Source organism: Thermocrinis jamiesonii (genome assembly GCF_000702425.1).
Lineage (GTDB): Bacteria > Aquificota > Aquificia > Aquificales > Aquificaceae > Thermocrinis > Thermocrinis jamiesonii.
The window spans coordinates 335933-391417 of record NZ_JNIE01000002.1 but is presented as its reverse complement, the minus strand read 5'-3'; the positions used below and the strand labels follow the sequence as shown (position 1 = coordinate 391417).

Genomic DNA, 55485 nt, shown 5'->3' with positions numbered 1-55485 from the left:
TGATTGATCAAAAACTTCCGTATGCATTCGGACTGGTCCATTAGCTTTAGAAGAAGGATAAACCTTCTTTCGTTCAGATAGTCCAAAAGAGTTTTAGGTTCTGGATGTCTTTTCAAAAGTTCTGTAAAGGACTCCTCTGCCCTTTTGGGATTTAACAGATACCTCTGTGCAGAGAGCCACCACTGAGTAGGTATCATAAAACCATTTTATCGTTTATATTAAGTATTGTGGAACTTTTCTTTTTTCCAGACATATACGCAGGTAGAGAGTTGATAGATTACTACATAGTGACCTTTGAGCTTTCGGACATATCCAGCGTAGAGCTGATGGAACTGGAAGAAAAGCACTACATCAGACGGATATTAGATTGGGACCACTTCAAAAAAAGCGCCAAACATGTAGTGCTCTATGAATTGGGAGACGAGATAGACAGATTTTCGGACATAGAAGAAGCACTGAAAGTTGCTTACAAGTTAGCTTACAACGAAGCCATCAGAAGAGGTGCCAAGGACATCCTACCTGCTACAGGCGTAGGCAATCCTCCCATAGACGTGATAAAAAAGGTCTTTCCCACCGAGTTTTATTTAGAAGAATTTCCAGAAAACTTGGAAAGTTACCTTGACCATCTTGTAAGAAACCTACATACAAAAGAAAGATCTGGAGGATATTGATGGAAGAGAAAAGTTTGATGCCTACCTTAGAAGAGCTAACACCCAGAAGAATTGTAGAGGAGCTGAGCAAATACGTTATTGGACAAGAAGAGGCAAAAAAAGCAGTTGCAATAGCCTTAAGAAACAGGTGGAGAAGGCAAAAGTTACCTCCCCATCTGAGGGATGAGATTGCACCAAAGAACCTTTTGATGATAGGTCCCACGGGTGTTGGAAAGACCGAGATAGCAAGAAGATTAGCCCAGCTTATCAAGGCTCCCTTTGTCAAGGTAGAGGCTACCAAATATACTGAAGTGGGTTATGTGGGTAGGGACGTGGAATCTATGGTAAGGGAGCTGGTGGAGGTTTCCTATCAGATGGTAAAGCAAGAACGAATGCAGGAGGTTAGAGAGAGGGCAAAGAAAAATGCAGAAGATAGGTTAATTGATTACCTAATATCCCAACAGCTCAGTTTTGGCTCAAGAATCTCCCAAAGCACAGCCAACAGATCTGTTATCAGAGAAAAACTCAGAAAAGGGGAATTTGACGACAGGGTTATAGAAATAGAAGTTCAGGAGAAGTTTTCTCCCGTATTGGGCATAATGGGTCCGCCGGGCTTTGAAGAGCTAGAAGATCAACTCAGAAATCTACTGGGTGGTATGGTTCCCCTAAGGAGAAGAAGAAAGGTAAAGGTTAAAGAAGCTCTGCAAATACTGGAACAAGAAGAAGCGGAGAAACTGATAGACCAAGAGGAAATAGCATCGGAAGCTGTTTATAGAGCAGAAAACTTTGGCATTATATTTATTGACGAGATAGACAAAATAGCGATAAAGACGCCTGGAGTTGGTCCAGGCGTTTCCCGAGAGGGTGTGCAAAGGGACCTTTTGCCCATAGTGGAGGGGACGGTTGTTAGAACAAAGTATGGACCAGTAAGGACTGACCACATACTGTTTATATCAGCTGGTGCATTTCATATGTCCAAACCCTCTGATCTTATTCCTGAACTGCAAGGGCGCTTTCCTATAAGGGTGGAGCTAAAACCACTGACTAAGGAAGACTTTGCGCGCATTTTGGTGGAACCCAAAAATGCATTGGTTAAACAATACGTAGAGCTTCTAAAAACGGAAGGGGTAGATTTAGAATTTACCCATGATGCGATAGAGGAGATCGCTTCAATAGCGGAAGAGATAAACAACAAGATGGAAAACATAGGAGCAAGGCGGTTATACACCATAATGGAGCGACTGTTGGAGGATATATCCTTCAATGCTCCTGAACTCTCAGGACAGCGTATCATAATAGACAGTAAGTTTGTTAGAGCCAAGCTGTCCGATTTTGTAAAAGATGTAGAACTTTCAAGGTATATTCTATGATGGAAGGATACATATACAGTTTTGTAAGAAGATTGGAGGATTTGGTTTCTCAGCAAGAGAGGTTAATTAACATCATCCTTTATGCTAAGGAGATAAAGCTACCTCCAGAGAGTTCCCTACGGATATCGCTCTTTTACTTAGATGTCTTTGGAGTGCTTCTTGAACTGCTAAGCAACATAGAATTTATAGAGGAAGAAGGTAAGAAGGATTACCTTTTGGAGCTTGCCCTTGAGGCTACCTCCTTAACCTTAGTATCTTTACCTTCTTTGAGCGCCCTTTCGCCTGTGTTTGCGGACAGAGAGCTGATAAAGGACGTCCAAGAGACAATCTATCTTCTGGAGGATACTTTTATCAGTTGGAACGAGGAAAAGGTTAAAACAGCATCTCAGTATATCAATAGGGTTTATCAACTACTGAAGTTTCACCTATATTCCGCTGCAAAATCTTACGAAAACATGAGTTAAGCTCTTATTCGCTTTACGAAGACCAAAATCTTTGCTATCGCCCTGTAAAGCTCTGGTGGGATCTCCTCAAAAACCTCCACTTTTATAAGAGCAGATACGAGCTCTTTATCCTCCACGATGGGTATTCCATTTTCTTTTGCGGTCTTTATGATCTTCTCAGCCAGCTCTCCAAACCCCTTTGCTACAACCACCGGTGCAGTATCTTTGTGGGAATCATATCTAATTGCTATCGCCTTTTTCCTTTCTGCCATGTTAAACCACCAAATAAAGATTTGTGCTATGAACGTGTTGCCCTACAATGTTTCTCAGCTCTTGAAAAGTAGGGATAATGTTAAGCTTTATTTCCTTTACTCTAAGGTTTTCTTCTTCTAACATACTTTCTAAGATGTGTTTGGCGGTTTCAAGCTTGTTGTAGAAAAGCTCAGAGTTTGTATAAAAGTGCAGACTCAAGCTCTTTGCTTGCTTTGACTTAGGGTATAAAAGCATGGCAGAAACAAAGCCCTCTGGATAGTTGAGGTTTATAAAAACTTTGTAATCTTCTTTGTTTGGTTTTAGAATAATGCTTGCCTTTTTACCTTCCCATCTGAATGGTATAACCAATACCCCATCTTTTGCCATAATTCTCTGTATTTGAATAATAGCGTTTAAACGATCTATCCACTGAAGCCCATCTCTTTCTACTTTTTCCCTCAGAGGCAAAAGCCTTTCCCTTTCCTCTAAAAGAGATATCAGCTCTCTATGGCTTTTTCTCAAGTTCTCAAGTTTTCCGTCATCCAATGCTTTTATAAAGTTCTCAAGGAGTTCCTTTACTTCTGGATCTTTCAATTGAAGAATTAGAGCTTTTAGCCTTTCAAAGGCCAGCTTTAGAGTTCTGCCAATTGGTGTGTGGAGTAAGTTTTGGATTTCTCTGTAGAGAAGGTTAATAAGAGCTTCCTTATCTCCTTGTTGCATTGCCTCTAAGATCTGTTTGTTCCCTAAGTTTTCCACCAACTTTACAAACTGTTCTAATTCCAAATTATTTAAGCTTTCCAGATAGAGGCTTCTCAAAAAGCTCTTTATTTCAGCTATGCCTTCTGTTTTGTTCAGGACTGACAAAAATAGAGTTTTTATAGATTCAAGACTTTGGTCAGTTTGGTTTTGTGTGCCAAGCTGGCTTTTTATCTCTTCCGCTAAGTTCAAAATATTCTGTATTATCTGAGCCTTTGCATCTTTCAAGATTTCCTTTAAGCTTACCGCCCCTCTAAGAAAATACAGAATTTTTCTCTCGTAAAAAATGCCCGAATTTTTTATCAGAGACAAGATATCCTCCTTTTCAAGGCTAAACAGAAAACCTTCTGAAGGTTCAAAAGCAAGGTCTAAGATTTGGTTTATGTCAGTTTTCCTTTGAAGTGAGATTATCTTCAGGCTCAATGGGTTTTTACTTTCAAGGACAAGCTCTAAGTGATCCCCTTCTTGCACCTCAACATCGGACATATTTTCTGCCAATATTTCTTGACTGTTGTTTAGCAAGATCCTTAGGTTCCTTCCGTAGGCTTCCAATACGTATCCTCTTAATCCACCCGAACCTTCTGAGAAAGCCTGAAGAAGGGCTTCGGGAACTGTGGATAGCAATCTAAGGTTTAACTCCTTACTTACATTTTCCGCCCTTAGACCTTGAGAAGTTTCCAAAGCGTGCTGTAGGAAAACGCCCTCTATGCGACGGATCTCCATAGGTTTATCTATCGTCCATTAAGGTCAAAGCTAAAGCCCCCCTTGCCATGCAGAATTCACCGCACTTGGAAAAGCTAAGCTTAAAGCATTGAGAAGGTAATGTTTCCACGGTTCCCCTCAGACGAGTTTCCAAATCATCCATAAACTCTCTGAGCTGTTGTATAAGCCCGCCTCCCAAAACTACCCTATCTGGGTTTAGTATATGAATGGCGTTCATCAAGCCTATGGTAAGGTAGTCCTTAAAGGTCTTTATAGCCTCCAATGCCCTTTGGTCTCCTTCCTTTGCCCTTAACACTATCTGATAGTCTTTTAAGCTTTCCCCAGAGAGCTTTTTGTATATCCTTTCCAATCCGTAAGAAGAACAGTAAGCTTCCAAACATCCACGCCTTCCACAACTGCAAAGCTCTCCATCTTTCTCCACTATGTGATGCCCAAGTTCTAAAGCGCTTCCACAACTGCCTAAAAAAACTTCCCCTTCGCAAACAAAACCAGCCCCCAAACCTGTGCCTATGGCTACAAAAAGAAGGTTTTTACTGTCCCTGTGATCGTAATACCACTCTCCAAAGGCACCAGCGCTTACATCATTTAGCACTATTCCGCTTATGCCTTCTTCTAAAAGGATCCTCTTTATATCAACCCCGTCCAATGCAGGTATGTTTGGAGACCTATAGACCACACCTTCTAAAGAAGTAAAACCAGCTACCGCTATACCTGCCTTTGTAGGATTCCCTTCCCTTATAATTTCCCTCAGTTTTTCAACAAAAGCCTCTTTGTTTTGAGATACATCCCTTACATAGACCTTTTCCCGCCTTCCATCCTCCCAAAGGACCTTTATGAAAGATCCGCCAATATCAATCCCTTTCTTCATAACTTAAAGAAGCTATTTCGTCTCCTTCAAAGTTTATTTCTATCACAAGCTTTTTTTCTAAACCTTTAACCTTTTTCCCGTAAACGAGTATTGCTTTGTCCTTTTCTATCTTTGAATCTCTCGGACTATAGCCCTCTTTTTTTATTTTCTTGCAAACCTCCGTTAGCTTCTTTACAGGATGTTTCTTACAGTCTTCACTTTGAAGGTATTCCACAATAAGTTTCAAACGCTCATCTGAACTGCGAGACTCAGATTTATAGATGATTACCGCAATTATTATGGGATAAAACAGTGCAAGTGCGACTATGGATCCCAAGATTAGGTCTTCAATCCTAAGCTTTTTTATGAGGCTGTTCGAAAAATTCCTCATTGGGATATCCTCTTTACCGTCCCATTTTCCTTAACCATACTTATCCGAACCTACCCACTTGAGTAGTTTTTTGAGTTTGAGCTGAGAAGTTTCAACTATCCGAAGCCAAGCAAGAAGTTTTGAGAAAGAGATAAAGCTTAAAAGAGCCTTCCATTCCACCTGCGGAAGACGGGACGGAAACCTGCCTGGAATACCCTCTACTTCTGTCAGGCGAAATGCTATATTAACGCTTGCATTGTAATCTCTATCGTATGTCCCACAAGAACACTTAAAAACTAATCCTTCTACCTGACCTTCCTTACCACACTTATGACAAACTCTTGACGTATGTGCGGGATTTACTTTTATGACTTTTAAGTTGTAAAGCCTTGCCTTCTCTTCAAGCCTGCTTGCAAACCTTGAATAAAACCATTGGCTAAATCTTCTTAAAGCTTTCTTGTCCTTCCACTGTGGAACTTCTTTGAAGCTTAGGTCTTCTATCACTATGGCTTGACAATCATAAACCTTTGCGTGTGCTATGACAAAATTGGTAAAAGTCTCAAGTATTTCTTTTCTTAACTGCTTTATCTTTCTCTGTCTTAGTTTCTGCTCGGCAAACAAGTGTCTTAGCCTTTTCCAAAGCCTTTCTTTTTCTCGCTTACAAGCTGTATTTTCTATGCGATTGTAGATGTTGTCTATCTTTCTCTCAAGGTTTGACACTTCAAAGTGTAGTCTCTCTACTTTTCTTAACATTTGCGTTTTAAAAAACAAAGGTTTGGAGACTTTCTCTCCTTCTACCAATACTGCAGTTCCAAGCCTTTTCTCTGAAGGTGAAAGGTCTAAGGCTAATACTCTCTCTACTTTTTCAGGCTCTTTTACTTCAAAACTTAAAGGAATAACAAGCCTGTAGATGTGGTATCCACTTTTTAGCAAGACCTTTTTTATCAACACCGCTTTAACTTCCTTAGCCTTCATTAAAGCTCTTCTAAGTCTTTCAGGAATAAGCTTCTTAACACTTATCCATTCCCAACCTTTTTGCGTAAGAACCTTTATGCTGAACTCTAAAAAGTTTCCTGAGAGCTTTAACCTTCTAAACTGTCCTTTTTCAAGGTTGTCATCTGCAGAAGTAATAACTATTTGACCGTCAAACTCTGGATAGGGAAAGTTAAAATAGCAATTAACTTCTTCTCCTTTCTTTCTAAGGTTTTCTATCTGTCTTTGGATGTTTAAAACTAAGTTTTTGCTGTAGCCTTTGACTTCTTCTCCCTTCAGCAACTTCTCAAACACTTCTTTTCTTTCTATCTGACTTCTGATGATTTGTCCTGTTAGCTCAAGGACGTTTCTAAAGACTCTTGAAGGGATGCCTTCAGGAGTAGGGAATGCTTTTTTCAAAATTCCCACAGCAGAGCCCTTTTGGGACAAAAGCTTAAAACCTTTTTCGTTCCATAGTTTTGGGATGTAGGAATTAACTTGGTTTTTAAAGACAGAAAAAAGCCTATCAAGGTGGGGATAAATTCTTTGTGGAAGAGTTAGCTCATAGCTAAGGATTTGCTCTTTCATTTTTTAACTCCTATCCACATAGATAAACATAACATGGTTTGAGTAGAAAATCAAAGAACTGCTGTTAGCCCTATCCCACAGGGCTTCCACAAGCACAAGCGGAAAAGGGAAAAGGTCCCTTGGTAGAACCTTCCCAAGAAAAGGGAAGGAATGCCAGGCACTTTGGCTGGCTTTTACCAGCTCCTGCTTAGAATTCCTTCCATCGACTGCCTCACAGGAACTTGGCTTACCCTGAAGGTTTTTAAGCTTTTTAATATACATTTAGCTTTTATTATAACCACCTGCTGTTGTTCCAACATTTGTTTTCTGTTGAATTATATTTTTTCTTAGAAGAAAGGGAGGTTAAGCCATGAAAAAACTTTTCTTTAGCATGGTATTTTTTGGTATTGCCTTTGGCGCAGATCAGATAATCTTAAAAAAACCACCGACTTCTTTGGGAAAATACTATCCTCCCCAGTCCAATAAGTTTGAGTATGTTGGTGTAATGCACGAAATGAGCGGTGCTTTTTATGGCATTAGGTTGAACATAAACGAAGGTAAATGGGACAAGGCTTTAGAATGGGCAAACAGACTAAAAGATGCATACAGTAGAGCTCAAAACATGGTTCCAGAGTGGAAGCAGTATTTCAAGCCTGCTTTGGCAGACCAGTTGGTAAAGGCAGTGCAGGCTAAGAACATAGATCAGGTTTTAAAAATCTCACAGGATCTTGGACAAACCTGTCAAAAATGCCATGCAGATAACCAAATAGCGGTTAAGCTCGTTTATCATTATCCACCCTTTGCTAACCTAAAAATGGAGGATCCGGTGGAATTTTCTCAGCTGAGCTCCAAAGATTATATGAGGAAGATGTCAGACTCTATGAAAGCTCTGAGGATCTTTTTAATTCAAGGGGATGTGCAAAAGGCAAGGGAAGCGGGTGAAGCTTTTGTGGAAAGAGTTAAGGGTAGTCGAGCGGTTTGCTCTAAGTGTCATACAAACAAAGCATCCGAACAGATTATCTTTAACAAGGCGCACGAAGAAGCTCTATCATCCATAGAAAGACTGCTTAAAGAACCACAACCAAACAGGGATGCCATATTTAAGGCTATGGCTGTAATAGGCCAATCTTGCAGCAGATGCCACAACACCCACCTTGTGCCTGCCATGGTGCAGGAAGCTTTTAGAAAATGATTTTCGTTTTCCTGCTGTTTTTTCTTTTTGGCTGTGAAAAGTTTGAGGAGATAGCAAGGGAAGAGGACCTTTTGCAAAGACCGGAGGCTAAAAGATGTTCTGATTGTCATAGGGAAATCTTTGAAGAATGGAAAAACAGCAGACACGCCAAGGCTTGGATAAGCGAACACTTTAGGTTAGAGTCTGAAAACTACACTAAGAACAAGTGTCTTTCCTGTCACGCTCCCCACCAGGTGGACCCAGACAAAGAGCCAGTTCTTAGAGTGGAGTTCAAAGAGGATGGTATTGGTTGTGTAGCCTGTCACTTTAAGGAGGAAACTAAGGCTATGCATGGACCGTTAAAAGTTTGGTCCCCTCCCCATCCTTCAAAGCAGGACATAAGCTATACAAAGTCCAACTTTTGTGCAGGTTGTCATCAAGAAACCTTCAAACAATGGCAAGCTACCGGCATACAAAAAAGCTGTCAAGATTGTCACATGCCAAGCCTTGGTAAAAAGGACCTTATTCAAAAATTCCCCTTTCACCTTTTCCACCTATCCAAACCCAGACACTCCCACGAGTTTCCAGCTTTGAAGGCAAAGCCAGAGGACCTAAGGCTTGAAGTTAAGAAAGACAAACTTTACATAACTAACGTGGGAGTGCCTCACAACCTTCCCACCGCAGACCAAGGAGACCCAAAGCTTTACATAACCGTTGTCGCCAACACATCCGAAGGACAAAAAACCATAAGAAAACTTCTTTCTGCACAGGCAAAAACAGCCCTTGAGTATGGAAAACCCTTAGAGTTAGATATACCAGAGGACTCAGAAAGCATAAGGGTAATCATTCACAGAAAACTTTCACACCAAGAGGAAAAGGAGCTCATATTAGACAAAACTTTGAGATAATCATTGGATTTTTATTCCACTTGTATCCTTTTTACCTTTTCCTTCTTGACTTCCTCCTTGCCCTCTATCTTCTTCTCAAGCTCCTGAGTTTTGTAGTCCAAAAGGGTTTTGAAAATCTTCAGAACAGACAGCTCAATGGTGTATAGATTCTTCATTATTTCCCTTCTTACTTCTTTTGGTGGCAATAGCAGTTCAAAGATTTTTCTTACCTCTTCCCTCATTTCCTTTACTTCTTGTTCCAAGCTTTCCACCTTCAACTCCTCTCTTTCCTTTTCCATTGCTTATAAATTTATTCCTCTATTATTCCACCTGCAATAAGCACGTCTTCCTCATAGAAGGCACAAACCTGACCTGGTGTTATTCCTCTAACCTTTTCTTCAAAAAAGACTTTGTATCTTCCATCTTCTAACTTTTTTATGTGCTTAACGCCAACGGGAGTGTTCCTATACCTCACCTGAGCTTTTGGCCTGTCCCACATAGATAAAGGAAGGTGAAAGTTTAAGTCCCTTAAAATAAGCCAATCCCGATACAGAGCTTCTTCCTCTCCGAGCCATACTACATTTTTTTCTGGGTCTAAACCAACAACATACACTGGCTTTCCAAGGGCAACCCCTAAGCCCTTTCTTTGACCTATAGTGTATTTGTAAAAACCGTCGTGTTTTCCTACAACCTTTCCTTTGTAGATAAACACTCCCTCTCTTTTCCCCACCCTATCCATCAAAAAAGTGCCTACATCTTTCCCCATCAAAAAGCAAACATCCTGAGAGTCCGGTTTTTGGGCTACCTCAAGCCCGTATTTGACTGCCAAAGCTCTAACCTCTTCCTTTGTCAAATCTCCCAACGGGAATTCCAAAAGCTCTATGTCTTCTTCCCTCAAAAGAGCCATAAAGTAAGATTGATCCCTTTTTAAGTCCTTAGCCCTTGCAATTAATTTCCTTCCTTTGTAATCTACAATCTTGGCATAATGTCCTGTTGCCAGTTTATCTATAAGCGCCACTTGTCTTAGGTATCTTGCAAGAAAGCCTGTTTTTACATCCCTATTGCACACAGCACAGGGATTGGGCGTTTTACCTTCCATATGTGCTTTAACAAAAGGAGCTATTACCTTTTCCTCAAAGAGTTTTTCCCAATCTAAGGTAAGGTGCGGAATACCAAGCCTTTGGGAAACCTTAACCGCATCCTGCACGTCCTTTGGAGAACAGCAAACCCTGAGTTCATCGCACACCTCTTTGTGAAACCTCAGAGTAATGCCTATAACTTCATAGCCTCTTTCTTTCAGAAGAAGAGCACTAACACTGCTATCCACACCACCGCTCATACCAACCGCAACACGCATGATTAGGATTAAATTTATTCTCTATGCTGAAGGCATTTTTAAGTTTTCTCATCTTTTTTACCTTCGCCTTTGCAACAGAGGAAGCTAAGTTTGTTCAGACGGAATACAAAAAACCCTTTAGGGTAGTTTATGAGCTTTTCTTGGACCATCCAGAAAAGTTAAGACCTGCCCTTGGTTGGATCTCAAATGTTATATTCGTTTTAACCAATCCGCCTTACAACTTCAACCTTGAAGACATTGACATAGTGGTGGTCTCTCACGGTAGAGAATTGGAGGTGTTCGCCAAAGAACACAAAGATAAAGGATCTTTATCCCTTTGTGGAAACTGTGCCTTCGGCAATTACAGAAATAGCCCATTGGCAACAGATGGGATACTCCCTTTTGATCCCCATGGTGTTTGAAATAAGAAGGTAATGCAAATCCAAGAAGGGGACTTTGTTTTAATCCAAATTGAAGACAAGAGGTTTTTGAAAAGGCTTACAAAGGGTTTTAGCATAAACTACGGAAAGAAAACCTTAAAGTTTGAACAAATTGTAGGAAAGGAATACGGTTCAAAGGTTGGAGATTTTTACCTCCTTAAGCCCACCTTAGAAAGCATAATACTTTACGGCTTCAAAAGGAAAACCCAAATAATTTATCCAAAGGATGCCTTTTACATAGCCTTTAAACTTGGCATAGACAAAAGCTCAACCGTTTTGGAATTTGGAATAGGAAGTGGTGCCCTTACCGCTGTGCTTTCCCAATTGGCTGGCAAAGTAATAGCTTACGAAGTATCTCAGGAGTTCTACAAAAACGCTTTGAAAAATTGGGAGACTTTTGGACTGTGTAAGAACGTGGAAGCTATAAACATGGACTTTGCGGAGGCAGAGGTTCAAGAAGAGTCCTTTGATGCGTGCTTTGTGGATGTGAGGGAACCTTGGCACTATCTGGAAAAGGTGCATAAGGTCCTAAAAAGGGGAGCAGTCTGTGGATTTTTGCTACCAACCACCAACCAAGTTTCCCAGCTTTTAAAAGAGGCGGAAGGGTTATTTGGTGGGCTTGAGGTTTTGGAAATTCTTCTCAGAAATTATAAACCCGTCTACGAAAGACTAAGACCAGAGGATAGGATGGTAGCCCATACAGGCTACCTGATCTTTGGTATGAAGATAATGTAACTGTCTTTTATGTCCCTCAGAGTTATTCTGCAATAATCGTATCCTTTTGGTATTTCTTTTCCTTTCATGATAAACACGCCTTCCTTAGCTAAGGTCAAAAGCATAGGTTTTATATCTTCCAGTTTTCCCAAGGCTCTGCATAAGGCATAATCAAACTGCTGGTTTAAGCTCTCTGCCCTTTTGCAAAGGACCTTGTAGTTTAGGTCTAAGTGAGCTCTTAAGAACTCCAAAAACGCACACTTCTTTGAAACAGACTCTATCAATGTTATATCTAAGGTTTCTCCGTAGTATATGCTCAGGGGGACACCAGGAAAGCCCGCACCACTTCCCACATCGCAAAAAGTCTTACCTTCAACCTTTACTTCCTTTTCCTTAAAACAGAGCGTGAGAGTCAAAGAGTCTAAAAAGTGTCTGATGGCTATCTCTTTTGGATCTTCTATGGCGGTCAAGTTGTGAATCTTGTTCCACCTTTTTAGCTGTTCAAGATAAATGGAAAATTTTTCTAATTTCTCTTCCGTCAGATAAAAACCGTTTCTTTCAAAGATTTCCCTTAAAAGCTTTTCAGAAGGTATTTTATATCCTCCGCCATCTTTTCTGGATCCTGCTTAGACTCAGTGTAAAGAAGCTTTATTTTCTTGTCCGGAGTTATAAGGTAAATGGTAGCGGTATGATCCACAAGATAGCCACCCTCAGACTGCCCTTCCACTTTTCTGTAGTAGGCTTTGTATTCCCTCGCTGTCCTTTCTATTTCTTCTGGAGAGCCAGTAAGTCCTATAAAAGTTGGATAGAAAAAGGGAACATAACTTTTAAGCACTTCGGGTTTGTCCCTTTCTGGATCTACGCTTATAAAGATCACCTGAACCCTTTCCCTTTCCTTTTCGCTTAGCTCTTTCATAGTGTTTGCCAAGGTTGTCAGGGCAGTGGGGCAAACATCAGGACAGAATGTATAGCCAAAAAAGAGCAAAACTAACTTGTTTTCTTTTAGAAAATCAGATAGCTTTACCCTTTTACCTTCTTGAGAAGTTAGCTCAAAGTCATAGGCTGGTGCATCGTAAAAGTGACCATGAAACTCGTGCGCTCTTTTGCAGGAAAAAAGAAGAAGGCTCAAGGTTAAAATTATGGTTAAAAATTTCATAATATTAAAATATAACCTAAATTACAACCTCTTCAACCTTTCCCTTGCATCCAATTCCCACGGCCTTTTTCCGCCAGAAAGCTCAACCGCCGTTTTGTAGTTCTCAAAAGCCTTCCGCCTGTCTCCCAAAGCTTCCCAGTTTCTTCCCAAGTAGTAATAAACGTCTGGATTATTTGGTATTAGCCTGCGAGCTTCTTCGAGGTATCTAATAGATTCTCTGTATTGCCCTCTTTTGAATTGAACAAGTCCCATTACGTAGTTGGTAGAGAACACATTGGGAACGGTTGCATAAGCCCTGTTTGCGTATTTAAAAGACTCGTCTAATTTCCCATATTCCAACAGTATCAGAGATAGATAAAGCATCGCTACATAGTTTCTTTCCCAAAGTTCTACAGATTTCAAAAAGTGCCTGTAAGCCAAGTCCTTATTCCCCTCTTGGTAAAGTTTCTTTCCTCTGCTGAACTCTTCAAAGGAGGGTTTTGTGCTTAGAACTGCTCTTCTTATCTTGTGAAATTCTTCACTATCCTTAATCAGCGTCCCGGAAATAGATAGGGACTTTATAAACTGTGTATTTTCCTTTATTCTGCTTTCGGGAAGTGGGTGGGTAGATAACCACTCCGGGAGCCTATTTTTCTCTAATCTTTTGAATATGTGAAACACCTCTATTAAACCGTTTGGATCATATCCAGCTTTTATGGTAAATTCTATACCAAGTTTATCCGCTTCCCTTTCTTGGTCTCTGCTAAACTTGAGAGCTAAAAGCATTCCTCCTATTTGACCAAACTGTATGAGAGCTTGTCCATAGGGTTTGTCCGAAAGCAATACAGAACCTATTCCCAAAAGAATGTTTAAAGCCACCATCTTTTCAAGAAATCTCGCATGGTGTCTTGCGTTTATGTGTCCAAGTTCGTGACCCAAAACACCCACCAATTGGCTTTCGTTTTCAAGCTCCAAAAGTAGTCCTCTTGTTATAAAGACAGGTCCTCCAGGAAGAGCAAAGGCATTAACTTGCTCCGAATTTACCAAGTAAAACTTGTAAGGCAGTCTTCTGTAGGTGTGCTTTACCAGAGTATTTCCTAATTTGCTGATGTAATCTTGAACTTCTTCTTGTGGGTATAAGCCGTCAAACTCTTCTATGGCAACCGGGATATAGCTTTGTCCTATTTCTATTTCCTTTCTTTCTGGAAGGAGAGTAAAAGAGGAACTTGTAGAAGAAGCACAGCTTATTAAAAAAACTGTGAATATTAAAATGAGAAACCTTGCTTTCATAAGTAACATTTTAAATCTTAACAGTTTCTTAACAAAAGGCTCCTAAAATGTTTGCAAAAATTTATAGGAGGTACAGCTATGAGGAAAATGCTTAGAACCTTACTTGTAATCCTCTTGAGTGCGCTTGTGTGGAGTGCATCTTATGCCTCAGAGAAAAGGTGTTTGGTAATGGGTCTTATACCTGCAGAGGACCCTAAGTCCATGATTGAGCGCTACAAGCCTATGAAAGAGTGGATGGAAAAGGACATGGGGATGTGCATTGAGATGTTCACAGCAACTGACTACACGGGAGTTATTGAAGCTATGAGGGCTAAGAAGGTGGATTTTGCGTGGTTTGGAGCTTTCTCTTATGTGCTGGCAAACGAGAGAGCGGGTGCAGAAGCTTTTGCAGTTGGAGTTGATGAAAAGGGAAGGACCACCTACAGATCTTATCTTGTAGCAACGCCAGAGGTAGCAAAAGCTCTTGGTATTACCAAGCCCCTTGAAGGAGAAAGTGGCATCAAAGTCCTAAAGGAAAAGCTTGAAAAACACAAAGGGAAATTCAAATTTGCTTTCACAGACCCGGCATCCACCTCTGGATACGCTATCCCTTACTACTACATGGCAAAGGCTGGCATTGAACCCAAAGAATACTTCAAGAGTGTAAGCTTTGTTGGAACCCACGACGCAGCGGAGTTAGCAATCTTCAAAAAGACTTTGGATATAGTAGCTGACAACGACATAACCTACGACAAGCTCTTAAGGGAAGGCAAGATCACAAAGGAGAACAACGTGGTTATATGGATGTCTCCAGAAATACCAGGTCCTCCTATGGCTTACAGAAAGGACTTACCAGAAAACGTCAAGGAAGCTCTCAGAAGGTCTATCACCAGAGTACCAAGGGATGTGGTGGTAGGATACGGAAGGATAGTAGGATATAAGCTCGTTTCAGATAAAGACTATGCGCTTATAAAGGAAGTGAAGAAGTTTATAGACGCTCAAAAGGGCAAGTAAATGGAGGTGCAAGGAATGCTGCTCCTTAACAACATAAACAAAAGCTTTGGTAAAAAGAAGGTGTTGGATGATGTTTCCTTGCAGGTCAAGAGAGGAGAGGTCCTTGCCCTCATTGGTCCAAGCGGGTCTGGTAAGACTACCCTTTTGAGAGTTATCAACGGCTTTGTCCTCCCCGATGGGGGGGACTTTTATTTTGATGGTACGAAGGTGGATTTTAGCAAAAAGGAAATGCTAAGAAACATCCGCAAAAGAATTGGGAAAATCTACCAGCAGTTTAACCTCGTGGAAAGGGTGACCGCTTTAGAAAACGTGATGATGGGAGCTTTGGGTAAATACGACAAAGGAATAGATTATCTAATGACCAGCATAGGCTTTTTCCCAAAGGAAGTTAAAGAAAAGGCTCTCTATCTTTTGGAATACGTAGGTCTTGCAGACCACGCATACACCAGAGTAGATAGGCTGAGCGGTGGTCAAAAGCAAAGGGTAGCCATAGCCAGGGCGCTTATGCAGGACCCAGAGGTCTTGCTTGCGGATGAACCTATCTCCAACTTAGACCCAGGGACAAGCAGAAAGATAATAAACCTGCTTCTGAGAATAAGTGCGGAAAAAGGTATAACCCTGATCTGTGTGCTTCATCATCTTTACTACGTTCAAGAGTTTAACAGAGTGGTGGCACTAAAGAATGGAAAGCTATACTTTGACGGACCTCAGTCAGACTTTAGCTTAGACATGGCAAGAGAGCTTTACGAAACAGAGTTGGAGGAAGTATACTTTGAGGTATAGTCTTCCAAGTCCTTCCTTCAAATACCTTTGGTGGCTCTTGTTTTTAGTAGTCCTTTACTACTCCTTTAGCTTTTCAAAGTTTGACGTCTTTGCCCTGGTGGAGGGATTTTCCAACTCCTTGGCTCTAATTGAGGAAATGATACCACCGCAGTTTAGTAACCTGGAAAACATAATAAATCTTACTTTCCAGACTGTAGCCATAGGTCTTTGGGGAACCATAATAGGAAGCATTATTTCCCTTCCGGTGGGTTTTTTGTCTGCCAGAAACACTTCACCAAACCTTCTTGTTTATTACACCTTTCGCGGGCTGGTGAATTTCTTAAGGTCTATTCCAGAACTTCTCTATGCACTCATTTTGGTTATAGCCTTTGGCGTTGGACCTTTGCCCGGAATTATAGCCCTTGCTATTTCTACGGTTGGTCTTCTCGGCAAGTTCTATTCGGAGGCAATAGAAAGCGTAGACCAAAAGCCCGTGGAAGCTTTGCAATCTACAGGTAGCAGAAGCATTGCGGTCTTTAGACATGCCATAATACCCCAGATACTTCCCCTTTTCGTTGGATACAATCTATACCTTTTAGACCACAACATCAGAGTGGCTATAGTTTTAGGAGTGGTGGGAGCAGGTGGCCTTGGAGTTGAGCTTTACAGCCAGATGAGAGCCTTTAACTATCCTCAGGTGGGAGCTATACTTGTAGTGATAGTGCTAGTGATCTCCTTAATAGACAGGCTTTCCGCCAAGCTAAGAGAAGATATACAGCAGTATAAGCTCTTGGCCTACCACACAAAGACCAAAGACCTAATTCTACTTGCATCTACCATCATAGTTGCCTTAGTGTCCTTGAAGTTTTTACCCATTGATACTTCAGAGCTGGTAAGAGGTTTTAAAAATCTACTGCCCTTGATTGGAGAGTTTTTTAAATTTGACTTTAGCGAGCTCAAAACTTACGTCCTGCTCATGCTTGAAACTGTAGCTATCGGCATAACCGGAACAACCATAGCGGTTTTACTGTCCGTTCCTTTGGGAATGCTTATGGCCAGAAATTTGATAAATAATTTCTTCGTGAATAATGTTGCAAGGGAAATAGCAAACTTTTTGAGGGCTATACCTGAACTTGTGATGGCTTTGATCTTTGTTAGCGCAGTGGGGCTTGGTCCCTTTGCGGGTGTCTTGGCCATAGCCTTGCATACGACGGGCTTTTTGTCTAAGTTTTACGCAGAAGCTATAGAGAACTTGGACTATAGACCAATAGAAGCCTTAGAAGCTGTAGGAGCCAGGCTAACCCAGACCATAAGACATGCGGTAATACCCATGATCCTTCCACTCTTCAATAGCTACAATCTTTACATACTGGACAGGAACGTAAGAGCTGCCACCGTAATGGGGGTGGTAGGGGCAGGGGGAATAGGTTTTGAGCTTGTGATGAGGATAAAACTCCTTGAGTTTGAAAAGGTATCCGTAATGATATTAGTTATACTACTTACCTTAGTGCTCATAGACTATTTTTCCGGTTATCTGAGGAGGAGGTTGGTATGATGGAACTGGACTTCAGGGAAGTGGTTGTTCAAATGGATAAAAGAGCCCTGAAAAGGCTTCTGAATATTTTGCCCATGGAGGAGGTAAAGGTAAAGAGGGGACCACAACCTGGGTGTTTGATGATAAAGGCAAAAGATTGCTTTGGTGTAGATTTTTGTTTGGGAGAGGCACTGGTCTTTGAAGCAGAGGTAGAGTATAAAGGTATTGAGGGCTATGGTTTGGTTTTGGCAGAGGAAGAGGAAAAAGCTGTTGCGGTCGCTGTCTTAGAAGCAATCTTTAAATCGGATGAGGAAAACCTAAAGAAAAAACTCTACCGGTTCTTGAGTAAGGAAAAGAAAAAGATTGAAGAAAGCTGGGAAAAAGAGAGAAAGCTTATAGCAAAAACCAAAGTCCAATTTGAAACAATGGTAAAAAGGTAAAGCCATGCAGAGAGAGGTATTTTTCACTCAGAAGGTGTTTAAAAGTCTTTTACGGGCAATGAGCTTTCCTGGCACAGTGCAAAGCCTTGAGTTTTCAGAGGAACTTTACCAATTCTTAGGTGATGAGTTTTGGACATTAGGTTCCATAGCTCTTACGCTCATAGACGGGCACACCAGCTTCTGTGTGATAGGTCCCAACAGCAAACTCTTAGAGGAAAGGATAATCAAGCTAACCAGAAGTAAAGTTTTGCCTATGAAGGAGGCGGATTTTGTAATAACAACGGAAGCTTTGCAAGAAAGGCTTTGGGATGTTAAAGTGGGAGAACTTCGCAACCCAGAAAAATCCGCCACTGTCATCTATTTGGTTGAAGGAGTGCAAGAAGGAATAGGAGGTGGTGTTGTTCTTAGATTGTCCGGACCGGGGGTTAAAGGGGAAAGACTGATCAGCCTTTTTGGTCTGCCACCGCAGGAGTTCCTAACTCTGTCTCAAGTGAATCACCTTTTCCCCTTGGGAATAGACTGCTTTTTTGTTGATAAGAAGGGAATGCTCGTAGGCATTCCCAGGTCTGTAAAGGTGGAGGTGTTATAAAATGGGTTACGTAGCGGTTAGAGGTGGTGAAAAAGCCATAGAATACGCCTGTAAGCTTTTAGAGTATCAAAGGCTTAAGGGAAAGTCAAAACTGCTATCTGTTGATCAGATAGTGGAACAGCTTTACTTCTTGGTTGATAGGGTTATGTCTGAAGGGTCCCTTTACGCTCCAAAGCTCGCTGCCTTAGCTATCAAGCAGGCTGCAGGAGATCTCCTTGAAGCCTCTTTTATTCTGAGAGCCAGCAGAAACACTCTTCCCAGCTTAGGATACTCCCTGCCCATCAAGACGGACAAAATGAGGATAATAAGGAGAATTTCCGCGGCTTTTAAAGACATTCCAGGGGGACAGATTTTGGGACCCACCTCAGACTACTGCCTTAGACTGTTTAGATTTGAGCTTTTGGAAGAAAACGAAGATAAAAGGAAAAAGTTTATGAAGGAGCTTTTAGGTGAATTGGGAGAGGAAGATCTACCTGCCGAGTTTCCCAAGATTGTAGAAATTCTCAGAAAAGAAGGGCTTGTGGTAGAAGCACCCTCTCATCAATCCACGGAGTTTGTGGATATTACAAAAGAGGCAGTAAGTAGCTTCCCCCCTCCAAGAAGTGCCCTTTTGCAAGCTATGGCCAGAGCAGAAACGGGAGGACTTTTGCTTCTTGCCTATTCCAACATGAGGGGCTACGGAGACATACATCCTACCGTAGCAGAGCTAAGGGTGGGCTATGCGCCAGTGACCGTGCTTCATCCTTACACAGGAGAGGAAATATACGTAGGAGAAGTAAAGATTACAGAGGTAGAGTTGGTAGCTAAGATAGAGAGCCAAGAGGGTATACCTAAGTTCTCTTTGGGATACGGTGCGTGCTTTGGACACAATGAAACTAAGGCTATATGCATGGCGGTTTTGGATAAGGCTATGCAAACGCAAGAGCCAAAGAACCCTTCCGAAGACAGCGAGTTTGTATTCTATCACATAGACAGCGTTGATTCTATGGGCTTTGCCAATCACTACAAGCTTCCTCACTACGTAACTTTTCAATCCGATTTGGACAGGCTAAGGAAGATACAAAGTCAGTTTATGGAGGTTAAAAATGAAGCTTAATTACAACTTTGCCTTTTTGGACGAAACCACCAAAAGAGAAATAAGGCGAACTATTCTAAAAGCCATAGCCATACCGGGCTATCAGGTTCCCTTTGCGTCAAGGGAGCTTCCCATAGCCAAGGGTTGGGGCACAGGAGGTCTTCAGATAACCCTGTCTATCATCGGTCCTGACGATGTGCTAAAAGTCATAGACCAAGGCTGTGATTACAGTGTAAATGCGGTAAATATTAGAAAGTTTATCAAAGCTATGACTGGCGTAGAGACAACTACTGATACCACAAAGGCAACGATCATTCAGACCAGACACAGAATTCCAGAAGAGCCTTTACGGCAGGACCAGATCCTTGTCCTTCAGGTGCCTTACCCAGAACCACTGAGGCTCGTTGAACCAAGCGAGGAAGAAACCAGAAGAATGCACGCGGAAATGGACTACGGAAAGATGTATCTTTACCTTTACGAGGACATCCTCAGATACGGAGAGATAACCATAGGTGCCAGGTATCCGGTGCTGGTAAATAAACGATACATCATGGACCCCACTCCCATTCCCAGGTGGGATGTGCCAAAGCTCAACATGGCGGACAACCTCTTTCTATTTGGAGCAGGAAGAGAAAAGAAAATATACGCAGTGCCACCCTATACTACAGTTGAGCCCCTGGAGTTTGAAGATTTCAAATTCAGAGTGGAAGACTTTAGTGGCAAAGCCTGCTACAAGTGTGGTGCGACGGATACCTTCTTGGACGAGATCGTGGAAGATGGCACTGGAAGAAGGCTTTATGCCTGCTCAGACACAAGCTACTGTGAAAAAAGAATGGAGGCTATCAGACATGCGGGTAGTTCTAAGAGTTTCTAATCTGACTAAAATTCATGGCAGGGGCTGTCCCGAGTGTCTTTCTCTTACGGGACCAGAACACGAAACAAACCTTTGCAAAAGGTGTGGTTCTGTAGTTGCCTGTGCTAATGTGTCCTTTGAGCTCTACGAAGGAGAGATTTTGGGCATCTTGGGAGAAAGCGGTTCCGGAAAAAGCACAGTGATAAAGCTTTTAAACTTTGAAATGGAGCCAACCTTTGGAGAGGCTTACCTTTACAATGTTAGAGGGGCAGAGTGGGCAAATGGTAAGAACCTCTTTTCTTTAAACTCCTACCAAAAAAGGATGCTAAAAAACAAGGTCATCAGTGTAGTCTATCAAAATCCATTGCTTGGTCTAAATGCAAACGTAAGCGCCGCAGGAAATGTAGCGGAAAGACTGCTCGTCTCAGGTTGGAGAAACTACAGCCTTATAAACGCCAGAGTTGAATCCCTTTTGGAAAAGATGGAGTTTCCAATTCAAAGGATGAAGGACCTTCCTAAGAGCTTAAGCGGGGGAATGCAACAGAGGGTGCAGATAGCAAAAGCTCTTGCCAACGAGCCTTCCATCCTTCTTTTGGACGAGCCAACCACTGGCTTGGACCTTTCTGTGCAAGCAAGGGTCCTTGACCTGATAAGAAAGCTCCACCGAGAGCTAAACCTTTCAATGATCTTTGTTTCTCACGACTTGAGGGTGATAAACCTTTTGGCGGATAGAGTTATTGTTATGAAGCTTGGTAGAATCGTGGAGATGGGACTCACAGATCAAATACTCAACGACCCTCAGCACGAATATACACAACTTTTAGTATCATCTCAACTTTAGGGGGAAAAGATGCTTTTGAAGGTAGAGAACTTATCAAAAAACTTTGAGCTTAAGGTAGGTCAAAGAAAGACAATAGAGGGCATCAACGGAATAAGCTTTGAGTTGGAAGAAGGGGAGTTTTTGGCTCTTTATGGACCAAGTGGAGCGGGCAAAAGCACCATCCTAAAGTGCATATACCGCACTTATATACCAACAGAGGGTCATATTCTTTACAACTCTTACAAATACGGATTGGTCGCTTTAGAAAGGGCTCCCGACTGGCAAATAATAGAGCTAAGAAGGAGAGAGATAGGATACGTCTCCCAGTTTTTCAGCGTTATTCCCAGGGTGTCTGCGGTGGATATAGTGGCGGAACCTCTTGTTAGATACTTTGGGTTAGATGAGAAGGAAGCAAGAGAGAAGGCAGAATGGCTCTTAAGGAGGCTTGGCATACCATCCAATCTGCTTGATGCCTATCCTTCCACCTTTAGCGGTGGAGAACAGCAGAAGGTAAATATCGCCAGAGCTATAATATGGAAGCCAAGACTTCTGCTTCTTGACGAGCCTACCGCTTCTTTGGACGAGAGATCCGCAAGGATAGTACTGGAAATTCTAAAGGAGTTAAAGGAAGAGGGAGTGGGAATGATAGGTATATTCCACAACAAAGATCACCTGAAAGCAATTGCAGATAGAATCTTGGAGGTGAGAAAACATGCGCGAGTTTTTGATTGAAAGGGCAAAGGTTGTTACTCCTTTTGGTATTTTGGAACAAGGATATGTGCTTGTGGGCGAAGGAAAGATTTTGGAGGTAGGAGAGGGTCAGCCAAAATACAGGGTAAAAAAGATAAATGCAGAAGATATGTTCCTCTTACCTGGACTTATAGACACTCACAGCGATGCCATAGAGAAAGAAGTAGAGCCAAGGCCAAACACCTTTTTCCCCTTTGAATTGTCTATCTTAGAGTTGGATAGAAAGTTGGCCCTTTGGGGCATAACTACGGTTTTTCATGCCATCTCCTTTGCGGACAAAGAGCTTGGTTTAAGAAGCAACGAACTTGCACAAAAATTAACGGAAAGCATCCTTAAACTAAGACCAAAACTTTTGACAAATCACAGGATTCACGCAAGGCTTGAAATAACCAATCTGAAAGGCATGGAATATATAAGCAAACTGATAAAAGAACGTGCCATAGACGCTTTGTCCATCATGGATCACACGCCAGGGCAGGGACAGTTTAAAGAAGAAAGGGCTTATAGAGAGTATTTAGAAAAAACCTATAAGATGGATTCAGAAAGCGTAAGCACTCTGCTAAAAGAAAAGCTATCTTTTAGAGAAAAGGCTATGGAAGAGATTGAGCAATTTCTTAGGAACTGTAAAGAAGAAGGGATAACTTTGATTTCTCACGATGATGACAGCGAAGAAAAGGTTAGATGGGCCTACGAAAGTGGCATTACTGTATCAGAGTTTCCCACAAGCATAGAAGCGGCAAAAACAGCCAAAGAGCTTGGAATGAACGTATGCGTGGGGTCTCCAAACGTGGTAAGAGGAGCATCTCAGTATGGAAACCTAAGCGCAAAGGAGCTTATTAAACTTGGCTACGCTAACATCCTATGCTCAGACTACAAACCATCTACACTGATTCAAGCAATATTCAAGCTCAGCACGGAGGGCATACTTCCTCTTCACGAGGCGGTAAAGCTAAGCACCTTAAACCCAGCAAAAGCGGTAGGTTTAGATCAAAAAGGAAGTATTGAGGAAGGTAAGGACGCAGACCTGATTTTGGTAAATTGGGATGATGGCTTTGCAAGGGTTGCTATGACAATCAGAGATGGAAGGGTTATATATTCGGACAGGCTATGTTGATCTTAGGGCTATGCTAAGAAGCAGAAAGGATTTTATGAATAATCAAAAGATAGTCTCTTAGATGGCGGGTGATAAGGTAGCGGTGTTTAACCCTTTCCTTTGCGTGATATCCCATATCTTTTCTTAGGCTATCGCTTGATAAAAGCTGTTTGATTCTCAAGGCAGCACCTTCTGCGCTTTCTACCAAAAATCCAGTAATACCATGCACAATCTGTCTCCTTATTCCCCCCACGTTTGCTCCAACAACTGGCTTCTCTTTCCACATGGCTTCAGAAACCACAAGTCCAAAACCTTCTCTGATAGACTTTTGGATCACCACAGTGGCTCCCCTTTGAAAGGCATTTACTTCCCTGTGGCTATCCGGTGGGAGATTTAAAACGAATACATCCTTTTCTTCAGCGGTCAAATTTAAAAGCTCTTTGTAAACAGTTTCTCCCTCAGGGTCATCTGGGGCATATCCTCCCACAAACACCATCTGACATTTAAAATTTTTTCTTACCATTTTGAAGGCTTCTAAGGCTCCAAAGGGATCCTTCAGTCTGTCAAAGCGGGAAACCTGTAGGATAATAGGTATTTCAGGATCTACACCAAACTTAATCAAAGTATCTTTCACTTCTTCATCCGGAATTTCAACATTTTTTGGATGAAGGGGATCTATTGAAGGTTGAATGATGTATACTGGTAGGTCCATTTTTTCATACACAAACTCCGGCAGGTGGAAAATGGCTGCATCGTAGGAACCTAAAAATTTTCTAACGAAGTCCCAAGCGGTTGGAGTAGGGGTGGAGGTGTCAATGTGACACCGCCAAATCCACTTTTGCCCCCTTTCTTTATTCACTACAAGACCTATAGGTTGAGGATCATGCACTATCACCACATCGTAGTTGGAAAAATCAATCTTAGTTAAGTTTTCATAGACGACCTTAAGATAATACACAAACTCCTCGCTTGTAATTGTTTCCTCTAAAGGGAGATGAAGCATGTTGTGAAGCTTTTTTGTAAAGTTAAAGAACCTTTCATCTCCTTCAAAGACCTTCCAATCAGTTTTTACATCAAGCTCGTTCATCAAAGGAACCAAACCCCTTAATATCTCCGCAACCCCACCACCTTTATAGGTAGAATTTACATGCAAAACCCTTATATCCTTTAACCTCTTAGCTAAAATTACAATCTCGTTTATTATCTCTTCTCCAACGATGGGTATGTATTTTTCTAACCTCATTCTTCACCCAATATTTTTATAATTTCCCTTTTTATGTCATAAAGTGTCATCATAAAAGGATGAATTCTGTTTATTTTTTCTGCCTTTTTGACTTCTCCTATGCTATGCAACCACGAAGAATAATCATTGATTATTGTCTTTTTGTTAAGCCTCGCAGTTATGAAGTGATAAAAAATTGAATGGATACTTGATTTTTTAATTCCTTCTTTAAATTCTTCAAGGTTATTTGCTTCACATCCTAAGTCTATGATTTCTCTTTCCACCGTGATAAAGTCGAATGGCGTTAGCTCTTTTTGCAACATGCTTAAAGAGAGATTCTGTTCTACCACTTTAATTAGGATTTTTCTTAAATCTTCCAAATCATAGTAATCCAAAGGATCTATAACGGACACCTTTTCCGCTAAGATTACTAAGCCATTTTTGAAAAACCAAAAGGCAAAACTATTTGTGTAGTAGGTGGGTAAGTTATGGTAGTTAAAAATGTTTATGTAAAAGTGATAAAAAATGGAAAGCTGGTCTATGGTTCTTAAGGCTTCTAAAAAGTCAGAAAGGTTTTTGGCACTCCTTCCGGTGTATTTGGTCACCCACAACTCTGATTTAAAACAAAAAGGGTTACTCATGGGAGGCTAAGATTTCAAGAAGATTTCTTACATCAACGTAAGACTTAAGGCTATACTTAGCGTTGGAAGTGCCCATGCCAACCTTAATGGTAACTGCCTCTTTGGGAAGTTTCAAAAAGAGGTCTTCATCGGTGGTATCATCACCAATTGCAAGTATAAAGTCAAAATTGTCATCCTTTAAGAAGAGATTTGCGGCAACACCTTTGTCAATCCCAGCAGGCCTCACTTCCACTATCTTGTTTCCCAAAATCAAGTTTATGTCTGAAGTTCCAGTAAACCCTAAGAGTTCATCAACAAGCTCTGCTACCCTAAGGTTTGCCTGCTCAGGATCAGCGTTGCGGTAATGGAAAACAATTGAATACTCCTTTTCCTCAATAAAAGATCGAGGAAGACGATCCACATAAACTTCCATAATGCTTTTTATTTTGTTTTTAATCTCAGAAGACATAAATGCGGTTGCTTCCCAGTCTTTACCACGCCTCTTGATAAAAAGCCCATGCTCGCAGATGAAATTCAAGTTTAATCCTTCGAACCACCTTTCCAAATCTTCTTTTTTCCTTCCAGAGATAAGGACTACCTCGGTGTTTGCCAGCTGAGACAGAGCAGAAAGAAGGGAAAGAAGATGAGTATCTGGTTTGGCTAAGCTTGGCCTGTTGGCAAAAGGTACAAGGGTTCCGTCGTAATCAAGGAAAAGAATCCTTTTGTGGGCTTTGTGAAAGGACTCTTTGAGCTTGTCTATCAAGGCTGGAGTTAAAAGTTTGGTAGCTAATTTCATCCTTTCTGCAATTACATGCTCCAAGCTTGAGAGAAAATCCGTTCCCCACTTAAGTATGTTATATCTTCTGAGTCTTTCTTGCATAACACTCAGCCGTTCCCTCATCTCTTCCTCAGAAAGCCCTAAGGCTTTTTCTATAGCACTTGTTAATTCCTCTATGGAGTTTGGATTTACGATCAACGCCTCCCCAAGTTCCTTTGCACTCCCAGCAAACTCAGAAAGTATAAGAACTCCCTTCCCATCTTTTCTTGAAGCTACAAACTCCTTAGCAATAAGGTTCATTCCATCCTTTAAAGATGTAACTAACATTACGTCCGAAGCCAAGTAATGGGCAGTGAGTTCTTCAAAGTTAAGAAATTTGTTGTAGTAAAGCACCGGAGTCCATTCTATTGTCCCAAAGGTACCATTAATTTCGCTTATCTTCTCTTCAAGACTTCTTTTCATTCTTTGATATTGCTCTACGCCTACCCTTGAGGGCACAATTATGATAAGCAGAACTACTTTCCCTCTGAGGTCTGGTCGTCTCTGCAAAAGTCTTTCGTAAGCCAAAAGGCGGTTATAAATTCCTTTGGTGTAATCAAGCCTGTCAATGGAAAATATTATCTTCTTTTCTCCAAACTGTTCCCTTATTCTTTTGACTAAATTCTTTATTTTTCTTTTTCGGGAAGCATTGTTAAAAAGCTCAAAGTCTATGCCCATAGGAAAGGTTTCTGCTCTTACAACTCTGTCTTGATAGAAAAAGGTGCCTGACTTGTGATCAATGCCAAACATCCTGATAAGGGTTCTTAAGAAATTTGTGGTGTACTCGTAAGTATGAAAGCCTATAAGGTCTGCTCCAAGCATCCCTTCCATCAACTCCTTTCTCCAGGGAAGTTGCATGAATATGGACGGTGAGGGGAAGGGTATGTGTAAAAAGAAACCTATGGGTAAGTTTGGAAAAAGGCTTCTTAGCATTGACGGTAAAAGAAGAAGATGATAGTCATGAACCCAGACTACAGAATCGGGTGTAACATGCTTGGCTACTTCGTTACAGAAAACTTTGTTTACTGCAACGTAGGTTTTCCAATACTCCTCATTATAGTCCACATAGCTTAAAAACTCATGAAAAAGAGGCCAAAGAACTTTATTGCAAAAGCCATTATAAAACTTCTCAAACTGTTTAGAAGAGACGGAAATAGGGTAGGTTTTTAGCCTTTTAAACTTGCTTTTTAGCTGGTCCATAGCTGAAGGACTTAAGTAAGAACCGGGCCAGCCAATCCAAATGTAATCTTTAATTGAACTTCTTTTAAGAAAAGACTCCAACCCAGAAACTAAACCACCGGGACTTCTGCTTATAGTTAAATCAGAATGGACGGTAACAGGAAGCCTGTTAGAAACAATGATCAATTTTTTTGGAAAGTCCATTATAAATCATTTTAATACGAGGATGTCAACTTTTTAGTTCTGAGATGGTATATATGACGATAAAGAAAGCAAGCGACCTATAGACAGTCTCATATTTGGCATTCCAAGGAAACCTTTTGTAAAATTTCATTAGTCTAATTGAGCAAACTCTCCTTTATCGCTCTTAAGGAAAGTCCTGAAGTAGAGGAATACCGCATTGCTTTTAGTGTTTTTATCGGCTCAGCTAATAACCGCCAAAAGTTGGCATCCTGGCATGCTTTCTTACAGGCTTGATGTTTCCTAAGGGTAAAGCAAAGGTGCTTAAAGGAGAAGATGGAGCTATAATAACTTGTTCCATGATATACAAGCGATACATCTACCGTATGCAAAAGGAAGAATTCTACGAGTTCTTGCTAAGGTATGGAAAGGGTTTGGAAATAGTCAAAGAAGGAGAGGATGTGGAGTTTGCAGTTTATGAGCCTTTGCATGGAATGGAACCTATAGAGGTGTCCCAAGTAAAGGTGAAAGCTCCTAAGGAGAGCTTTAAACCTATTAAAGTTGGGGATTTTTTAATCATTCCACCTTGGATAAAGGCTGTAGTGATAAATCCCGGTAGTGCTTTTGGCACAGGCCTTCATCCTACTACCCAATTGTGCCTCAGATCCATGCAAAGATTTTTTCACCCTGGCTGGAGTGCCATAGATGTAGGGTGCGGTTCCTGTATTCTTTCCATAGCTCTAAAGTTTTTAGGTGCATCAGAAGTTCTTGCCATAGACATTGATCCGTTAGCCATCAAAGAGTGCAAGAGAAACGCAAAGACAAACGGAGTTGAAATAAAAGTTCTGCAAGCTACTCCAGAAGATGTTGAACGTTCCTTTGATTTTTTGGTGGCAAACTTGGACATACATGTTTTTAGAAAGTCTATGCTTAGCATACTTAAGCTCTTTAACAAAATTGGAGTATTTTCTGGTATATACGGCAAGAGCGAGCTGAAAGAATTTGTGCAGATGGTAAAAAATCATCCAGTAGGTGTAAAAAGCATAAGGTCAAAGGGTGGTTGGTTTGTTGTAGTTTTACAATATATAAAGTGAGATGAAGTGGATGTATAAGTTATTTGCATGGTTTTTTGTGTTTCTTGCGTTTATTGGACTTTTTGTTCCTTTGATTCCCACAGTACCGTTTTTCTTGCTCGCAATCTTTTTTATGCTTAAGTCTTCAAAGAGAGATTTGGTTAGAATAAAGAGAATTCCTTTTGTAGGCAAAAGGATCTATCCCTATATAAAAAGGTGGGCAAAGTGGAATATACGACCGCAAAGTTCTTACATCTCATAGGTGTTTTTCTTTGGACATCTTCTTCATCGTCTTTGGGGCTATTTATGCTCTATGGAAACTTTAAAGACACTGGATGTAAAAAAGAAGTCATAAGGACATTTTACAGGTGGATGACAAACTTAGAAATATTCGGGTTTTTGCTCGCACTTTCTATGGGTCTTTACATGTTATACCTTTTAGAATACAAATTCGACATAAATTGGCTTAACTACAAACTGCCTATAGTTTTCCTTATTTTTCTTCCCTTAGAGATAATAAACTTCTGGTTTGTGAATTTTAAAATACCAAAAAGCAAAGATAAGGAAAAGGCATACAAACAATACGATAGATTTAACTACATAGTTGCCTTACCTCTTGTGATAAGTTTTTTAGTGGTGGTATATTTGGCAGTGGTGAAGCCATGAATAAAGTGGTGGTTTTATTCAGTGGAGGTGTGGAAAGCTCTTGCTTGCTTTACTTTTATCTTTCAAAGGAATGGATAGTCTATCCCGCATATGTGATAACGGGCAGGTTCTGGGAGAAGTTTGAGTACAAAAGAGCTTCCGCCTTGTGGAGGTATGCAAAGAAAACTTATCCAAACCTTATGCCCATAAGGTGTGTGGTAACAAAGACCGCACCGACCGAGTCTAAGTTTATAAGGACAGAAGAAGAACTTTTTATCCCCCTTAGAAATCTTACCCTTTTAACCGCAGTAGGTAGCTACGCACTATCAAAAGATGCAAAACATATAGCCATAGGCAGTCTTGGGTTGTATCCTTTCCCTGACAACGATTTTGGCTACCTTCAAAAAGTTGAAGCTTTGATATCTAAAGGTGCAAATACATCGCTAAAAATATGTGCTCCGCTATTTGGTATGGAAAAGTGGGAGGTGGTTCAAAAATTCAAAGGTCTTGTTCCCTTTCATCTTACTTTCTCTTGCATAAACCCCGTAGTTCGTAAGGGAAAGATTCTGCACTGTGGCAAGTGTATAAAGTGCGTGGAAAGAAAGAAAGCTTTTAGCATATAATTGAAGGTTAAGAAAAAGCATTTACACCGCTTATAATTATACACTTCCATGGATGAATTTACCCTCAATCTGAACGTTTTCCCATACACCTTTCTTCTGATTTTGTTTGTTGTTTTTGTTTCTTATGTGAGCCATCTAAAGGCAGAAAGGGACCTGATAGAAAGCTCTTTAAGAACTACAGTTCAGCTTATGCTGATAGGTTACGCACTAAAAGTTATACTCAACGTCAAGTCGCTGGTTTCGTCCCTTTTGATTTTGTTGATTATGTCAGCAGTAGCATCTTTTGTGGCGGTGGAAAGGTTACGCTTGAGCGAATCTTTCTTAAAGAGCTGGGTTATAAGCTTTATTTCTTTGAACATTCCTACAGCCCTTGTTTTTGCCTTTTTACTTCTGTTAGGTTTAAAAAGCTATAGTCCCCTTGAACTTATAACACTTTGGGGTTTGATCTTGGGAAACTCGTTAAGTAATATTGGTCTAACTTTTGAAAGGCTTAAATCGGAAGTTATAAGCAGGCGGTCAGAAATTGAGGCTATGGTTTCCTTAGGTGCTCCTCTTAGAGTAGCTATGCTTGAGTTAATGCAAAATGCCATAAGGACATCTATGATGCCAAAATACAATATGCTAAAATCTGCAGGTATAGTTCATATACCTGGCGTAGCGGTTGGAATGGTAGTAGGTGGAGTAGATCCATTGGAAGCTATGGCGTTTCAGATAGTGGTCTTGCTTATGATAATTTCCGTTGGCTTTCTTACTTCCTATATGGTGATAAATCTTACTTACAAATCTATTCTAAGGTTTGCTAATGGCTAAGCTAAATTCCTTTCCACAAGCACAAAAGAGTATTCTTTAGTTTTGTCTTTTGCACAAAGTCATAATTATGCACGACCGCCAATTTTCGGAAAAATACCTTCATTTGCGAGTAGCACTCCCTTGACAAAATTACTGATATCTCTTAAGTATAGAGCTGGAAAGAAAGATCCTTAAATTCAAACCTCAAGTTTTTTTCTGGGATTTCCAAAAAGATCTTAAGCGAATGCATTGGCTTATACTTTAAAGCTTCGCTGTAAAACTCTTTACCTTGCTCCTCTTGGCCTAAGCTAAAGTTTATTAAGCTTAAAAGTGCATACTTTTCATAGCAATCTTCTGCGATCATAAGCCATTTGGTGGCTTCCAAGTACTTAAACTCCGTTATATACCTTACACCTATCCAAAAGGGAGATTTTTCGTGTTTCAGGTCTTCCTTGGTTAGTTTCTTACCGTCTCTGTAAAGAAGTATTCTAAACTTTACCCTCATCAGAAGTCAAAATCGTAGTCCTCTGTAGAAATCTCTTCCTCAAGTTCCTGTGGCGCATAAGTTTCCACCCTGCTTTGATAGGTGGGTGATAAAGACTTAAACATGGTCGTATCCTTCATAAATGCCAACTTTACTATTCCAGTGGGTCCCTGTCTTTGCTTTGCGACTATTATTTCCGCTATGCCTTCTTCTTCTGGCGGTGGGTTCTTTTTGTAATATTCTGGTCTGTGAATAAAGAGGATAAGGTCTGCGTCCTGTTCAATTTGACCAGATTCTCTTAGGTCCGCAAGTTGGGGTCTTTTATCACTTCTGTGTTCTACCTGACGAGAAAGCTGTGCCAAGGCTACCACGGGGACGGAAATCTCTTTTGCCAAAGCTTTAAGGTTTCTTGAAATTTCCGCTACTTCTTCTTGGCGGGAGCTTCTTCTGTGGGGCGGTCTAAGGAGCTGTAGATAATCCACGAATATTATTTGGATTCCCTTTTCCTTCTTCAGTTTTCTACTTTTTATCCTAAGCTCTGTGGTGGAAAGGGTAGGAGTGTCATCTATGTATATATTACAAGAAGAAAGTTCCAAGGCAGCGTTTAGTAACTTTTCCCAGTCTTCCTCTGATATAAAGCCCTTTCTTATGTTTTGAAGGGGCACCTTTGAAAGCATAGAAAGCATTCTCATAACAAGCTGTTCTTTACTCATCTCCAAAGAAAACAAAGCCAAAGGGACCTTTTCTTCCAAAGCAAGGTTCATCGCCACAGACAGCATAAAGCTTGTTTTTCCCATTCCGGGCCTTGCGGCGATTATAACAAGGTCAGAAGGGTGAAAGCCTGTGGTGAGCATGTCTAATTCTATAAAACCAGAAGGCATTCCAGTTACAAGTCTCTCCTCTTTACTTCTCTTTTCTATTATTTCCAATACTTGGTTTGTAACATCCTTTATGTGTTGGTATTGGGCAACTTGATGCTTCTCTGATATTTCGTATATCCTTTGTATAGCCTTTTCAAACAAACTGTTTAGGTCTGGACTTTCTTTTATGCCTTTGAGTATTTCTATGGATAATTCCATGAGTTTTCTAAGTCCCGACTTTTCTTTTACGCTATTTATTGCTTCTTCAAGAAGCACTCCTTCTGCTGCTTCTTGTGCTAAAGCATACACAAAATCCATGCTTATCCTGTTTTGTAGTCCAGACTTTAAGATGTAGTTGTTTATGACTATGTCGTCCCAATCTTTTCCTTTGTCTTCCCAAATCTTGCAAAGAAGTGAAAAAAGAAGGCGATGATCTTCAAAGAAAAAATCCTCCTCCCTTAGATGTTCAAGGACGGTGGGTATATTTTCAGGATCCTTTATCATAGCTCCCAACACTGCTCTTTCTGCCAACTCGTCCTTGGGGAGTTCCATTGGTTCAATCATGGTATATAATTTTAAAAATAGCCGGAGTGGCGGAATTGGCAGACGCGCTGTCTTGAGGGGGCAGTGCCCGTAAGGGCGTGCGGGTTCGACTCCCGCCTCCGGCACCAAAAATAAATGCGAATAATAAAACACGGTATAGCCTTTTCCATAGCGACATTAATCAGCAGAATAGTAGGTTATGTTAGAGATGCTTTAATAGCTTACTATTTTGGTGTATCAAGTATTACGGACGCTTTCTTTGTAGCCTTTCGGCTTCCCAATACCTTCAGAAGGCTATTTGGAGAAGGAGGTTTTAACGCTGCCTTTGTTCCGATATACGCCAAGGATATAAAGGAGGGAAAAGAAAGGGAGTTTCTCCAATCCACCTTCACATACTATCTTCTTATAAACCTTTTTACTACCTTACTGCTTGTGCTTTTTGCAGAGCAAATAATAAGCCTTATAGCACCAGGAATTAGGGCTAAATCCTACTTTGAACTAACTGTTTTTATGAGCAGGTGGATATTTCTCTACCTTTTCTTTGTAGGTCTTTCTGCTTTTTTTATGGCGGTTTTGAATACAAGAGGTATTTTCTTTGTGCCTGCTTTTGCCCAAGCGGTTTTTAACTTAGGCTTTTCCTTAGTTGTTGTTGTCAGCGCTCACCACTTTGGTTACTATTCGCTCATAGCGGGTGTTCTCTTAGGTGGTCTTTTTCAGCTTCTTTTTCATTTTCCCTTTTTGAAAGGAGTTCCTTTGGGCTTTAGCCTAAGGTTCCATCCACATGTAAAGCTACTATTCAAAAGACTTTTGCCAGCGCTTGCGGGCTTTGGCGTAGCCCAACTTTCCTTTTTTATTGATACTTTCTTGGCTTCTTTTTTAGCCCTTGGTTCCATATCTTACCTTTATTATGCTAACCGTATCTTTCAGCTTCCCTTGGGTGCTATATCTGTTGGTATAGCAAATTCTTTGCTTTCTGCCCTTTCCCATGGAGAGGACAAAGTAAAAAACACAACTTTAGCATTTCGCTTTATACTCTTGCTTTCTTTCCCGTCGGTTGTGGGTCTTTTAGTCTTTGCAGAGCAAATAGTAGAGCTTTTATACGGTAGGGGAAAGTTCTTAGAGAACGATGTTAAGGTGGTTGCCTTGGTCCTTCAGGCATACAGCTTAGGTTTGGTTTTCTTTTCCCTTCAAAAAGCCCTCAGCAGTGTATTTTTTGCAAGGGGAGACACATACACGCCTGTAAAGGCAAGTTTTTTGGGCATAATCTTTGAAGGTTTGACTGCTTACCTTTACGCCTTTGTCCTTAAGCTTGGTGTGGTAGGCTTGGCCTTAGGAACCGCCTCTTCTTCTGTTTTTTCCTTTGCATACCTTCTAAAAAATACCTACAAAATTATTGATTGGAGGGACTTTTTCTCCGGAATGGTAAAAATATTTTTTGCAGGTTTGCTGATGGGATGGTTTGGATTTACTCTAAAAGGAGTTAGTTTATTAATCAGCATACCAGCCTGCGCCTTTGCTTACTTTGCTGTTTTGTTGCTACTAAGAGAGAGATTACTAATTTTAGCTTTGGCTTATAGCAACCGCCTGACAAAAAGACTTTTGAACCCTTGAAAATATCTCCAACCTTTTTCTTGCTTGCCACACCAAAAGCACAAATGTGTGTTATAATTGGTAAAAGTTTCTGAGGGCTTTTGAATAGCCCTTGTCAAATTGGCAACTGAATAGGGATAGTTTTTCCTTTTGTTTTGTCTCAATTTAAGATAAGCTAATACTCCGTTTCTCAAGCTTCTGATAGATACCAGTCATCACAAAAACATAAAGTCATAATTATGTAATTGCACAAAGTCATAATTATGCACGATTGTTTAAAGCATTGGGAGACAAGGACTTAAATTTGACAATAACACACTCAACTTTGCACAACCTCGGATTTTCGGAAAATAACCTTCATTTGCGAGGGGGACCCCCTTGACAAAATTATTGATTTACCTTATTTTGATTAAGGTGGTTAGTTGGGGTTCTAAGCCCACTGTGTGGGATGGAGACTGAATGGCTTTTTACTATGGAGCAGGCGTCTCGGGTGATGTTCTAAGCCCACTGTGTGGGATGGAGACTACATTGTCTATCTCATCTAAAGTCGTTTTTATACCTGTTCTAAGCCCACTGTGTGGGATGGAGACTCTCTAAATCCATCGGAATTCCATTGCTTATGCAATATCGTTCTAAGCCCACTGTGTGGGATGGAGACAAGCTCTGTAAGTCTTGTCGTTATCGGTATTTCACCTAAGTTCTAAGCCCACTGTGTGGGATGGAGATTTGCTTGTTCCCTCTGAAAAAACCGCCCTCCCTGATGCAGGTGGAATGGAAAGCTTTTTTAAGTTTTATCTCTTTTTCAAAACTTTTTGCTTGGCTCAGTATAGTTGAAACTTCTCAGCTCAAACTCAAAAAACCACGTTAGCGAACTCTTGGAAAACTTGCTTGGTATTGCTACTGAGAAAGAATCTATTTATTTTGGCTTTGGGCTTTGGCAAGGGCTTGATTAAAAAGCTTTTGGATCCTTGAACATCTCCTACTTGCCTCGTTTTTGTGGATTACACCCTTAGAAGCTGTGTGTTGAATTATGGATATGACCTTTGGCAAATACTCCTTAGCTTCCTCTATTTTACCTTCGGCTATCAGTTTCTTAAAGTTCCTTATATAGGTCTTCATACGGGAAAGGTGGTATCTGTTTCTTATTCTCCTCTTTGCGTCCCTTCTCATACGCTTTTCAGCTTGCTTAGTGTTTGGCATGCGCAACCTCCTAAAATAATATTATAACAAACTTTCTAAAGGAGGTTTTAAGATGAAGCGCTTAGTTGTTGCAGGTTTGGCAGGTCTTGCTTTATTTGCGGTTTCTTGCCAACAAAAGCCTAAGGAAGAGGCTGAACAGCCTTCCACACCAACACAGGAACAACAGGCTAAACAAGAACCCACCGCAAAGGAACAAACAGCTCAACAGGCACAGGAACAGCAGGCTAAACAAGAAGAGAAACCACAGGTTGTTGCTCAGGCACCTACCGCTGTTAATGCAGAGGCTTTGGCTAAATCAAAGGGCTGTTTTGCCTGCCACGACATTAACGTAAAGAAGGTAGGACCTGCCTTTAAGGATGTGGCAAAGAAAGAAGCGGGAAAGGTGGATGAGGTAGCTCATAAGATCAAAAATGGTGGAGTGGGTGAGTGGGGAAATGTGCCTATGCCACCACAAAATGTCACAGAAGAAGAGGCAAAGCAGTTGGCTCAGTGGATACTCTCGCTTAAATAAAGAAAGCGGGGGCTTTGCCCCGCTTTTTTAACAAGCTTGTCCGGGTGCTCCAGAACAATCTGCGCAGAGAACCACTCCCTTTGATCCAAAGAATATCTTTAATCCTTCCTCTTCAAACCAAGGGGCAATGTTTCCACGTGCTATTTTCCACATAAAGTATCTTTCAAAGGCAGACTTTACAAGGTGTGCCCATCTACCCTTTCCAAATTTGACCTCCGCCCTTGGGGGAAGGACTGGCCTTGCATAGAAAAAGCTTGCATCTGCACCCATATCAGCTATGCATATGGCAGAAAGTTCGGGCGCATACCTATCTGTAGAGTTCCTTATATCGCTTACTATGTTTTTTGCTACAGCCATTGCCATCTGCTCTATCATCATTCCTGTTTTGGGTGCGCCTGTAGGTATAGGCGTTTGTTCTACAGGAGGAATGGCAGTTACCACACCCACACCATAAATGTTTTTGTAGGTTGGGTTCTGAAAGCATTTGTTAACTATAACCATCTTATTTGCAGGATTTGCTACCTTATCTCCCGCAGAAGCTACCACATCTGGACCCATAAACCTTGGCATAAGCATGGAAAGCTTACAAGGCTCCTCGTATGTATTTCCGTTTAGGTCTTCGTAAATTACCTTATCTGGCTCCACTTTGGTGATCTTTACATTGCTTACATACCTTATACTCCTCTCTGCAAACAGGTCTTCCATTATTCTTCTGGATGGACCCACACCACCAAGTCCCATATGTCCCACATAGGGTTCTGAAGTTATGTAGGTTATAGGGACTTTGTGTCTTAGGTTTCTTTTCTTTAGCTCGTAGTGTAGCATAAAAGCAAACTCATAGGCTGGTCCAAAACAGCTAACTCCAGGTATGGCACCAACTACCACAGGACCCGGATTTCTGTAAAATTCTTCCAGTTTCTTTTGAAGTTCTAAGGCATGCTCTGCGGTACATACGGAAGTGGAGTATTGTTCCTGCCCTTCTGCACCGAACACAAGTTTGGGACCGGTAGCAATGACCAAGTAGTCGTATCCTATCTCCTTTCCAGAGGTGGTCCAAAGCTTGTTGTTGTCTGGGTCTATTCTTTCTCCGTTTTCCGGCACGTAATCAATACCGTGTTTGGGAAGCAGGCTTCCAAGGGGGATAGTTATGTCCTCAAACCTTCTCCACCCCAAAGCTAAGTGTGGATAAGAAGGCGTAAAGCCAAAGTAGGGTCTGCCTGATACTACGGTTATTCTTAGGCTTTTGTCTAAGCGCCTGAGGTTATAAGCGGTTGCTAATCCACCTATTCCACCACCAAGTATTACCACATGCTTACTCACGGCACACCTCCTTTAAAAGGTTAGCTTATAACATTATAAGAATTTGTTAAAAAACCTACCGCTTGAGTTATAGACTTTGTCTGAGTGCGGGGAAGAGTATAACCTCCCTTATGGAATCCACATCTGACAAAAGCATAACCAACCTATCTATGCCTATGCCCTCTCCAGCGGTTGGAGGCATACCATACTCCAATGCCCTTATAAAGTCCTCATCCATAGCCATCGCTTCCTCGTCTCCCATTTCTTTCTCCTTTAACTGCTCTAAAAACCTTTCCCTTTGTTCAAAGGGATCGTTTAACTCCGTATACGCATTGGCTATTTCTTTGCCTGCTACAAAAAGCTCAAATCTCTCTACCAAATCTGGATCCTTTCTGTGGGTCTTTGCCAAAGGAGAGAGGATCTTAGGAAAATCCACCACAAAACAAGGTCCCCACAGTTCGTCCTCCACCAGCACGTCAAAAACCTTGTCTATAAGCTTGGCATGGGTTAGTGTCTCAGCCCTTGGTATGCCAAGCTCTATTGCCAGCTTTCTAAGTCCATCCAGATCTCTTAGGAAAAAATCCTTATCCTTACCCGTCTTTTCTTCTAAAAGTTGGAAGTAGGAGTATCTTTTGTAGGGGGGCGTAAAGTCCAATTCCTTGCCCTGATACTTTATCTTAAGGCTTCCCATAAGGGTGGTTAGAAGATAAGAAAAGAGTTCTTCTGTAAAGGACATAAGGTTGTTGTAATCCCAATAGGCGCAGTAAAACTCAAGCATGGTAAATTCAGGGTTGTGGGTAGTATCCACCCCTTCATTACGAAAGTTTTTGCCTATTTCATAGACCTTATTAAAACCTCCTACTACCAAGCGTTTTAGGTAAAGCTCCGGAGCTATTCTGAGGTATAGGTTCTGCTCTAAGTAATTGTGATAGGTGATAAAGGGTTTGGCGTTTGCTCCAGAGGCTATGGGCTGTAGTATTGGAGTTTCCACCTCAATGAAACCTTTGGAATCCAAAAATTTTCTAAGCTCAGATATTAGCCTATACCTTAAGAAAAAGATCCTTCTGCTTTTTTCATTGGCTATCAGATCCAAGTATCTTTGCCTGTATCTTACTTCCACGTCCTTTAGACCGTGCCACTTTTCGGGTAAAGGGTGCAAACTTTTGGCAAGAAGTTTCCAATCCTTTACCTCCACCGTAAGCTCTCCGGTGTTTGTCCTAAAAAGAGTACCTCTAACCCCTATTATGTCTCCAGGATCTACTATCTCCTCAAACTCTTTAAAGGACGTTTCCCCCAACAGATCCTGCCTTAGGTATATCTGAAGCTTTCCTGTTGCATCCTGAATATGGGCGAAGACCGCTTTTCCCATTGAGCGCAAAGTTATTACCCTCCCCGCTACAGAAATCTCTTCTGGCTCTGGCTCAAGGTCGTATTCTTTTTTTACATCCAAAACATTCAAACAGTCCCCTTCAGAAAGCGTAGCGGAATCCAAAAAGAGCCTACCATCCAATCTTGTGAGGATCCCTTCCAAAACTACCTCTTTGCCCTGTTCCAGCTGATGTGCGGTTCTTACCCAAATCTCCACCTTAGCCTCTAAGTCCTCCAACCTTATCACAAACATATCATCCTGCTTTGAAATCCTTTTCACTTTTCCCCGGATCTTAACCTTTTTGTTGGGTGGTGGATCTTTTTCGTATCTCTTTCTTATGTCCCCAAGGTTTCCGCTTATGTCGTAAGAGTAGGGATAGGCGTAGTTCTGCTCTTTAATCCTGCTTAGCTTTTCAACTCTTGATTTTTCCATAAGTGAAGTATTTTATCAAAGCTTTGTGTATAAAATGATACTCTAAACTCTCAAAAGGAAATAAGTGCAAACCCAAAAGAAGGGTTTGGATTTTAATTTACAGTTATAACTAAACTCAAAAGGAGGTGAGACCATGATGCTACCAGAGCCTTTTAGGTTTATGAGAATAGGTTGGTGGATTGTCCATATAATCGGAATCACTTTAGTTTTCTTCCTGGGCAGATGGTCCGCTAGCTGAGCAGAAAACCACCAAAGCCTGTTCTGGGGGTCTCCCCCCCAAGAAAACAAAAAATAAACAATAAACAGCAAATATCAGTAGCTAAATGAAAATTAAGTTAGATTCAGATGAAACAAATGTTTTATAAATTTATATTCCATGAGTAGAATGCTTGTAGTAGAAGATGAACCTTTGGCAATGGAAAGAATAATCAGATTTCTCAGGGAGGCTGGTTATGAGTCTTTTGAAACTGCTCAGTCTGTGAAAGAAGCTATTCAAAAGCTACACGCTTACAAACCAGACGTTTTGATACTTGATATAAGGCTACCAGATGGTTACGGTCTTCAGGTAGCAAAGGAGTCCATGTCTTTGGAAAAGCCTCCTGCAGTAATATTCACCACAGCTTACCAAGAGTACGCAGTGGAAGCCTTCAAGCTAAATGCAGTAGATTACCTTCTTAAACCTTTCACAAAGGATGAGTTTATCCAAGCCATAGAGAAAGCTCTAAGTAGAAGAGAGCAAAACAAACAAGTTTTGGATAACTTTTTAAAAAAGATAAATTTCATCATTCCTGTGAAGATGGGCACTACTGTTGTGCTCCTTTCACCAGAAGACATATATTACATAAAGGCAGATTCTGGAGAATCGGAAATAAGAACTAAAGAGGGATTTTATCCCATTTCAAAAAAACTATACGAGCTGGAAGATGCTCTAAAACATTACAATTTCTTCAGAGTGCACAGATCCTACTTAGTTAATCTAAACAAGGTTGCAAAACTAAAATCTGGGGAGCAAAGCAAATACAGAATCTTCTTTAAAGACATAAACGATACAATAGAAACCAGTAGAGAAGGAGCAAAGAACTTGAGAGAGTTCTTTGATATATAGACATAAAACAAAATCTATCTGTAAAAACAAGAATACAAAAGTTGCTGTAAGTACAGATCTTGTTTCTTATGAAACAGGTCATCTATGACGGTAAGGTAGGTGGTTTTTTGAACTTATACGATAGCTTAGTATTTGAGCTTGACTACGTACCAAGTAAAATTTTTGTGGAAACAGTTTTTGGTAAACTGAACTTTTTTGTTCTTGGTAAAGATTACCCAAAGCTTGTGGAAGAGGATGCGAGGATTCTTAACTACCAAAATGGTATAAAGTATCATCTTCCAAAGGGTAGTCTTCAGTTAGACAGATATTTTATGTTTGGAAAGGTGGAGGCTGTTGCAATTCAGGGACTTGACTTGATAAACCTGTTTTGGCTTGAAGTGCTTTGACTTATCTCTACTCTGAATACCGAAAACTCTCTTTCTCTGTAATAATCAAGCTTCCCGCCTATTAAAGCTAACCTGTCTTTTACATTTTTAAGTCCAACACCTTCCTTTAGATTATTAAATCCTACGCCGTTGTCCATCACCTCGATGAAAAGCTTTCTATCCTTTTGCCTTACAACCACCTTTATAATTCCAGCTTGCCACTTTAATCCATGTTTTAGGGCGTTTTCCACAAGCATCTGCACACAAAACTTGGGTACTTTCACCTCTAAATCTACGTCTTCTTGCGTTTGTATTTCAAGACTTACTCTTTCTCTTACTCTAAGTTTAACTATACTCCAGTATTCCTTTAGGTTTTCCAGTTCTTCCCTGAGGGTGATAAGGAAGTCCGAGTAGAGGGTTTTCCTCAAGAACTTGGAAAAGTTAATCAACGCCTTTTCTGCCTCCTCTGGGTTTGTGGAAACCAGCTCCGCTATGGCGTTTAGGATGTTGAAAAGAAAGTGAGGGTTTATCTGAAGCTCTAAGTTTTTGAGCTCTTGGGTAACTAATCTAAGCTTTAGTCGTTCCCATTCTCTTTTAGAAATTACTATCAGATATATCAAAAAACCAACCGATGCGGTAAGTATTCCGAGAACGTTCAAAGAAACTATTAACTGGAACTGTTTAAGTTCAATGTCCAGAAGGGCAATGTACCTGCAAAGTATGTAGCCTATATAACCACCGAAAAATCCCGAAAGGTAGGCAAGTGCGAGGCTAAATGGTATTCTAAGGAGCTTAGGTATCCTTTTTATAAGGACCCTATTGTTTAATTCGGTGGTAATCAGGGATAGGATAAATATGAAAAAACCTATAATAGCTCCAGAAAGAGCATAAGTAGGCCAGCTATCTGAGATCAGAAAGCCGACAAAGGTGCCCATGCAGGCGCCCATCAGCAAGGCAAAAAGCATTATGTATACCCATTCTCTTAAGCGTAGTTCCAGCATTTTCTAAAGTCCTTTTCTATAGAGAGCAGAAGGTTTATTACTCCTACCGAAACTCCCAGCAGACCCTGACCGGGGAAGACCGTATCACCTACCAAGAATAAGCCATCCACCGTTGTAAAGGGAAGTGGATAGCGAAAGGGAAAATACTTGCGAACCATAGGAACTCCTCCCACCAAACCTTTGTATCTTTTGGTGTATCTTTCAAAGGTCTTTGGCGTACCCACAAAGGCATTCTGTATTGCACCTTTTAAAGCTGGAAGCTTTTTGTAAATTTTACATAATATCTCCTCCTTGATGAGTTCTTTTCGCATTTCGTAGTCTTCCTTCGTTATGTTTTCCCAGAGTTCAGGACGCGCGTGTGTGGATACAGTCAAGCTCAGATACTCTTGGGAAGACATTGTACTATCTTCGGGCAAAGAAAGAGAAAGGAAAAGCTCCTTGGTCCCGCCCACGCTAAGGGGCTCTTCTTCCAAGATAAGTATGTGGCTGGGAAGGTCCTTAGCACGTTCTTTTTTTACCTTTGCATAAAGGGTTATTGCAGACCAGGCTTTGGAATAAACTCTCTTAGCCTTTCTTGAAAATTCTTTTACAGAATCTATTTCTACAAGGTCTTCTAAATTCCAGATGGTCGTGTTTAGTATTACCCTCTTTGCTCTGAACTGCCCCTTGGATGTTTCCAGCAGGAAGTACCCATCAGCCTTGATCACTTTAAAAACAGTGGTTTTTCTGTATATCGTTGGTATAACCTTTGCTATGCTTTCAATCAGGTTGGACATGCCACCAAAGGAGTAGTAAGTTTTGTTTATAGGATAGGAAAGGCCCAAAAGGGCAACCGCGTAAGACACTTCTTTCAAAAATCCCTGGGAGGTTATTAAAGATATATAGTCAAGCAACAGCCGATAATCTTGGTGTCCGGCTATATAACTTTTGAAAGTTTGACCACCTCTTGCATACCAGAGCAGTTGTTGTATAGCTTCAAAGGGATGTCTTAAAAAGAACCCTAATATGCTGGTGTATCCAGAAAAAGGTAAGAACTTCCAAAGAGTTTGCCAAAGCCTATGGGAAGAACTTTTTAACTCAGACAGCAGTTTGTAGTTTGCCACTCCTTTAAAGTTGCTATCCAACTCCTGCAAAAGCCTTTCAGAATCCCACCAAAGATTGATCCTTTTATCCATCACAAGCACTTGCATAGACATAGGGAGTTCCTTTAAAGCTGGAGAAACCTCAAGAAAGCTTAGTATCTTTCCCAGAGGCATAGGCTCTTCTAAGCCTGTTATGGTGGTAGCTCCCGCGTTGTAATAAAAACCATCCTTTTTGAAGGTGCCAGCACAACCTCCCAGATAAGAAAGGCTCTCAAAAAGGATCACGGACCTACCAAGCTTGCTAAGCAAAGCAGAGGCCAGCACACCACCAACACCTCCTCCTACGACAGCATAGTCAAACATCTCCATCAAAGAGTAAGATACAGAAAACCTAGGTCATACAAAATAAGTTTATGGCTTTTACGCAAATCTATTTTTACAATTTATTGCAACGCCTGTGTTAAAATAAAACATCTAAGCCTATTTTAGGAGGTGTGCATGAAAACCTTGGTAGAACTTGCCAATAGGGCAAGAGAGCTAAGTGGAGTGAGAATTTACAAAAGGAATGTAGAAGCAGTGCTGTCCGCAGTTCAAAAAAGTGGAGATTTTTGGGAAATTATAGATATGTCTGACCTGCCGGTGCCTGCCGCATCCGGTATAGTAAAGGTGCTTATAGAAGAAGGCATTTTGTTTATAGACGACGAAGAAAACTTAAGATTAACTCAAAAGGGCTTTGACCTTGTTAGAGAGCTGGGAATAGAGCCCTTTACGGATTACACCTGTAAAGCTTGCGAAGGTAGGGGCATACCTTTTTATGCTGATATAGAGCTATACAGAGAGTTTATACAGCTAACCAAAGACAGACCAAAGGCTATAAGGGATTATGACCAAGGATCTGTTACACCAGAGACCACCATAGCAAGAGTGCTCTTTATTGACTCCCGTGGAGACCTGAGAAACAAAGACATAATAGTGCTTGGTGCGGAGGATGACCTAACAGGCTTGGCAATTGCGCTAACAAGAAAGGCAAGGAGCGTGTTGGTTATAGACATAGACAAAAGGCTTATTGACTTTGACAACAGAATATTCAAAGAGCTTGGCATAGACAATGCGGAGGCAAGGGTTTGGGACCTAAGAAATCCGTTTCCACAGGAAATGCTGGGAAAGTTTGACGTTTTCGTGTCTGATCCACCGGAGACTTTGCCAGCCTTCAGAGCCTTCATAGGAAGGGGAATAGCAACTCTCAGAGAAGAGGGAGGAGTGGGTTACTTTGGTCTAACACTTAGAGATTCTTCCGTCTTCCGCTGGAGGGACTTTCAGATAGCCCTAACATCGGAGTTTGGAGTAGCCATAACTGACATAGTGCAGGACTTCAATCACTATATAACTTGGGATTACCATAAGGAAACAAAGGCAGCAGAGCTGGCGCCTGTGAAAAAAGATCCCAAAACCATATGGTATAAATCCGCCTGGTACAGAGTGGAAGTCCTCCCTGGTTTTAAAAGGTGGAACGAAGTAATATCTGACAATGTTTTCTACCTTGACGAAGAGGGATCAACTACTTGAAGAAGAGTTAGAAAAGTTTTTGATAGAAGAAGGATACCGCTTAGAAGAAGGGCAAAAAAGGGAAGTTTTGAAAACCTTAAAGGGTTGGTTAAAACCTTCGGTTGAAGGTAAAGGTTGGGTCAAAACCAAAGACTGCTCTTTTACTTTTGTAGATCAGAACTATGGAGAGCCTTACCACAGCATAACCGCAGGTGCAATTACAGAATGCATAGAAAAGTTCATAGAGCCTTCAGACCTTCTCCAAAAGGCAGAAAGTGCAAAGCTTATAACGGTGGTGGATGTGGGTTTTGGTTTAGGATACAACACCGCAGTTCTTATTAAAAAGTTAAGGGATATAAACAAAAAGGTGAATATTCAGATTCTTTCTTTTGAAAAAACACTGCTTGAAGAAGTTTTACCTCCACCTGAAGAGTACAGACCTTATTGGCGCATGCTTTGGGATAATCTGCCTGAGTTTGAAAAGGAAGGAATAAGCTTTAAGCTTCTTTTAGGTGACGCAAGGGAGAAAGTTCAAGAGGTAAAGGACTTTCAAGCGGACGCTATTTTCCATGATGCCTTTTCCCCATACAAGAATCCAGAACTTTGGAGTCTGGACTTTTTAAAAAGGGTGACGAGCTTTCTAAAGCCAGAGGGTGTATGGGTGTCTTACACCTCTTCCCTTGCAGTTAGGAAGGCTTTAAAGATCTTAGGCTTTAACCTTCAGAATACGAAGGCTGTAGGAAGAAAATTAGGGGGAACAAAGGCAGGAAAAAAGATAGAACAAAACCTATCGGATGAAGACCTTAGAAAGCTTAACACCTCTCCCTATGCTGTTCCTTTCTTGGACCCAAATCTTAACAGAAAGCCAATTCAAATACTCATAGATTATGCCCTTAAAGTAGTTTATAAGTCGGATGAGAAATAGGTAATTTCTCACCCAGCGTGTGTGTTATTATAATAAAAGTTTGAGATGTATGTGAGCGTGCAGTTCAAACATAACAGCCTTCAGAGTGAGCCAAGCAATCCCAAGCATGGACTAGTAAGAACCTGTCAAAGTGCTTGGCATTCCTCCCATGTTCTGGTGAGAAGAAGGTCAGTTTCTTTGGAGGTTGAGAAAACATCCCAATGAGAGGTTTGTCGAACAACTTCAAGAATACAGTTTCAGAAGTTTTTTCTTCTGTAAGCAAATATTACGACTTTTTCTTGAACCTTGTGACCTTTGGAAAAATAAAAAACTGGCAAAGTAATATGCTGAGCCTACTTGATAATGAAGGTAACACTTTAGATGTTGGCACAGGTACTGGTGAAGTGTTAGTGCGATCAAAATTTAAAGGACTAAAGGTGGGTATAGATATTTCTTTTGAGATGCTAAAAATGGCAAAAGGAAAATGTAGGGAATGCTATTTTATCTTTGCAGATGCAGAAGAACTTCCCTTTAAAGACAGTAGTTTCAAAAATCTAACTCTGTCCTTAGTATATAGGCACTTATACAATAGAGATAAGTTTCTGAAAGAAGCAAGCAGAGTGCTTGCAAAAGACGGAAAATTAGCCATATTGGACATTAATAGATTTTGGTTAACGCCAATGTTGGTATTTTTTATGAAATACCCTATGAAACCTGTAGGGATTGTCCTGTTTGGAAGAGATAAATGGGATTTTTTCATACATTCGCTGAAAAATAGCGTTGGAGAGGAAGAACTTAAAAAAGAGCTAGAAAAGGCAGGTTTTAGAATAACAAATATACATAAAAAGCTCTTAGGAATCGTTTATATAACTGTTGCGAAAAAGGTATAAAAGTCCCATCCCATTTTTCCTTAACCATACTTATCCAAATAACCCGCTTGTAGGACGGAGACTTGTCTGGAAAGTCCTTTTGCACCCCTTGGCTTTAGATTTTGTCAGGCGTAATACTATCCATGGAGATAAATATAACACACCTTGAATAGAAAATCAAAAAACTGCTCACTACCTTTATTGAGTTAAAGGTATAACACTGACAAACTTTTTATTTTTCCTGGATTCAAACTTAACTATACCATCTACCAGAGCATAAAGCGTAAAGTCTGATCCCATACCCACATTTTGACCTGGATATATCTTTGTGCCCCTTTGCCTTACTAAAATATTTCCTGCACGCACAAATTGACCTCCAAATCTTTTAACACCCAGTCTCTTTGAGTGACTATCTCTACCGTTTCTTGTTGATCCGCCACTTGCCTTAGATGCCATATTACTCCTCCTTTATCTCTTTTATTAGAAGCTCAGTAAAAAGCTGTCTATGTCCTCTCCACCTTTTGTAATTTTTCTTAGCTCTAAATTTAAACACAATCACTTTCTTTCCCTTTCCGTGCTTTACCACCTCTGCGATAACCTTACCTGTGTTGAACCGAATTTCTCCACCTTCTTTTCCGATAAGTATGGGCTTTAATTCAACAGTTTGCCCCTCCTGAACAGGAAGCTTTTCTACCCTTAACCGCATCCCTTGAGACACCATATACTGTTTACCACCACTCTCAATTATGGCATACATTCCCGACCTCCAATTTTTAAGAGGAGGGAGAAATCCCCCTCCAAAGGCTTAGATTACTTCTGTTGTTGTTCAGCAGGTTGTTGTTGTTCAGCAGATTGTTGCTGTTCAGCAGGTTGTTGCTGTTCAGCAGATTGTTGTTGTTCAGCTGGTTGCTGTTGTTCTGCAGGTTGTTGCTGCTGTTCAGTAGGCTGTTGCTCCGCTGGTTGCTCAGCAGGTTTTTGTTGACATGACACCACAAATGCAGCTAAGCTAGCCACTCCAAGTAATAGAAACTTTTTCATTGCTTACACCTCCTCTAAAGATATTTACTCCAAAATGATTATAAATATGGTTAGATAGCTTGTCAATAGGGTTTAGGAGGTTGTTCGAAAAATGCCACTTTAGGAAAGTTATGGTATAAAAAAGGTCCTTATAAGAAGAAGCAGATTACCTTTGAAAAAACCTTATGCCCTTACTAAACACAAATAAGAACTGTTCAGGCTCACATTAGGCTTGAAGTGGTAACGGTGGTAGATGAGGATGGAAGAAAGATAATAATGGTGGTAGAAACTGGAAGAGTTTATGAGAGTGAGATTGAGATGTTAAGGAAAGTATTAAGTAGGTTAGAAGCCCAAAAAGGATTACCTTTTATAGCGGACAAGGGCAAACTTTGCTAATATCATACAAGCTCTTTTAGATAAAGGATTAAAACCGGCGGTAAGGACAAAGGAAACAATAAGGATGAGTATTAAACATCCTTTAAGGAAGCTGTCAAAGGAAAATTGGGAAAGGTATGGGAAGGTTAGGTATATGGTAGAGCAGTTGTTTGGGAGCATAAAGCAAAAGGTTGGCTCAAGCTTTAATCTTTTGAGAAAGGATTTAGCAAGGAAGATGGCTATTGCCTGTGCTATTCTTTGGAACTTCTAGTTACTTGTAATCTATTTATTTTTGTTTGCCTTATCCACTGCCTTATGCTTTAACCTATTTTTAAGGTATTCGGTGGATTTTTAGAACAGCCTTTCAAAGGGACTGAGGCTGTTCGAAAAACCCCTCATTGGGACGTCCCCCCCCCAACCTCTAAGGGGACTAACCTTCTCCTTACCCTGTCCCACGCCCCTTCCACAAGCACTGGCTTCAGAGGGGAAAGGTCCCTCGATAGAACCTTTCCAAGAACAGGGAAGAGGAAGGCTACCCTCAGAACTTGCCAAGCACTTTGAGAGACTTTCTTAGTCTCTCCCCGCTTGGGATTCCTTCCGTTGACGGCCTCACAGGAACTTGGCTCGTCCTGAAGGCTTTTAAGTTTTTCTAAAAGCAAGTCCTTTGCCTTCTGAACTTGCTTTAGCTCAGAGTTTATGGCATTTCTTTTGTATTGGTTTGTTTCTTTTTTAAGCTGTTCTTTTAGCTCTTTTTCCTTCTCTTCGTAAGTGCAGATTGCATACTCCAAGTATTCCTTGTCTGAAAGAAGTTTTAGGTAGTTCTCTGGGATTTCTTCCTTAAAACCTAATGCTTTTCTTCCTATCACGTATGCGCCCGCTATGTCTTTGTCTATCCCAAGCTGTGGTGCATATTTTAGTGCTCCTATCACAGAAGTAAAAGCGGGATTGACTTTGATAACTTCTACTCCGTTTAGTTTTGCGGTTCTTTCAATCTTTGAGAGCAAGCTCTTAAAGTTCCAATGATGTAGTCTTTTCCTTAGGTTTGCTTTTCCGTTTCCTCTAAAGCCTTTATTGACTTTCTTTAAGTTTTCTATAGCTATTGCCTTTCCCTTCTCCTTTGCTATTTCTACTATCTTGTGTGCCAAAAGCCACTCTTCGTAGTCTTTTCTGTTTTTTGGAAAGCTGATAAACTCGTGTAAGCTAATAGTTTGATAGCTCAAAAGATTTCCATCAGGGCTTACTTCTGCTAATGCTAAATGCAAAGGGCTTGCGTTTGTGTCTATGGCTATCACTCCATACTCTTTGGTTAGCCATACCTCTAGAGTTGGTATCTCAAAACTTACATTCCCATAAATCTCTCCATCCCTTAGCTTTAGCTCTACTGTGTAAGGGAAATAAACTTTACTTTGCCAGCTCGTTTGAAGCATAGTCAAAAATGTGTTCCACTTATCCTCTGCGTTGCTTGGTTCCCTTAACACCTTTGCGTAAATGAACTTTCTCTCACTTACCGTAATCCTTAAAAGAAGTTCTCCGTTTATGCTTTCAAACCTCATAAGTCTGTTGCCTTTATCTGCCTTTGATCCTACGCTTATTAAAGTTCCCTGTCTTTGTTCCTTCCACTTTCTTTTTAACTTTTCCCTACTTTTCTCGTCTCTGTTTTTACAGAGCTTTTCAAAAAGGGCTTTACCGCCAAACACAACTTTTTTGTCTGTTGGATACTGTTTTGCTTTGTAGATAGCAGAGTCTATGTATCTGGTAGGTAGGTCAAGAAAAAGTTGTCTCAGCTTTTGGTATATTTGGTTATGGAAGTTTTTGGTTTTCAGTAGTTTATAAGCTGACCTTATGGCGGATGATTGCTTACGCATTAATTCCAAAAGCTTTTCTCTGTCAGGACTGTTTAGCTGGAGTTTAAACTGCACGCTTACATACATCAGGCTTTTATTATAACTACTCAGCACTGCCTGAAGGATTTTTTCGAACAGCCTCAAAAGGACTTGACAAAGTAGGTGGAATGTATTAAAGTAATATATGTACTTGAGGGGTTGATAAGGTAGGCCCCTTGTAAAAGGACTTGACATCCTTCACAAACTGATATATAATTAATTTTAGAAACTAAGGTAGAAGTTGAGGGGTATAAAAAGCCCCTTGTCATATTGGCAACTGAATAGGGAGGAAGAACCCAAGGTTTTTATGAAGAGTTTGATCCTGGCTCAGCGCGAACGCTGGCGGCGTGCCTAACACATGCAAGTCGTGCGGAGGGGTGATGAGCCCCTCAGCGGCAAACGGGTGAGTAACACGTGAGTAACCCACCCTTGGGAAGGGGATAACCTTCCGAAAGGAAGGCTAATACCCTATATTGCCGGGGGTCACTAAGACTTCCCGGTGAAAGGTGGCCTCTGCCCGCAAGGGCATGCTACCGCCCAAGGAGGGGCTCGCGGCCCATCAGGTAGTTGGTGGGGTAACGGCCTACCAAGCCTACGACGGGTAGCCGGCCTGAGAGGGTGGTCGGCCACAGTGGGACTGAGACACGGCCCACACCCCTACGGGGGGCAGCAGTGGGGAATCGTGGGCAATGGGCGAAAGCCTGACCCCGCGACGCCGCGTGGAGGAAGAAGCCCTTCGGGGTGTAAACTCCTGTCGGGGGGGACGATGTGGCTCGGGGTGAATAATCTCGGGCCATGACGGTACCCCCAGAGGAAGGGACGGCTAACTACGTGCCAGCAGCCGCGGTAATACGTAGGTCCCGAGCGTTGCGCGAATTCACTGGGCGTAAAGCGTCCGCAGCCGGATGGGTAAGCGTTTCGTCAAAGCCCACCGCTCAACGGTGGAACGGCGAAACGAACTGCCCATCTTGAGGCACGCTCAGGCAGGCGGAATTCCCGGTGTAGCGGTGAAATGCGTAGATATCGGGAGGAACACCGAAGGCGAAGGCAGCCTGCTGGAGCTGTCCTGACGGTCAGGGACGAAAGCTGGGGGAGCAAACCGGATTAGATACCCGGGTAGTCCCAGCCGTAAACCATGGGCGCTTGGCGTCGTCCTTGTGGCGGTGCCGCAGCTAACGCGGTAAGCGCCCCGCCTGGGGAGTACGGGCGCAAGCCTGAAACTCAAAGGAATTGGCGGGGGCCCGCACAACCGGTGGAGCGTCTGGTTCAATTCGATGCTAACCGAAAAACCTTACCCGGGCTTGACATGGTGGGAAACCCTTGCGAAAGCGAGGGGTGCTGTCCTCTGGACAGAATCCCACCACAGGTGGTGCATGGCCGTCGTCAGCTCGTGTCGTGAGATGTTGGGTTAAGTCCCGCAACGAGCGCAACCCCTGCCCTTAGTTGCTACCCCGGAAGGGGAGCACTCTAAGGGGACTGCCGGCGATAAGCCGGAGGAAGGTGGGGATGACGTCAGGTCAGTATGCCCTTTATGCCCGGGGCAACACAGGCGCTACAGTGGCCGGGACAATGGGATGCGACCCAGTAATGGGGAGCCAATCCTCAAACCCGGTCATGGTGCAGATTGAGGGCTGAAACTCGCCCTCATGAAGCCGGAATCGGTAGTAATGGCGGATCAGCTAAGCCGCCGTGAATACGTTCTCGGGCCTTGCACACACCGCCCGTCACGCCACGGAAGTCAGTCTTCCCGGAAGCCCCCGAGCTAACCCGAAAGGGAGGCAGGGGACGATGGGAAGGCTGGCAACTGGGGCGAAGTCGTAACAAGGTAGCCGTAGGGGAACCTGCGGCTGGATCACCTCCTTTTTAACGGAGAAAAAGTTTCAGGCTTACAAAGTGGGTTCTTCCTCCCTATTGAGTTGTCAATCCCGCAGGGCCTCTAGCTCAGTTGGTCAGAGCGTGCCCCTGATAAGGGCAAGGTCGGTGGTTCAAGTCCACCGAGGCCCATTGTCTGGGGCATTAAGGGGATGTAGCTCAGCGGGAGAGCGCCTGCTTTGCAAGCAGGAGGTCGAGGGTTCAAATCCCTCCATCTCCATGCTTACAAAGCAGGCTGTGGGCTCTTAAATGGGCCCATGTCAAATTGGCAACTGAATAGGTCTTTCTTCCTTGTAGGTGTGCAAGTTAGTAAGGGTCTGGGGTGGATGCCTCGGCTGCCCGAGGGGATGAAGGGCGTGTAAAGCTGCGATAAGCCGGGTGGAGGCGCAAAATGCCGTTGAGGCCCGGATGCCCGAATGGGGAAACCCGGCAGGGTGTTGAGCCCTGTCATCCGCGTAAAGCGGAGCCGATACGGGGCGAAGTAAAACATTCTAGTAGCCCCAGGAAAGGAAATCAAAACGAGACTCCCCGAGTAGCGGCGAGCGAAAGGGGACCAGCCCAAACCGCACGGGTGCCATGGTGGCAGCCTTAGCTCGTGCGGGGTTGCGGGACGTATCCGGAGGGGGCTGCCAACCCCTCAGGGAGTTACAAAACTTCCACCTAGCCGAAGTGAGCTGGAATGCTCCGCCATAGAGGGTGAAAGCCCCGTAGGCGAAAGGTGAGAAGTCTCCCGGGGATACGATCCCAAGTACCACGGCCCTCGTGGAAGGTCGTGGGAATCAGGGGGGACCTCCCTCCAAGGCTAAGTACTCCGGGCAGACCGATAGCGTATAGTACCGTGAGGGAAAGGTGAAAAGAACCCCGGAAGGGGAGTGAAATAGAACCTGAAACCCCAGATCCACAAGCCAGTGGAAGGGTCCTTTTGGGCCCGACTGCGTGCCTTTTGCAAAATGAGCCAGGGAGTTGTCCTCAGCGGCGAGGTTAAGCCGTTAGGCGAAGCCGTAGCGAAAGCGAGTCCGAATAGGGCGTTAAGTCGCTGGGGGCAGACGCGAAGCGGAACGATCTACCCATGCCCAGGGTGAAGGACGGGTAATGCCGTCTGGAGGCCCGAACGGGTCGGTGCTGCAAAACCGTCCGATGAGGTGTGGGTAGCGGTGAAAAGCCAATCGCGTTCCGTGATAGCTCGTTCTCCCCGAAATAGGTCGACGCCTAGCGTCACCCGTTCCTTCCCGGAGGTAGAGCCACTGGTTGGGCTAGGGCCTCGAGAGAGGTACCGAACCCTGCCAAACTCCGAATGCCGGGATAGGTAGGGTGGCAGTCAGTCCCCGGGGGATAAGCTCCGGTGGACAAGAGGGAAACAGCCCAGACCGCCAGCTAAGGTCCCAAAATCCGGGCTAAGTGGGGAAGGATGTGCGGCTGCTAAGACAGCCGGGAGGTTGGCTTAGAGGCAGCCATCCTTTAAACAGTGCGTAACAGCTGACCGGCCGAGCGGCCGTGCGCCGAAAATTTAGCGGGGCTAAGCCCGGTACCGAAGCTGCGGGCTCGCGTAAGCGAGCGGTAGGGGAGCGTTCCCTGTGGGCTGAAGTCTCACCGTAAGGTGGGATGGACTGCAGGGAAGTGAGAATCCTGGCATGAGTAGCAGCGAAGACAGGTGAGAAACCTGTCCGCCGGAAGCCCAAGGTTTTGGCGGCAATGTAAATCATCCGCCAGTTAGCCGGGACCCTAAGGCGAGGCCGAAAGGCGTAGCCGATGGGAAGCGGGTCAACATTCCCGCGCCAGCGGTGTGGAGCCAGAGTCGTGACGCAGGAGGCTAGGGAGAGCCGGCTATGGAATGCCGGTCCAAGGTAGTAGGAGGGGGTGGCAGGCAAATCCGTCACCCCATACTCCGAGAGCCGATGGGGTAACTCTCCTGACGCCACACTGCCGAGAAACAACGGCGCTGGCGTTGAAGCACCGCTGCCCGTACCGGAAACCGACACAGGTGGGCTGGGTTAGTAGCCTAAGGCGTCGGGGGAACTCTCCTCAAGGAACTCGGCAAGTTGCCCCCGTACCTTCGGAAGAAGGGGGGCCCACGGAAGTGAAGCCTCCTCGGCGTAAGCTTCTGTGGGTCGCAGAGACCGGGCGGTGCCGACTGTTTACCAAAAACACAGGACTACGCAAACCCGTAAGGGGATGTATGTGGTCTGAAGCCTGGCCAGTGCCCGTAGGTTAAGGGGAAGGGTGCAAGCCCTGAACCGAAGCCCGGGTAAACGCCGGCCGTAACTCTGACGGTCCTAAGGTAGCGAAATTCCTTGTCGGGTAAGTTCCGACCTGCATGAATGGCCCAACGAGTGCCGCACTGTCTCGAGGAGAGTCCCGGCGAAATTGTGATGCCGGTCAAGACGCCGGCTACCCGCGGCAGGACGGAAAGACCCCGTGAAGCTTCACTGCAGCCTGGTATTGAGTCTTAGCTTGTCTTGCGCAGGATAGGTGGGAGCCTGTGAAGTCCCTCCTCCGGGAGGGATGGAGGCGCCGGTGAGATACCACCCTGGACAAGCTGAGACTCTAACCCAGCCAAGTTATCCTTGGCGGGGACCGTGCCAGGTGGGCAGTTTAGCTGGGGCGGCTGCCTCCTAAAAAGTAACGGAGGCGTCCAAAGGTACCCTCAGGCGGGTCGGAAATCCGCCGTAGAGTACAAGGGCAGAAGGGTGCCTGACTGTGAGGCCGACAGGCCGAGCAGACGCGAAAGCGGGGCCTAGTGACCCACCGGTTCCACGGGGAAGGGCCGGTGATCAGCGGATAAAAGCTACTCCGGGGATAACAGGCTAATCTCCCCCGAGAGCCCACATCGACGGGGAGGTTTGGTACCTCGATGTCGGCTCCCCCCATCCTGGGGCTGAAGCAGGTCCCAAGGGTTGGGCTGTTCGCCCATTAAAGGGGGACGCGAGCTGGGTTCAGAACGTCGCGAGACAGTTCGGTCCCTATCCGCCGCGGGCGCAGGAGTCTTGAGGGGGTCCGTCCCTAGTACGAGAGGACCGGGACGGGGCAGGCTCTGGTGTACCGGTTATCTCTCCAGAGGTAGCGCCGGGTAGCCATCCTGCTACGGGATAAGCGCTGAAAGCATCTAAGCGCGAAGCCCACCCCAAGATAAGGACTCCCTGAAGGGCCGTGGGAGACTACCACGTTGATAGGCCGCAGGTGGAAGCTCAGCAATGGGTGAAGCCGAGCGGTACTAATAGCCCGTTCGACTTGCACACCTACAGGAAGAAAGACCTATTGAGTTGCCACTAATTTATCTGTTGAAAAATTGATTTGTCAAGTTTCCCTCGGGACCATAGCGGAGGGGAAACACCCGGTTTCCATTCCGAACCCGGCAGTTAAGCCCTCCAGCGCCGATGATACTGTGCCGGGCGAACGGCACGGGAAAGTAGGTCGTCCCGGGGGATTGATTAAAAATTGTTATCTTCCTTAAGCTTTTCGTTCTTTCTTTTTTAAAAATTCGCAAAATATATCCATAGTGAATTCCCTAAATCTCTTTGCTTCTTCGGTATCTTCAAACTCCTCGGGTAGCATTTTGTGTTTTATCACGTAGAATCCTTTTAAATTTTTCAACAACTCTTTGAGACATGCTATTTCTCTTATTTTTAAGCCATAATTACACAGGTATGACTTTAAGTCTTCCGAGATAGAACTCTGCAAAGCTAATTGACGGACTTCTTCTAATATATCCCCCTTGCTCTTGTTTAGCTCTGGATTTAGTATGCTAATGAGGATTTTTTCTAATATATCGGTAAGTTCAAGTTTAAGAGGAAGATTAAACGCATCCTTTACTATAGAGTTTAATTTTGAATTCAGCTTTAATTCTTCAATCTCTTTCATTATTTCCTCTATTGTTTCTTTTCCTATTTTGTTTCCCGACTTTTCTATTATTTTTTTTATTTTTTTTATTGTTTGCCTCAGTTCCTCTATCCTCAGCTCTTCTTCTTTTTTCTCCAGCTCTTCTACTTCATCTCCTTCTTTAATGTCTTTTTTCTTTATTGCGTCTATTTTTAAGGCTTTTTCTAAAGTTTCTTTTATTATTTTCTCCAAGGCTTCTTTTAAATCATTCTCTTTTATCCTTCCGTTTCGCAATTTCTCCTCTATTTTTTCAGCTATGTTGTTTAATATTTCCTTTATTTCTAATACTTTTTTTGCTTTTTCACATTCCAATGTTTTTATTATTTTTTCCAAGGCTTCTTTTTTTATTATTTTCTCCAAGGTCTCTTTTAAATCATTCTCTTTTATCCCCCTGTTCTGCAATTTCTCATCTATTTTTTTAGCTATGTTGCTTAATATTTTCTCTATTTCTGATACTTTTTTTTCTTGTATACCTTCCAATGTTATAACAACCACCTCCACATCTGGATGCCAAAGATAAGGGTTCATGTAGTAGTAGATATTCTCGTGCGCTTTTTCACACACTCTTTCAATAATATTCTTATTCAACGCGCTCATTGCACAAAAGTGCTCAATTAACCTATCTAACAAGTATTTATTCTTACCAGCACTCACGCCCACATAAATTATCTTCTTCTCACAGCATCCGCTCATTCCAATCTCCCTCCTTTTTGTTATCCTACATTATACCTGATTGCCCGATTTTGTGTTATAATTTTCATTCATATTACACCTGTCATGATATACTCGCTTATAAATTATCTTAGTCTTATAACCATAGGCATAAGCGGATTGTCAATCTTAAGTGGGCTTATATTCATAAAGCTTAAGAAAAGGGACATTCACAAGTTCTTTATGATAAACGCCTCAATCTTTGCTCTTGTTTTTGTATTACTTTATGTGATAAAGACCCTTTTGTATCCACCTCAGCCTTACACTGGTCCATACAAGGGATTATTTTTATTCATACTTTGGACACACACGATCTTAGCTATTATCAACTTTCCTCTTGCTGTGATAACTCTCAGGTATGCCTTTAAAGGACTCTTTGACAAGCACAAAAAGATTGCCCCAGTAACTGCTTTTGTGTGGCTTTACGTTGCCATTACAGGATGGATGATATACTACTTTATGCAGTGGTTAAACAAATAACATGCTTGCGGTCATAGGAGGGAGTGGGCTTTACAGGATTGACCAACTGGAAGAGGTGCAGGAGGTTAGAATAACCACTCCTTTTGGTGAGCCATCCTCTCCTATTCTGATAGGAAAGCTAAGGGGTAAAAG

General features: G+C 42.3%; 59 protein-coding genes, 3 tRNA genes, 3 rRNA genes and 1 pseudogene (2 of these 66 only partly in view). 39 read left to right on the top strand and 27 right to left on the bottom strand.

Annotated elements, in window-relative coordinates; genetic code table 11:
* On the bottom strand, positions 1 to 197 hold the 5' portion of the coding sequence (gene glnE / locus K217_RS0102215; protein WP_029551501.1) for a bifunctional [glutamate--ammonia ligase]-adenylyl-L-tyrosine phosphorylase/[glutamate--ammonia-ligase] adenylyltransferase. The gene continues 2590 nt to the left of window position 1, outside the view; 197 of the gene's 2787 nt are visible here — the first part of the coding sequence; the start codon lies at positions 195 to 197; its stop codon lies off the left edge, out of view.
* A 30-nt stretch (positions 198 to 227) separates the two neighbouring features.
* On the opposite strand from glnE, the gene K217_RS0102210 reads away from it, so the two are divergent.
* From K217_RS0102210 to K217_RS0102200, 3 genes are read left to right on the top strand one after another with little or no spacing between them, the layout of a single operon-like run.
* Positions 228 to 671, top strand: a complete 444-nt coding sequence (locus tag K217_RS0102210) for a hypothetical protein (RefSeq protein ID WP_029551500.1) — start codon at positions 228 to 230, stop codon at positions 669 to 671.
* Positions 671 to 2020: an ATP-dependent protease ATPase subunit HslU gene (hslU, locus tag K217_RS0102205; RefSeq protein ID WP_155991096.1), complete on the top strand. Its 1350-nt coding sequence runs from the start codon at positions 671 to 673 to the stop codon at positions 2018 to 2020. The genes K217_RS0102210 and hslU overlap by 1 nt, the downstream gene beginning before the upstream one ends.
* Positions 2017 to 2484, top strand: coding sequence for a hypothetical protein (locus K217_RS0102200; RefSeq protein WP_029551498.1), 468 nt, complete (start codon positions 2017 to 2019; stop codon positions 2482 to 2484). The genes hslU and K217_RS0102200 overlap by 4 nt, the downstream gene beginning before the upstream one ends.
* Here K217_RS0102200 and K217_RS0102195 read toward each other — a convergent pair.
* Genes K217_RS0102195 through K217_RS0102170 form a run of 6 tightly spaced genes read right to left on the bottom strand, consistent with a single transcriptional unit; the run spans position 2481 to position 7232 of the window.
* Positions 2481 to 2735 carry an EscU/YscU/HrcU family type III secretion system export apparatus switch protein gene (locus K217_RS0102195; protein ID WP_029551497.1) on the bottom strand — a complete coding sequence of 85 codons (255 nt, stop codon included), beginning with the start codon at positions 2733 to 2735 and terminating at the stop codon, positions 2481 to 2483. The two genes, K217_RS0102200 and K217_RS0102195, sit on opposite strands and share 4 nt — an antisense overlap.
* A gap of 1 nt (position 2736) precedes the next feature.
* Positions 2737 to 4194 (bottom strand): hypothetical protein, encoded by a 1458-nt coding sequence (locus K217_RS0102190; protein ID WP_029551496.1) that lies wholly within the window; start codon positions 4192 to 4194, stop codon positions 2737 to 2739.
* Positions 4195 to 4198: 4 nt separating this feature from the next.
* Complete coding sequence (locus K217_RS0102185) at positions 4199 to 5062, bottom strand: ROK family protein (RefSeq protein WP_029551495.1); 864 nt, start codon at positions 5060 to 5062, stop codon at positions 4199 to 4201.
* The gene (locus K217_RS0102180; RefSeq protein WP_029551494.1) at positions 5046 to 5432 is read right to left on the bottom strand and encodes a hypothetical protein; all 387 of its coding nucleotides are present in this window, start codon (positions 5430 to 5432) and stop codon (positions 5046 to 5048) included. Before K217_RS0102180 ends, K217_RS0102185 begins: the two co-directional genes overlap by 17 nt.
* Positions 5433 to 5462: 30 nt before the next feature.
* Entirely contained in the window at positions 5463 to 6971 is a 1509-nt protein-coding gene (locus K217_RS0102175; protein WP_029551493.1) for a zinc ribbon domain-containing protein, read from the bottom strand.
* A 3-nt stretch (positions 6972 to 6974) separates the two neighbouring features.
* On the bottom strand, positions 6975 to 7232 hold the full coding sequence (locus K217_RS0102170) for a hypothetical protein (RefSeq protein WP_029551492.1): 258 nt from the start codon (positions 7230 to 7232) through the stop codon (positions 6975 to 6977).
* A gap of 88 nt (positions 7233 to 7320) precedes the next feature.
* On the opposite strand from K217_RS0102170, the gene K217_RS0102165 reads away from it, so the two are divergent.
* Positions 7321 to 8142, top strand: a complete 822-nt coding sequence (locus K217_RS0102165) for a hypothetical protein (RefSeq protein ID WP_029551491.1) — start codon at positions 7321 to 7323, stop codon at positions 8140 to 8142.
* On the top strand, positions 8139 to 9029 hold the full coding sequence (locus K217_RS0102160) for a multiheme c-type cytochrome (protein ID WP_029551490.1): 891 nt from the start codon (positions 8139 to 8141) through the stop codon (positions 9027 to 9029). Before K217_RS0102165 ends, K217_RS0102160 begins: the two co-directional genes overlap by 4 nt.
* A gap of 11 nt (positions 9030 to 9040) precedes the next feature.
* Here the strand turns inward: K217_RS0102160 and K217_RS0102155 are convergent, their stop codons facing one another.
* Together K217_RS0102155 and mnmA are read right to left on the bottom strand one after the other, a co-directional pair.
* The gene (locus K217_RS0102155; protein ID WP_029551489.1) at positions 9041 to 9307 is read right to left on the bottom strand and encodes a hypothetical protein; all 267 of its coding nucleotides are present in this window, start codon (positions 9305 to 9307) and stop codon (positions 9041 to 9043) included.
* Positions 9308 to 9318: 11 nt separating this feature from the next.
* Positions 9319 to 10365, bottom strand: a complete 1047-nt coding sequence (gene mnmA, locus K217_RS0102150; RefSeq protein WP_029551488.1) for a tRNA 2-thiouridine(34) synthase MnmA — start codon at positions 10363 to 10365, stop codon at positions 9319 to 9321.
* Between the two features lie 23 nt (positions 10366 to 10388).
* On the opposite strand from mnmA, the gene K217_RS07440 reads away from it, so the two are divergent.
* A complete protein-coding gene (locus K217_RS07440; protein ID WP_231476973.1) occupies positions 10389 to 10766 on the top strand; it encodes a hypothetical protein in 378 nt (125 codons plus the stop codon).
* Positions 10767 to 10778: 12 nt separating this feature from the next.
* Complete coding sequence (locus K217_RS0102140; protein WP_029551487.1) at positions 10779 to 11519, top strand: tRNA (adenine-N1)-methyltransferase; 741 nt, start codon at positions 10779 to 10781, stop codon at positions 11517 to 11519.
* Here the strand turns inward: K217_RS0102140 and rsmG are convergent.
* The 3 genes from rsmG to K217_RS0102125 are packed head-to-tail and all read right to left on the bottom strand — an operon-like array spanning position 11489 to position 13923.
* Positions 11489 to 12040, bottom strand: a complete 552-nt coding sequence (gene rsmG, locus K217_RS0102135; RefSeq protein WP_255326810.1) for a 16S rRNA (guanine(527)-N(7))-methyltransferase RsmG — start codon at positions 12038 to 12040, stop codon at positions 11489 to 11491. The genes K217_RS0102140 and rsmG overlap by 31 nt on opposite strands.
* Positions 12041 to 12069: 29 nt before the next feature.
* Complete coding sequence (locus K217_RS0102130; protein WP_029551485.1) at positions 12070 to 12654, bottom strand: SCO family protein; 585 nt, start codon at positions 12652 to 12654, stop codon at positions 12070 to 12072.
* A 21-nt stretch (positions 12655 to 12675) separates the two neighbouring features.
* Positions 12676 to 13923 (bottom strand): M48 family metalloprotease, encoded by a 1248-nt coding sequence (locus K217_RS0102125; protein ID WP_029551484.1) that lies wholly within the window; start codon positions 13921 to 13923, stop codon positions 12676 to 12678.
* A 78-nt stretch (positions 13924 to 14001) separates the two neighbouring features.
* On the opposite strand from K217_RS0102125, the gene phnD reads away from it, so the two are divergent.
* The 10 genes from phnD to K217_RS0102075 are packed head-to-tail and all read left to right on the top strand — an operon-like array spanning position 14002 to position 22853.
* On the top strand, positions 14002 to 14916 hold the full coding sequence (phnD, locus tag K217_RS0102120; RefSeq protein ID WP_081820014.1) for a phosphonate ABC transporter substrate-binding protein: 915 nt from the start codon (positions 14002 to 14004) through the stop codon (positions 14914 to 14916).
* Positions 14917 to 14931: 15 nt separating this feature from the next.
* Positions 14932 to 15699, top strand: coding sequence for a phosphonate ABC transporter ATP-binding protein (gene phnC, locus K217_RS0102115; protein WP_197017588.1), 768 nt, complete (start codon positions 14932 to 14934; stop codon positions 15697 to 15699).
* Positions 15689 to 17233, top strand: a complete 1545-nt coding sequence (gene phnE, locus K217_RS0102110) for a phosphonate ABC transporter, permease protein PhnE (protein ID WP_029551481.1) — start codon at positions 15689 to 15691, stop codon at positions 17231 to 17233. The genes phnC and phnE overlap by 11 nt, the downstream gene beginning before the upstream one ends.
* Positions 17230 to 17652, top strand: a complete 423-nt coding sequence (locus K217_RS0102105) for a phosphonate C-P lyase system protein PhnG (protein WP_029551480.1) — start codon at positions 17230 to 17232, stop codon at positions 17650 to 17652. Before phnE ends, K217_RS0102105 begins: the two co-directional genes overlap by 4 nt.
* 4 nt (positions 17653 to 17656) lie before the next feature.
* A complete protein-coding gene (gene phnH / locus K217_RS0102100; protein ID WP_081820013.1) occupies positions 17657 to 18241 on the top strand; it encodes a phosphonate C-P lyase system protein PhnH in 585 nt (194 codons plus the stop codon).
* 1 nt (position 18242) lies between these two features.
* On the top strand, positions 18243 to 19337 hold the full coding sequence (locus tag K217_RS0102095; RefSeq protein WP_029551478.1) for a carbon-phosphorus lyase complex subunit PhnI: 1095 nt from the start codon (positions 18243 to 18245) through the stop codon (positions 19335 to 19337).
* Positions 19327 to 20190 carry an alpha-D-ribose 1-methylphosphonate 5-phosphate C-P-lyase PhnJ gene (locus K217_RS0102090; protein ID WP_029551477.1) on the top strand — a complete coding sequence of 288 codons (864 nt, stop codon included), beginning with the start codon at positions 19327 to 19329 and terminating at the stop codon, positions 20188 to 20190. The genes K217_RS0102095 and K217_RS0102090 overlap by 11 nt, the downstream gene beginning before the upstream one ends.
* Entirely contained in the window at positions 20165 to 21010 is an 846-nt protein-coding gene (locus K217_RS0102085) for an ATP-binding cassette domain-containing protein (protein ID WP_029551476.1), read from the top strand. Before K217_RS0102090 ends, K217_RS0102085 begins: the two co-directional genes overlap by 26 nt.
* Positions 21011 to 21019: 9 nt before the next feature.
* Positions 21020 to 21721, top strand: a complete 702-nt coding sequence (locus K217_RS0102080) for a phosphonate C-P lyase system protein PhnL (protein ID WP_029551475.1) — start codon at positions 21020 to 21022, stop codon at positions 21719 to 21721.
* Entirely contained in the window at positions 21702 to 22853 is a 1152-nt protein-coding gene (locus K217_RS0102075) for an alpha-D-ribose 1-methylphosphonate 5-triphosphate diphosphatase (RefSeq protein WP_029551474.1), read from the top strand. Before K217_RS0102080 ends, K217_RS0102075 begins: the two co-directional genes overlap by 20 nt.
* A 13-nt stretch (positions 22854 to 22866) precedes the next feature.
* On the opposite strand, the gene K217_RS0102070 is transcribed toward K217_RS0102075, so the two are convergent.
* From K217_RS0102070 to K217_RS0102060, 3 genes are read right to left on the bottom strand one after another with little or no spacing between them, the layout of a single operon-like run.
* On the bottom strand, positions 22867 to 24075 hold the full coding sequence (locus tag K217_RS0102070; protein ID WP_029551473.1) for a glycosyltransferase: 1209 nt from the start codon (positions 24073 to 24075) through the stop codon (positions 22867 to 22869).
* Positions 24072 to 24695 (bottom strand): DUF5752 family protein, encoded by a 624-nt coding sequence (locus K217_RS0102065; RefSeq protein ID WP_029551472.1) that lies wholly within the window; start codon positions 24693 to 24695, stop codon positions 24072 to 24074. Before K217_RS0102065 ends, K217_RS0102070 begins: the two co-directional genes overlap by 4 nt.
* The gene (locus K217_RS0102060; RefSeq protein WP_029551471.1) at positions 24688 to 26874 is read right to left on the bottom strand and encodes a bifunctional alpha,alpha-trehalose-phosphate synthase (UDP-forming)/trehalose-phosphatase; all 2187 of its coding nucleotides are present in this window, start codon (positions 26872 to 26874) and stop codon (positions 24688 to 24690) included. The genes K217_RS0102065 and K217_RS0102060 overlap by 8 nt, the downstream gene beginning before the upstream one ends.
* Before the next feature lie 272 nt (positions 26875 to 27146).
* Between K217_RS0102060 and K217_RS0102055 the strand changes: the two genes are divergently transcribed.
* The 5 genes from K217_RS0102055 to K217_RS0102035 are packed head-to-tail and all read left to right on the top strand — an operon-like array spanning position 27147 to position 30001.
* Complete coding sequence (locus K217_RS0102055) at positions 27147 to 27944, top strand: 50S ribosomal protein L11 methyltransferase (RefSeq protein WP_231476982.1); 798 nt, start codon at positions 27147 to 27149, stop codon at positions 27942 to 27944.
* A gap of 1 nt (position 27945) precedes the next feature.
* Positions 27946 to 28185 carry a DUF454 family protein gene (locus K217_RS07880; protein WP_029551469.1) on the top strand — a complete coding sequence of 80 codons (240 nt, stop codon included), beginning with the start codon at positions 27946 to 27948 and terminating at the stop codon, positions 28183 to 28185.
* Complete coding sequence (locus tag K217_RS0102045) at positions 28140 to 28589, top strand: DUF2269 family protein (RefSeq protein ID WP_155991094.1); 450 nt, start codon at positions 28140 to 28142, stop codon at positions 28587 to 28589. Before K217_RS07880 ends, K217_RS0102045 begins: the two co-directional genes overlap by 46 nt.
* On the top strand, positions 28586 to 29191 hold the full coding sequence (locus tag K217_RS0102040) for a 7-cyano-7-deazaguanine synthase (protein ID WP_029551467.1): 606 nt from the start codon (positions 28586 to 28588) through the stop codon (positions 29189 to 29191). Before K217_RS0102045 ends, K217_RS0102040 begins: the two co-directional genes overlap by 4 nt.
* Before the next feature lie 48 nt (positions 29192 to 29239).
* Positions 29240 to 30001, top strand: coding sequence for an ABC transporter permease (locus K217_RS0102035; protein ID WP_029551466.1), 762 nt, complete (start codon positions 29240 to 29242; stop codon positions 29999 to 30001).
* A 142-nt stretch (positions 30002 to 30143) separates the two neighbouring features.
* On the opposite strand, the gene K217_RS0102030 is transcribed toward K217_RS0102035, so the two are convergent.
* Positions 30144 to 30485, bottom strand: a complete 342-nt coding sequence (locus K217_RS0102030; RefSeq protein ID WP_029551465.1) for a hypothetical protein — start codon at positions 30483 to 30485, stop codon at positions 30144 to 30146.
* Positions 30485 to 31876 carry a replicative DNA helicase gene (gene dnaB, locus K217_RS0102025; RefSeq protein ID WP_231476971.1) on the bottom strand — a complete coding sequence of 464 codons (1392 nt, stop codon included), beginning with the start codon at positions 31874 to 31876 and terminating at the stop codon, positions 30485 to 30487. Before dnaB ends, K217_RS0102030 begins: the two co-directional genes overlap by 1 nt.
* A gap of 32 nt (positions 31877 to 31908) precedes the next feature.
* Between dnaB and K217_RS0102020 the strand changes: the two genes are divergently transcribed.
* Positions 31909 to 31995: transfer RNA gene (locus K217_RS0102020), tRNA-Leu, on the top strand.
* 7 nt (positions 31996 to 32002) lie between these two features.
* Positions 32003 to 33478, top strand: a complete 1476-nt coding sequence (gene murJ / locus K217_RS0102015; RefSeq protein ID WP_029551463.1) for a murein biosynthesis integral membrane protein MurJ — start codon at positions 32003 to 32005, stop codon at positions 33476 to 33478.
* Between the two features lie 891 nt (positions 33479 to 34369).
* On the opposite strand, the gene rpsT is transcribed toward murJ, so the two are convergent.
* On the bottom strand, positions 34370 to 34657 hold the full coding sequence (gene rpsT, locus K217_RS0102005) for a 30S ribosomal protein S20 (protein WP_029551462.1): 288 nt from the start codon (positions 34655 to 34657) through the stop codon (positions 34370 to 34372).
* Positions 34658 to 34904: 247 nt separating this feature from the next.
* Here rpsT and K217_RS07820 point away from each other — a divergent pair.
* Positions 34905 to 35168 (top strand): annotated as a pseudogene (locus tag K217_RS07820) (c-type cytochrome); the annotation flags it as partial.
* A 27-nt stretch (positions 35169 to 35195) separates the two neighbouring features.
* Here the strand turns inward: K217_RS07820 and K217_RS0101995 are convergent.
* Complete coding sequence (locus K217_RS0101995; RefSeq protein ID WP_029551460.1) at positions 35196 to 36488, bottom strand: NAD(P)/FAD-dependent oxidoreductase; 1293 nt, start codon at positions 36486 to 36488, stop codon at positions 35196 to 35198.
* Between the two features lie 67 nt (positions 36489 to 36555).
* The gene (lysS, locus tag K217_RS0101990) at positions 36556 to 38268 is read right to left on the bottom strand and encodes a lysine--tRNA ligase (RefSeq protein ID WP_029551459.1); all 1713 of its coding nucleotides are present in this window, start codon (positions 38266 to 38268) and stop codon (positions 36556 to 36558) included.
* A gap of 376 nt (positions 38269 to 38644) precedes the next feature.
* Between lysS and K217_RS0101980 the strand changes: the two genes are divergently transcribed.
* Together K217_RS0101980 and K217_RS0101975 are read left to right on the top strand one after the other, a co-directional pair.
* Positions 38645 to 39373, top strand: coding sequence for a LytR/AlgR family response regulator transcription factor (locus K217_RS0101980; protein WP_029551458.1), 729 nt, complete (start codon positions 38645 to 38647; stop codon positions 39371 to 39373).
* A 68-nt stretch (positions 39374 to 39441) separates the two neighbouring features.
* Positions 39442 to 39759 (top strand): hypothetical protein, encoded by a 318-nt coding sequence (locus K217_RS0101975; protein WP_029551457.1) that lies wholly within the window; start codon positions 39442 to 39444, stop codon positions 39757 to 39759.
* On the opposite strand, the gene K217_RS0101970 is transcribed toward K217_RS0101975, so the two are convergent.
* Both K217_RS0101970 and K217_RS0101965 read right to left on the bottom strand, forming a co-directional pair.
* Entirely contained in the window at positions 39714 to 40739 is a 1026-nt protein-coding gene (locus tag K217_RS0101970; protein ID WP_029551456.1) for a sensor histidine kinase, read from the bottom strand. The genes K217_RS0101975 and K217_RS0101970 overlap by 46 nt on opposite strands.
* A complete protein-coding gene (locus K217_RS0101965) occupies positions 40721 to 42190 on the bottom strand; it encodes a phytoene desaturase family protein (protein WP_052178035.1) in 1470 nt (489 codons plus the stop codon). The genes K217_RS0101970 and K217_RS0101965 overlap by 19 nt, the downstream gene beginning before the upstream one ends.
* 129 nt (positions 42191 to 42319) lie before the next feature.
* Here K217_RS0101965 and K217_RS0101960 point away from each other — a divergent pair, with 129 nt between their 5' ends.
* The 3 genes from K217_RS0101960 to K217_RS0101950 all read left to right on the top strand — a co-directional run bounded on the left by K217_RS0101960 (position 42320) and on the right by K217_RS0101950 (position 45160).
* Positions 42320 to 43387, top strand: a complete 1068-nt coding sequence (locus tag K217_RS0101960) for a bis-aminopropyl spermidine synthase family protein (RefSeq protein ID WP_029551454.1) — start codon at positions 42320 to 42322, stop codon at positions 43385 to 43387.
* Complete coding sequence (locus K217_RS0101955; protein WP_231476970.1) at positions 43362 to 44291, top strand: tRNA (5-methylaminomethyl-2-thiouridine)(34)-methyltransferase MnmD; 930 nt, start codon at positions 43362 to 43364, stop codon at positions 44289 to 44291. Before K217_RS0101960 ends, K217_RS0101955 begins: the two co-directional genes overlap by 26 nt.
* Before the next feature lie 200 nt (positions 44292 to 44491).
* Positions 44492 to 45160: a class I SAM-dependent methyltransferase gene (locus K217_RS0101950; RefSeq protein WP_029551452.1), complete on the top strand. Its 669-nt coding sequence runs from the start codon at positions 44492 to 44494 to the stop codon at positions 45158 to 45160.
* Positions 45161 to 45337: 177 nt separating this feature from the next.
* Here the strand turns inward: K217_RS0101950 and rpmA are convergent, their stop codons facing one another.
* The 3 genes from rpmA to K217_RS0101935 are packed head-to-tail and all read right to left on the bottom strand — an operon-like array spanning position 45338 to position 46177.
* Entirely contained in the window at positions 45338 to 45595 is a 258-nt protein-coding gene (gene rpmA, locus K217_RS0101945; RefSeq protein ID WP_029551451.1) for a 50S ribosomal protein L27, read from the bottom strand.
* Between the two features lies 1 nt (position 45596).
* Entirely contained in the window at positions 45597 to 45896 is a 300-nt protein-coding gene (gene rplU / locus K217_RS0101940; RefSeq protein ID WP_029551450.1) for a 50S ribosomal protein L21, read from the bottom strand.
* A gap of 53 nt (positions 45897 to 45949) precedes the next feature.
* On the bottom strand, positions 45950 to 46177 hold the full coding sequence (locus tag K217_RS0101935; RefSeq protein WP_029551449.1) for a hypothetical protein: 228 nt from the start codon (positions 46175 to 46177) through the stop codon (positions 45950 to 45952).
* A gap of 225 nt (positions 46178 to 46402) precedes the next feature.
* On the opposite strand from K217_RS0101935, the gene K217_RS07700 reads away from it, so the two are divergent.
* Together K217_RS07700 and K217_RS0101925 are read left to right on the top strand one after the other, a co-directional pair.
* The gene (locus tag K217_RS07700; protein ID WP_197017585.1) at positions 46403 to 46552 is read left to right on the top strand and encodes a hypothetical protein; all 150 of its coding nucleotides are present in this window, start codon (positions 46403 to 46405) and stop codon (positions 46550 to 46552) included.
* A gap of 1 nt (position 46553) precedes the next feature.
* The gene (locus K217_RS0101925) at positions 46554 to 46802 is read left to right on the top strand and encodes a hypothetical protein (protein WP_155991091.1); all 249 of its coding nucleotides are present in this window, start codon (positions 46554 to 46556) and stop codon (positions 46800 to 46802) included.
* Between the two features lie 124 nt (positions 46803 to 46926).
* On the opposite strand, the gene K217_RS0101920 is transcribed toward K217_RS0101925, so the two are convergent.
* Positions 46927 to 48462: an IS200/IS605 family accessory protein TnpB-related protein gene (locus tag K217_RS0101920; RefSeq protein WP_029551447.1), complete on the bottom strand. Its 1536-nt coding sequence runs from the start codon at positions 48460 to 48462 to the stop codon at positions 46927 to 46929.
* Between the two features lie 256 nt (positions 48463 to 48718).
* On the opposite strand from K217_RS0101920, the gene K217_RS0101915 reads away from it, so the two are divergent.
* The 5 genes from K217_RS0101915 (at position 48719) to rrf (ending at position 53709) form a co-directional block, all read left to right on the top strand.
* Positions 48719 to 50277: ribosomal RNA gene (locus tag K217_RS0101915) — 16S ribosomal RNA — on the top strand.
* A 67-nt stretch (positions 50278 to 50344) separates the two neighbouring features.
* Positions 50345 to 50418: transfer RNA gene (locus K217_RS0101910), tRNA-Ile, on the top strand.
* 16 nt (positions 50419 to 50434) lie between these two features.
* Positions 50435 to 50506, top strand: a tRNA-Ala gene (locus K217_RS0101905).
* Positions 50507 to 50585: 79 nt separating this feature from the next.
* A 23S ribosomal RNA gene (locus K217_RS0101900) occupies positions 50586 to 53522 on the top strand.
* Between the two features lie 67 nt (positions 53523 to 53589).
* A 5S ribosomal RNA gene (rrf, locus tag K217_RS0101895) occupies positions 53590 to 53709 on the top strand.
* Together the 16S, 23S and 5S rRNA genes with 2 tRNA genes alongside form the textbook arrangement of a ribosomal RNA operon.
* A 24-nt stretch (positions 53710 to 53733) precedes the next feature.
* Here rrf and K217_RS0101890 read toward each other — a convergent pair.
* Positions 53734 to 54855: a hypothetical protein gene (locus K217_RS0101890; protein ID WP_029551446.1), complete on the bottom strand. Its 1122-nt coding sequence runs from the start codon at positions 54853 to 54855 to the stop codon at positions 53734 to 53736.
* 84 nt (positions 54856 to 54939) lie between these two features.
* Here K217_RS0101890 and K217_RS0101885 point away from each other — a divergent pair, with 84 nt between their 5' ends.
* Complete coding sequence (locus tag K217_RS0101885) at positions 54940 to 55353, top strand: DUF420 domain-containing protein (RefSeq protein WP_029551445.1); 414 nt, start codon at positions 54940 to 54942, stop codon at positions 55351 to 55353.
* Position 55354: 1 nt separating this feature from the next.
* Positions 55355 to 55485: the 5' end (the start) of an S-methyl-5'-thioadenosine phosphorylase gene (gene mtnP / locus K217_RS0101880; RefSeq protein WP_029551444.1), read on the top strand. It continues 703 nt past the right edge of the window; only the first 131 of its 834 coding nucleotides appear in the window; it begins with the start codon at positions 55355 to 55357; its stop codon lies off the right edge, out of view.

Coding starts and splice junctions, on each gene's coding strand:
- K217_RS0102080 (WP_029551475.1), top strand. CDS start 21,020: ATGCTTTTGAAGGTAGAGAACTTATCAAAAAACTTTGAGCTTAAGGTA.
- K217_RS0102180 (WP_029551494.1), bottom strand. CDS start 5,432: ATGAGGAATTTTTCGAACAGCCTCATAAAAAAGCTTAGGATTGAAGAC.
- K217_RS0102065 (WP_029551472.1), bottom strand. CDS start 24,695: ATGAGTAACCCTTTTTGTTTTAAATCAGAGTTGTGGGTGACCAAATAC.
- K217_RS0102160 (WP_029551490.1), top strand. CDS start 8,139: ATGATTTTCGTTTTCCTGCTGTTTTTTCTTTTTGGCTGTGAAAAGTTT.
- K217_RS0102200 (WP_029551498.1), top strand. CDS start 2,017: ATGATGGAAGGATACATATACAGTTTTGTAAGAAGATTGGAGGATTTG.
- K217_RS0101885 (WP_029551445.1), top strand. CDS start 54,940: ATGATATACTCGCTTATAAATTATCTTAGTCTTATAACCATAGGCATA.
- K217_RS0102195 (WP_029551497.1), bottom strand. CDS start 2,735: ATGGCAGAAAGGAAAAAGGCGATAGCAATTAGATATGATTCCCACAAA.
- K217_RS0102055 (WP_231476982.1), top strand. CDS start 27,147: ATGTTTCCTAAGGGTAAAGCAAAGGTGCTTAAAGGAGAAGATGGAGCT.
- K217_RS0102085 (WP_029551476.1), top strand. CDS start 20,165: ATGCGGGTAGTTCTAAGAGTTTCTAATCTGACTAAAATTCATGGCAGG.
- K217_RS0102030 (WP_029551465.1), bottom strand. CDS start 30,485: ATGAGGGTAAAGTTTAGAATACTTCTTTACAGAGACGGTAAGAAACTA.
- K217_RS0102075 (WP_029551474.1), top strand. CDS start 21,702: ATGCGCGAGTTTTTGATTGAAAGGGCAAAGGTTGTTACTCCTTTTGGT.
- K217_RS0101965 (WP_052178035.1), bottom strand. CDS start 42,190: ATGGAGATGTTTGACTATGCTGTCGTAGGAGGAGGTGTTGGTGGTGTG.
- K217_RS0102060 (WP_029551471.1), bottom strand. CDS start 26,874: ATGGACTTTCCAAAAAAATTGATCATTGTTTCTAACAGGCTTCCTGTT.
- K217_RS0101970 (WP_029551456.1), bottom strand. CDS start 40,739: ATGCTGGAACTACGCTTAAGAGAATGGGTATACATAATGCTTTTTGCC.
- phnC (WP_197017588.1), top strand. CDS start 14,932: ATGCTGCTCCTTAACAACATAAACAAAAGCTTTGGTAAAAAGAAGGTG.
- K217_RS0102095 (WP_029551478.1), top strand. CDS start 18,243: ATGGGTTACGTAGCGGTTAGAGGTGGTGAAAAAGCCATAGAATACGCC.
- K217_RS0101890 (WP_029551446.1), bottom strand. CDS start 54,855: ATGAGCGGATGCTGTGAGAAGAAGATAATTTATGTGGGCGTGAGTGCT.
- lysS (WP_029551459.1), bottom strand. CDS start 38,268: ATGGAAAAATCAAGAGTTGAAAAGCTAAGCAGGATTAAAGAGCAGAAC.
- K217_RS0101975 (WP_029551457.1), top strand. CDS start 39,442: ATGAAACAGGTCATCTATGACGGTAAGGTAGGTGGTTTTTTGAACTTA.
- K217_RS0102190 (WP_029551496.1), bottom strand. CDS start 4,194: ATGGAGATCCGTCGCATAGAGGGCGTTTTCCTACAGCACGCTTTGGAA.
- K217_RS0101960 (WP_029551454.1), top strand. CDS start 42,320: ATGAAAACCTTGGTAGAACTTGCCAATAGGGCAAGAGAGCTAAGTGGA.
- K217_RS0102175 (WP_029551493.1), bottom strand. CDS start 6,971: ATGAAAGAGCAAATCCTTAGCTATGAGCTAACTCTTCCACAAAGAATT.
- K217_RS0101920 (WP_029551447.1), bottom strand. CDS start 48,462: ATGTATGTAAGCGTGCAGTTTAAACTCCAGCTAAACAGTCCTGACAGA.
- K217_RS0102035 (WP_029551466.1), top strand. CDS start 29,240: ATGGATGAATTTACCCTCAATCTGAACGTTTTCCCATACACCTTTCTT.
- phnD (WP_081820014.1), top strand. CDS start 14,002: ATGAGGAAAATGCTTAGAACCTTACTTGTAATCCTCTTGAGTGCGCTT.
- K217_RS0102165 (WP_029551491.1), top strand. CDS start 7,321: ATGAAAAAACTTTTCTTTAGCATGGTATTTTTTGGTATTGCCTTTGGC.
- K217_RS0102125 (WP_029551484.1), bottom strand. CDS start 13,923: ATGAAAGCAAGGTTTCTCATTTTAATATTCACAGTTTTTTTAATAAGC.
- rplU (WP_029551450.1), bottom strand. CDS start 45,896: ATGTATGCCATAATTGAGAGTGGTGGTAAACAGTATATGGTGTCTCAA.
- murJ (WP_029551463.1), top strand. CDS start 32,003: ATGCGAATAATAAAACACGGTATAGCCTTTTCCATAGCGACATTAATC.
- K217_RS07880 (WP_029551469.1), top strand. CDS start 27,946: ATGAAGTGGATGTATAAGTTATTTGCATGGTTTTTTGTGTTTCTTGCG.
- rpmA (WP_029551451.1), bottom strand. CDS start 45,595: ATGGCATCTAAGGCAAGTGGCGGATCAACAAGAAACGGTAGAGATAGT.
- K217_RS0102105 (WP_029551480.1), top strand. CDS start 17,230: ATGATGGAACTGGACTTCAGGGAAGTGGTTGTTCAAATGGATAAAAGA.
- hslU (WP_155991096.1), top strand. CDS start 671: ATGGAAGAGAAAAGTTTGATGCCTACCTTAGAAGAGCTAACACCCAGA.
- K217_RS0102040 (WP_029551467.1), top strand. CDS start 28,586: ATGAATAAAGTGGTGGTTTTATTCAGTGGAGGTGTGGAAAGCTCTTGC.
- K217_RS0101980 (WP_029551458.1), top strand. CDS start 38,645: ATGAGTAGAATGCTTGTAGTAGAAGATGAACCTTTGGCAATGGAAAGA.
- K217_RS0102140 (WP_029551487.1), top strand. CDS start 10,779: ATGCAAATCCAAGAAGGGGACTTTGTTTTAATCCAAATTGAAGACAAG.
- K217_RS0102070 (WP_029551473.1), bottom strand. CDS start 24,075: ATGAGGTTAGAAAAATACATACCCATCGTTGGAGAAGAGATAATAAAC.
- K217_RS0102185 (WP_029551495.1), bottom strand. CDS start 5,062: ATGAAGAAAGGGATTGATATTGGCGGATCTTTCATAAAGGTCCTTTGG.
- K217_RS0101950 (WP_029551452.1), top strand. CDS start 44,492: ATGAGAGGTTTGTCGAACAACTTCAAGAATACAGTTTCAGAAGTTTTT.
- K217_RS0101935 (WP_029551449.1), bottom strand. CDS start 46,177: ATGAAAAAGTTTCTATTACTTGGAGTGGCTAGCTTAGCTGCATTTGTG.
- mnmA (WP_029551488.1), bottom strand. CDS start 10,365: ATGCGTGTTGCGGTTGGTATGAGCGGTGGTGTGGATAGCAGTGTTAGT.
- rpsT (WP_029551462.1), bottom strand. CDS start 34,657: ATGCCAAACACTAAGCAAGCTGAAAAGCGTATGAGAAGGGACGCAAAG.
- K217_RS0102170 (WP_029551492.1), bottom strand. CDS start 7,232: ATGTATATTAAAAAGCTTAAAAACCTTCAGGGTAAGCCAAGTTCCTGT.
- K217_RS0102130 (WP_029551485.1), bottom strand. CDS start 12,654: ATGAAATTTTTAACCATAATTTTAACCTTGAGCCTTCTTCTTTTTTCC.
- phnH (WP_081820013.1), top strand. CDS start 17,657: ATGCAGAGAGAGGTATTTTTCACTCAGAAGGTGTTTAAAAGTCTTTTA.
- K217_RS07440 (WP_231476973.1), top strand. CDS start 10,389: ATGCTGAAGGCATTTTTAAGTTTTCTCATCTTTTTTACCTTCGCCTTT.
- K217_RS0102090 (WP_029551477.1), top strand. CDS start 19,327: ATGAAGCTTAATTACAACTTTGCCTTTTTGGACGAAACCACCAAAAGA.
- K217_RS0102155 (WP_029551489.1), bottom strand. CDS start 9,307: ATGGAAAAGGAAAGAGAGGAGTTGAAGGTGGAAAGCTTGGAACAAGAA.
- dnaB (WP_231476971.1), bottom strand. CDS start 31,876: ATGGAACTCCCCAAGGACGAGTTGGCAGAAAGAGCAGTGTTGGGAGCT.